Annotated in this window: 55 protein-coding genes (2 of these 55 cut by a window edge); 14 read left to right on the forward strand and 41 right to left on the reverse strand. The window is 52.0% G+C overall.

The features are described 5' to 3' along the window. The 8 genes from AC0LWF_RS18525 to AC0LWF_RS18560 all read right to left on the reverse strand — a co-directional run. On the reverse strand, window positions 1–929 hold the 5' portion of the coding sequence (locus tag AC0LWF_RS18525) for an alpha-L-rhamnosidase-related protein (RefSeq protein WP_474653021.1). Its footprint begins 625 nt before the window's first position; only the first 929 of its 1554 coding nucleotides appear in the window; the start codon lies at window positions 927–929; its stop codon lies off the left edge, out of view. An 84-nt stretch (window positions 930–1013) separates the two neighbouring features. Then, window positions 1014–1850, reverse strand: coding sequence for a hypothetical protein (locus AC0LWF_RS18530; protein WP_474653022.1), 837 nt, complete (start codon window positions 1848–1850; stop codon window positions 1014–1016). After that, window positions 1733–2203, reverse strand: coding sequence for an alpha-L-rhamnosidase N-terminal domain-containing protein (locus tag AC0LWF_RS18535; protein WP_474653023.1), 471 nt, complete (start codon window positions 2201–2203; stop codon window positions 1733–1735). The genes AC0LWF_RS18530 and AC0LWF_RS18535 overlap by 118 nt, the downstream gene beginning before the upstream one ends. A gap of 56 nt (window positions 2204–2259) precedes the next feature. Next, window positions 2260–3099, reverse strand: coding sequence for a helix-turn-helix transcriptional regulator (locus tag AC0LWF_RS18540; RefSeq protein ID WP_474653024.1), 840 nt, complete (start codon window positions 3097–3099; stop codon window positions 2260–2262). 187 nt (window positions 3100–3286) lie between these two features. After that, window positions 3287–3748: a hypothetical protein gene (locus AC0LWF_RS18545; protein ID WP_474653025.1), complete on the reverse strand. Its 462-nt coding sequence runs from the start codon at window positions 3746–3748 to the stop codon at window positions 3287–3289. Continuing rightward, window positions 3745–5460, reverse strand: a complete 1716-nt coding sequence (locus tag AC0LWF_RS18550) for an outer membrane protein assembly factor BamB family protein (RefSeq protein WP_474653026.1) — start codon at window positions 5458–5460, stop codon at window positions 3745–3747. The genes AC0LWF_RS18545 and AC0LWF_RS18550 overlap by 4 nt, the downstream gene beginning before the upstream one ends. A gap of 177 nt (window positions 5461–5637) precedes the next feature. Continuing rightward, a complete protein-coding gene (locus tag AC0LWF_RS18555; protein ID WP_474653027.1) occupies window positions 5638–6393 on the reverse strand; it encodes a collagen-like protein in 756 nt (251 codons plus the stop codon). Between the two features lie 605 nt (window positions 6394–6998). Beyond that, entirely contained in the window at window positions 6999–7853 is an 855-nt protein-coding gene (locus AC0LWF_RS18560) for a helix-turn-helix transcriptional regulator (protein ID WP_474653028.1), read from the reverse strand. 130 nt (window positions 7854–7983) lie between these two features. On the opposite strand from AC0LWF_RS18560, the gene AC0LWF_RS18565 reads away from it, so the two are divergent. Beyond that, window positions 7984–8763: a phytanoyl-CoA dioxygenase family protein gene (locus tag AC0LWF_RS18565; protein WP_474653029.1), complete on the forward strand. Its 780-nt coding sequence runs from the start codon at window positions 7984–7986 to the stop codon at window positions 8761–8763. A gap of 572 nt (window positions 8764–9335) precedes the next feature. Here the strand turns inward: AC0LWF_RS18565 and AC0LWF_RS18570 are convergent. Beyond that, on the reverse strand, window positions 9336–10430 hold the full coding sequence (locus AC0LWF_RS18570; RefSeq protein ID WP_474653030.1) for a YheC/YheD family endospore coat-associated protein: 1095 nt from the start codon (window positions 10428–10430) through the stop codon (window positions 9336–9338). Window positions 10431–10616: 186 nt separating this feature from the next. Between AC0LWF_RS18570 and AC0LWF_RS18575 the strand changes: the two genes are divergently transcribed. Both AC0LWF_RS18575 and AC0LWF_RS18580 read left to right on the forward strand, forming a co-directional pair. After that, entirely contained in the window at window positions 10617–10787 is a 171-nt protein-coding gene (locus AC0LWF_RS18575) for a hypothetical protein (protein WP_474653031.1), read from the forward strand. 6 nt (window positions 10788–10793) lie between these two features. After that, on the forward strand, window positions 10794–11030 hold the full coding sequence (locus AC0LWF_RS18580) for a hypothetical protein (RefSeq protein ID WP_474653032.1): 237 nt from the start codon (window positions 10794–10796) through the stop codon (window positions 11028–11030). A 722-nt stretch (window positions 11031–11752) separates the two neighbouring features. Here the strand turns inward: AC0LWF_RS18580 and AC0LWF_RS18585 are convergent. From AC0LWF_RS18585 to AC0LWF_RS18615, 7 genes are all read right to left on the reverse strand, one after another. Next, window positions 11753–12730, reverse strand: a complete 978-nt coding sequence (locus tag AC0LWF_RS18585; RefSeq protein ID WP_474653033.1) for an aldo/keto reductase — start codon at window positions 12728–12730, stop codon at window positions 11753–11755. 92 nt (window positions 12731–12822) lie between these two features. Further along, window positions 12823–13701 carry a fumarylacetoacetate hydrolase family protein gene (locus tag AC0LWF_RS18590; RefSeq protein WP_474653034.1) on the reverse strand — a complete coding sequence of 293 codons (879 nt, stop codon included), beginning with the start codon at window positions 13699–13701 and terminating at the stop codon, window positions 12823–12825. Window positions 13702–13725: 24 nt separating this feature from the next. After that, complete coding sequence (locus AC0LWF_RS18595; RefSeq protein WP_474653035.1) at window positions 13726–14745, reverse strand: DUF4432 family protein; 1020 nt, start codon at window positions 14743–14745, stop codon at window positions 13726–13728. A 15-nt stretch (window positions 14746–14760) separates the two neighbouring features. Beyond that, complete coding sequence (locus AC0LWF_RS18600; protein ID WP_474653036.1) at window positions 14761–15087, reverse strand: cupin domain-containing protein; 327 nt, start codon at window positions 15085–15087, stop codon at window positions 14761–14763. A gap of 1 nt (window position 15088) precedes the next feature. Next, complete coding sequence (locus AC0LWF_RS18605; RefSeq protein WP_474653037.1) at window positions 15089–16138, reverse strand: zinc-dependent alcohol dehydrogenase; 1050 nt, start codon at window positions 16136–16138, stop codon at window positions 15089–15091. A gap of 66 nt (window positions 16139–16204) precedes the next feature. Further along, window positions 16205–16981, reverse strand: a complete 777-nt coding sequence (locus tag AC0LWF_RS18610) for an SDR family NAD(P)-dependent oxidoreductase (RefSeq protein ID WP_474653038.1) — start codon at window positions 16979–16981, stop codon at window positions 16205–16207. Between the two features lie 19 nt (window positions 16982–17000). Then, window positions 17001–18119 (reverse strand): mandelate racemase/muconate lactonizing enzyme family protein, encoded by a 1119-nt coding sequence (locus tag AC0LWF_RS18615; protein WP_474653039.1) that lies wholly within the window; start codon window positions 18117–18119, stop codon window positions 17001–17003. A 260-nt stretch (window positions 18120–18379) separates the two neighbouring features. Here AC0LWF_RS18615 and AC0LWF_RS18620 point away from each other — a divergent pair, with 260 nt between their 5' ends. Further along, the gene (locus AC0LWF_RS18620; RefSeq protein WP_474653040.1) at window positions 18380–19039 is read left to right on the forward strand and encodes a GntR family transcriptional regulator; all 660 of its coding nucleotides are present in this window, start codon (window positions 18380–18382) and stop codon (window positions 19037–19039) included. 570 nt (window positions 19040–19609) lie between these two features. Then, the gene (locus AC0LWF_RS18625; protein ID WP_488656657.1) at window positions 19610–21520 is read left to right on the forward strand and encodes a methyl-accepting chemotaxis protein; all 1911 of its coding nucleotides are present in this window, start codon (window positions 19610–19612) and stop codon (window positions 21518–21520) included. A gap of 469 nt (window positions 21521–21989) precedes the next feature. Here AC0LWF_RS18625 and AC0LWF_RS18630 read toward each other — a convergent pair whose 3' ends face one another. The 6 genes from AC0LWF_RS18630 to AC0LWF_RS18655 all read right to left on the reverse strand — a co-directional run bounded on the left by AC0LWF_RS18630 (window position 21990) and on the right by AC0LWF_RS18655 (window position 26941). Next, window positions 21990–22799, reverse strand: coding sequence for a phytanoyl-CoA dioxygenase family protein (locus tag AC0LWF_RS18630; RefSeq protein ID WP_474653042.1), 810 nt, complete (start codon window positions 22797–22799; stop codon window positions 21990–21992). A gap of 37 nt (window positions 22800–22836) precedes the next feature. Beyond that, a complete protein-coding gene (locus tag AC0LWF_RS18635; protein ID WP_474653043.1) occupies window positions 22837–23586 on the reverse strand; it encodes a hydroxypyruvate isomerase family protein in 750 nt (249 codons plus the stop codon). Window positions 23587–23640: 54 nt separating this feature from the next. Next, complete coding sequence (locus AC0LWF_RS18640; protein ID WP_474653044.1) at window positions 23641–23763, reverse strand: hypothetical protein; 123 nt, start codon at window positions 23761–23763, stop codon at window positions 23641–23643. An 11-nt stretch (window positions 23764–23774) separates the two neighbouring features. Next, window positions 23775–24608 (reverse strand): sugar phosphate isomerase/epimerase family protein, encoded by an 834-nt coding sequence (locus AC0LWF_RS18645; protein WP_474653045.1) that lies wholly within the window; start codon window positions 24606–24608, stop codon window positions 23775–23777. A 31-nt stretch (window positions 24609–24639) separates the two neighbouring features. Continuing rightward, a complete protein-coding gene (locus AC0LWF_RS18650; RefSeq protein WP_474653046.1) occupies window positions 24640–25695 on the reverse strand; it encodes an oxidoreductase in 1056 nt (351 codons plus the stop codon). A gap of 136 nt (window positions 25696–25831) precedes the next feature. Then, window positions 25832–26941 carry a Gfo/Idh/MocA family protein gene (locus AC0LWF_RS18655; protein ID WP_474653047.1) on the reverse strand — a complete coding sequence of 370 codons (1110 nt, stop codon included), beginning with the start codon at window positions 26939–26941 and terminating at the stop codon, window positions 25832–25834. Between the two features lie 182 nt (window positions 26942–27123). On the opposite strand from AC0LWF_RS18655, the gene AC0LWF_RS18660 reads away from it, so the two are divergent. The 3 genes from AC0LWF_RS18660 to AC0LWF_RS18670 all read left to right on the forward strand — a co-directional run bounded on the left by AC0LWF_RS18660 (window position 27124) and on the right by AC0LWF_RS18670 (window position 29341). Beyond that, the gene (locus AC0LWF_RS18660) at window positions 27124–27957 is read left to right on the forward strand and encodes an alpha/beta hydrolase (protein ID WP_474653048.1); all 834 of its coding nucleotides are present in this window, start codon (window positions 27124–27126) and stop codon (window positions 27955–27957) included. A 215-nt stretch (window positions 27958–28172) separates the two neighbouring features. Continuing rightward, window positions 28173–28439 carry a CD3324 family protein gene (locus AC0LWF_RS18665; RefSeq protein WP_474653049.1) on the forward strand — a complete coding sequence of 89 codons (267 nt, stop codon included), beginning with the start codon at window positions 28173–28175 and terminating at the stop codon, window positions 28437–28439. Between the two features lie 170 nt (window positions 28440–28609). Next, on the forward strand, window positions 28610–29341 hold the full coding sequence (locus AC0LWF_RS18670; protein WP_474653050.1) for a Stf0 family sulfotransferase: 732 nt from the start codon (window positions 28610–28612) through the stop codon (window positions 29339–29341). 426 nt (window positions 29342–29767) lie between these two features. Here the strand turns inward: AC0LWF_RS18670 and AC0LWF_RS18675 are convergent, their stop codons facing one another. Then, window positions 29768–32236: a hypothetical protein gene (locus AC0LWF_RS18675; protein WP_474653051.1), complete on the reverse strand. Its 2469-nt coding sequence runs from the start codon at window positions 32234–32236 to the stop codon at window positions 29768–29770. Window positions 32237–32580: 344 nt separating this feature from the next. After that, a complete protein-coding gene (locus AC0LWF_RS18680) occupies window positions 32581–32874 on the reverse strand; it encodes a MazG nucleotide pyrophosphohydrolase domain-containing protein (protein WP_474653052.1) in 294 nt (97 codons plus the stop codon). Between the two features lie 167 nt (window positions 32875–33041). Between AC0LWF_RS18680 and AC0LWF_RS18685 the strand changes: the two genes are divergently transcribed. After that, window positions 33042–33419, forward strand: a complete 378-nt coding sequence (locus AC0LWF_RS18685) for a hypothetical protein (RefSeq protein WP_474653053.1) — start codon at window positions 33042–33044, stop codon at window positions 33417–33419. Window positions 33420–33481: 62 nt separating this feature from the next. Here the strand turns inward: AC0LWF_RS18685 and AC0LWF_RS18690 are convergent, their stop codons facing one another. The 6 genes from AC0LWF_RS18690 to AC0LWF_RS18715 all read right to left on the reverse strand — a co-directional run bounded on the left by AC0LWF_RS18690 (window position 33482) and on the right by AC0LWF_RS18715 (window position 40825). Next, a complete protein-coding gene (locus AC0LWF_RS18690; protein ID WP_474653054.1) occupies window positions 33482–34252 on the reverse strand; it encodes a class I SAM-dependent methyltransferase in 771 nt (256 codons plus the stop codon). Window positions 34253–34530: 278 nt separating this feature from the next. After that, complete coding sequence (locus AC0LWF_RS18695) at window positions 34531–35202, reverse strand: TerC family protein (RefSeq protein ID WP_474653055.1); 672 nt, start codon at window positions 35200–35202, stop codon at window positions 34531–34533. A gap of 177 nt (window positions 35203–35379) precedes the next feature. Beyond that, window positions 35380–37170, reverse strand: coding sequence for an ABC transporter ATP-binding protein (locus tag AC0LWF_RS18700; protein ID WP_474653180.1), 1791 nt, complete (start codon window positions 37168–37170; stop codon window positions 35380–35382). A 46-nt stretch (window positions 37171–37216) separates the two neighbouring features. Then, entirely contained in the window at window positions 37217–38965 is a 1749-nt protein-coding gene (locus AC0LWF_RS18705) for an ABC transporter ATP-binding protein (protein ID WP_474653056.1), read from the reverse strand. A 138-nt stretch (window positions 38966–39103) separates the two neighbouring features. Beyond that, window positions 39104–39970, reverse strand: a complete 867-nt coding sequence (locus AC0LWF_RS18710; protein ID WP_474653057.1) for a VOC family protein — start codon at window positions 39968–39970, stop codon at window positions 39104–39106. Window positions 39971–39991: 21 nt separating this feature from the next. Continuing rightward, window positions 39992–40825 (reverse strand): sugar phosphate isomerase/epimerase family protein, encoded by an 834-nt coding sequence (locus AC0LWF_RS18715; RefSeq protein WP_474653058.1) that lies wholly within the window; start codon window positions 40823–40825, stop codon window positions 39992–39994. A gap of 225 nt (window positions 40826–41050) precedes the next feature. Here AC0LWF_RS18715 and AC0LWF_RS18720 point away from each other — a divergent pair, with 225 nt between their 5' ends. Together AC0LWF_RS18720 and AC0LWF_RS18725 are read left to right on the forward strand one after the other, a co-directional pair. Continuing rightward, window positions 41051–42247 (forward strand): ParB/RepB/Spo0J family partition protein, encoded by a 1197-nt coding sequence (locus AC0LWF_RS18720; protein WP_474653059.1) that lies wholly within the window; start codon window positions 41051–41053, stop codon window positions 42245–42247. A gap of 130 nt (window positions 42248–42377) precedes the next feature. Next, on the forward strand, window positions 42378–43385 hold the full coding sequence (locus tag AC0LWF_RS18725; protein WP_474653060.1) for an NAD-dependent epimerase/dehydratase family protein: 1008 nt from the start codon (window positions 42378–42380) through the stop codon (window positions 43383–43385). 289 nt (window positions 43386–43674) lie between these two features. Here AC0LWF_RS18725 and AC0LWF_RS18730 read toward each other — a convergent pair whose 3' ends face one another. The 9 genes from AC0LWF_RS18730 to AC0LWF_RS18770 all read right to left on the reverse strand — a co-directional run bounded on the left by AC0LWF_RS18730 (window position 43675) and on the right by AC0LWF_RS18770 (window position 53227). Beyond that, window positions 43675–44421: a glycosyltransferase family 2 protein gene (locus AC0LWF_RS18730; RefSeq protein ID WP_474653061.1), complete on the reverse strand. Its 747-nt coding sequence runs from the start codon at window positions 44419–44421 to the stop codon at window positions 43675–43677. A 142-nt stretch (window positions 44422–44563) separates the two neighbouring features. Continuing rightward, window positions 44564–45529, reverse strand: a complete 966-nt coding sequence (locus AC0LWF_RS18735) for a hypothetical protein (RefSeq protein ID WP_474653062.1) — start codon at window positions 45527–45529, stop codon at window positions 44564–44566. Between the two features lie 192 nt (window positions 45530–45721). Further along, window positions 45722–46819, reverse strand: a complete 1098-nt coding sequence (locus AC0LWF_RS18740; RefSeq protein WP_474653063.1) for a Ger(x)C family spore germination protein — start codon at window positions 46817–46819, stop codon at window positions 45722–45724. Further along, complete coding sequence (locus AC0LWF_RS18745; protein ID WP_474653064.1) at window positions 46816–47913, reverse strand: GerAB/ArcD/ProY family transporter; 1098 nt, start codon at window positions 47911–47913, stop codon at window positions 46816–46818. Before AC0LWF_RS18745 ends, AC0LWF_RS18740 begins: the two co-directional genes overlap by 4 nt. Beyond that, window positions 47910–49355 (reverse strand): spore germination protein, encoded by a 1446-nt coding sequence (locus AC0LWF_RS18750; RefSeq protein WP_474653065.1) that lies wholly within the window; start codon window positions 49353–49355, stop codon window positions 47910–47912. Before AC0LWF_RS18750 ends, AC0LWF_RS18745 begins: the two co-directional genes overlap by 4 nt. 586 nt (window positions 49356–49941) lie before the next feature. Beyond that, the gene (locus AC0LWF_RS18755; RefSeq protein ID WP_474653066.1) at window positions 49942–50517 is read right to left on the reverse strand and encodes an HAD family hydrolase; all 576 of its coding nucleotides are present in this window, start codon (window positions 50515–50517) and stop codon (window positions 49942–49944) included. Continuing rightward, the gene (locus AC0LWF_RS18760; protein WP_474653067.1) at window positions 50510–51460 is read right to left on the reverse strand and encodes a copper amine oxidase N-terminal domain-containing protein; all 951 of its coding nucleotides are present in this window, start codon (window positions 51458–51460) and stop codon (window positions 50510–50512) included. Before AC0LWF_RS18760 ends, AC0LWF_RS18755 begins: the two co-directional genes overlap by 8 nt. 25 nt (window positions 51461–51485) lie before the next feature. Beyond that, entirely contained in the window at window positions 51486–52694 is a 1209-nt protein-coding gene (locus tag AC0LWF_RS18765; RefSeq protein WP_474653068.1) for a hypothetical protein, read from the reverse strand. Beyond that, window positions 52691–53227, reverse strand: coding sequence for an RNA polymerase sigma factor (locus AC0LWF_RS18770; protein WP_474653069.1), 537 nt, complete (start codon window positions 53225–53227; stop codon window positions 52691–52693). Before AC0LWF_RS18770 ends, AC0LWF_RS18765 begins: the two co-directional genes overlap by 4 nt. A 259-nt stretch (window positions 53228–53486) precedes the next feature. On the opposite strand from AC0LWF_RS18770, the gene ahpC reads away from it, so the two are divergent. Next, window positions 53487–54050 (forward strand): alkyl hydroperoxide reductase subunit C, encoded by a 564-nt coding sequence (ahpC, locus tag AC0LWF_RS18775; RefSeq protein ID WP_474653070.1) that lies wholly within the window; start codon window positions 53487–53489, stop codon window positions 54048–54050. Between the two features lie 13 nt (window positions 54051–54063). Further along, window positions 54064–55596: an alkyl hydroperoxide reductase subunit F gene (gene ahpF, locus AC0LWF_RS18780; protein WP_474653071.1), complete on the forward strand. Its 1533-nt coding sequence runs from the start codon at window positions 54064–54066 to the stop codon at window positions 55594–55596. Window positions 55597–55844: 248 nt separating this feature from the next. On the opposite strand, the gene AC0LWF_RS18785 is transcribed toward ahpF, so the two are convergent. After that, window positions 55845–56429, reverse strand: a complete 585-nt coding sequence (locus AC0LWF_RS18785; protein ID WP_474653072.1) for a hypothetical protein — start codon at window positions 56427–56429, stop codon at window positions 55845–55847. Between the two features lie 69 nt (window positions 56430–56498). Then, window positions 56499–57326 (reverse strand): helix-turn-helix transcriptional regulator, encoded by an 828-nt coding sequence (locus AC0LWF_RS18790; RefSeq protein WP_474653073.1) that lies wholly within the window; start codon window positions 57324–57326, stop codon window positions 56499–56501. Window positions 57327–57509: 183 nt separating this feature from the next. Here AC0LWF_RS18790 and AC0LWF_RS18795 point away from each other — a divergent pair, with 183 nt between their 5' ends. Next, a protein-coding gene (locus AC0LWF_RS18795; protein ID WP_474653074.1) for an FG-GAP repeat domain-containing protein crosses the window boundary here: on the forward strand, window positions 57510–57671 show its start. The gene runs 930 nt beyond the window's last position; 162 of the gene's 1092 nt are visible here — the first part of the coding sequence; it begins with the start codon at window positions 57510–57512; the stop codon falls past the right edge of the window.

A 57671-nucleotide genomic window follows, 5' to 3' on the forward strand; every position in this document is an offset into this window, starting at 1 on the left:
AGGCGGCGGTTCAGCTCGTTAAGGTCAGCCTCGCGTCCGATAGCGCCTGCCAGCTTCGCCGCGCTGCGTAGCGCAATCAGATACGTGCAGCTGAATACGCAGTGAATGCCCGTAATGTCCATGTAGCCTTTCACAATGGCAAGGTCGCCGTGGAAGCCGCCGTAATGAGCCTCTATGCCGCGCTTCACGTCGCATTCCGCGTCAAGCAGCATGTCGTCGCGCTCGTCGGCCAGCTCATGGAACCATGCGAGATTATGCTGCATCGCATCCCAATACGTCTCAATTAGCGAGGCATCTCCGGTCTGCGCGTAGTAAGCCCAGAATCCTTCAAGCGCATTAAGCGCAAAGTCCGAAATCGTATAGTCGCCCGTATTCGGATAAACCGCTCTGAACTTGCCGGTCGCATCCGGCGACTGCCCCATCAGCTGCAAGCTGCGGCGCATAAGCGCATGATCGCCGAAGACGGCAAGGTTGTTGTGATATTGAATGATCGTATCGCGGATGTATTGTCCGCGTTCGCGCGTCACGCAATCGGTGTACGCATCCTCCATGTTGACCGCTTCGGTGCGGACGCCCATCTCCCATATTTGCTCAAGCAAAGGATCGGAGCAGCGGAACGCGCCTTTCGTCTCCACGGGATAGCTTGCCGAGCGAAGCTCAATCGCCTTCAGCTTCACGTCCCGCTTCGGTCCGCGCACCGTAAGCTGCACATAGCGGAAGCCTCTTGGCTGCGTCAGCCGCCAATCGAGCACCGACTGCCGCTCATCCGCATACGCGCGGTCGCCGAGGCCGTACCAATGATAGTGGCGCAGATGCTTGCCGTCGGCATTGAGATGCTCGCCATAGGTGAGATCCACCGTAGCTCCGCCTGCGCCTTCGAGCACAATGCGCGGCTGAACGAGCCTTGTTAATCCAAGATCGAGCAGCAATGAGAAGCCTTGCGGATAGTCCGCCAGCTTGAATTCGCGGTCGCCAAGCTCCTCGACTGCAACCGATTCAAACGGATAACCATACTATTCCCAGCCGGTCGACATCGTCGGGCTTTCGCCTTGCTCGTCTGCTGTGACGTCAATCCAGCCGCCAGCAGCGTCAAGCTGATCGTCAGCCGCATAAGGCAGCCCCTTGCTGCTTAGCGCGGATTGGAACAGCTCTTCGGAGACGACAGGGGAGCGGCGGAACCTCACATTCGAATCCGGATTCCGGTCCGCCGAGACGACTAGTCCGCGGTCGTTAGGCAATGCTAAATAGTGGTGGAACATATCTTGAAGCGAATCATTTTTGACAAAATATTCGTTCCAGCCTTCACGCAAGCTGACGCGGTGGTTCAGACGCATGCTCATGTCATCCGCATACAGCCCTTTTGCAATCGTCTCGCCATTGATCCACGTATTCTGATAGAACAGTCCGATCGTAATATCCATCGCAGCTGGCGCGTAGATCCACGTCTTCACCGCCATGAACCGGCTTGTCTGATCCGGCATATGAATCTCGTTCACATGCGGCATCGGCATGCTGAATGCATGAATCTGCTCGCGCTGCTCCATTGGCAGCAGATGCAGAACCTTCTCGATCTGCACCGGTTCGCCTGACATGAACGGGATATAGCGCGGCTCCGGCTCGCCCCATGCCGCTTGATTCGCAAGCGCCACGCCGCGCTGCCAGCCGCTGTCATCGAACTCGCTCCCGCTCCAGCCGATCTCGTCAAGACGCTGATCGTAGTGATCCGCCGCCTTCAGGAACAGCTCCATTTGGCCGCATACCGATAAGCCGGAACAGCTTCCGCTTGCCAGTCCGCGACGCCTGTTGTCAGCTCCAGCCGCTCCCCGCTCGCAAGTGTTACTTCTCCCCAAGCGGCGAAGCCTGCTTGCGATAGCATCGTAATAAAGGTTTTGTGCCCGACATAATTGACCTGAACGCCAATCACGTTGCGACCTTCTGTTAGCAGCTCACTGAGATCATGCGTATCATAAACCGGATGGCGCGGGTCGAAACGAACCGCGCCTGTCTGTACATATTCCCCGTTCACATATAGCTGATAAGTCGTATCTGCGAACAGATGCAGCAGCGCTTGCGAGGGCTTCGCGGACAGGTCGAGCGTTAGCCGGAACCGTGCATACAAGTTGCGCCCCTGCCCGCTCTCGTCATACCAAATGGCCTGTGCAGCGGCTGGTTTGGCTGTATTTAGCGTTGTATTCTCATTCACAATTGTGCACGCACCTTTAACGATTAATGGTAGTGTTTTTGCTGCGCCCGATAGGGTTAGCCCTTTGTCGCTCCAAGCAGGGAGCTGCGGTATTTTAACGGAGACAGTCCGGTCTTGCTCTTGAAGAAACGGGAGAAATCGTCGATATCCTCATAGCCCGTCATCCGGGCAATCTCTGCAATTGGCTTGCTCTCCGTTTCGAGCAGCTGCTTCGCCTTGCGCAGGCGCAGCGACAACTGCAGCTTGGTTGGCGTAATGCCGAACAGCTTCTTGAACCGCTCCGCAATATACGTCGGGTGCATGTAATAGCGCTTGCCGAGGTCGGCGAGGTCAATCCGGCGGTCCGGGTTATCGAGCAGCTCGGACAGCATCACCATGAAAGGCTCCGAATGATCCGACTTCAGCTGCATCTCCGGGTGATGAATCACCGCAGCGACGAGAATGGCAACGAGCTCCAGCGCCTTTGCCTTCTTCATAAGGCTGTCCGAGATGGACAATGGGCCCTCGGCGAAGCGCCGATATTCATGGAATACCGCCTCAAACGCCTCTGGGTTATGCAACTGGAAGCAGACCGGGAATCGAAATGCTTGCAGCGCATCCATACATTCAGCAATCTCCAGCGTAAAATGCCACCACAAAAACTCCGTCAGCTCACTCGAATCTTTTACATGGTCATGCACTTCATGCGGCGGAATGAACACGACATCGCCTTGGCGCGCGTTATAGTCTTTGCCTCCGATACGGAGCCTGCAGGAGCCTGTCTTGATATATGACACCATATAATGGGGAAGCTTACGATTGACATGCCGCAGCTCTGTACGCCTATGGAGATCATGCGCCAGCATATGAAGCGACGCCTTCTCAATCATCGGCAGCGAGGGATGACTGGGGTTCATCTCAATTTCACTCCTTGGACAAAAATACATGGTTATGGCTATAGGTTGCTCACTCTATTATACAAGCGGTATTTTTACATTCGTGAGGGAAAACGGTTTGATGGAGGTGGATTCCCGTCCACAAAAAAAACTCCGGCTTGTTGCTCGCCGGAGCCTCTTCGCTTTTAAAATTTCCATACCTTCCGCATTACTCGGGTCGCTTCACTCTTGGTGCACGGAGCCTGGACACGATCTGGTCAATATCTTGCTCATAAGACGGATCACCCTTTATGTAGTACAGAACGACATTGGCAAAATGGTACCGCTTATTCGCGATCAAATCCGCAGCAGCAGTCTTGTCATTAAACTCATTTACTCCGTCCGAAGCAGCGGCCATCGATGGATAGATGTAAATAAAAACGGACGGGTCTTGCTGCTCGTTGCCAATTGTATAGATGCTCGGCGTTACTCCGTTATAGGCTTGCGCGAATACGGAGCTCGGCGCGGCATCGTCACTCTTTTGCACCAATTGGACGCCTTGCTGATTGAATATGTCCTTAATTTCCGCTAGAGTGAAGTGCCTCTCGTTGTCTTTGCTGCATCCTGGCAGTATCACGCTTAATGTCAACACGATCAGGATGAGACCGACAAACAGTCTGATTCTGCTCATCCTGTTGTCACTTCCACGGTTCGTGGCCCGCCGTTCCATACGACTTTAACGCCTAGCAGGCTGCCTGCGTCGCTGATCGGAAGATATAAGCTATTGTTCAGCACGACCGGCGGGGAAACGAGCTCGACTTGCTCTTTGCCTATGGCCGTTTCCGCGTATGGAACACCCGCTTTGATGGTGAAGGTACGGTCGCCTAGTGCAATTACGGCTTGTTTCATTACAGCGCTATAGGCGACTTTTGCCCCGAGCTCCTCAGATAGAAAACGAAGCGGCACAAGCATTCGATTATTGATCGTCATCATACTCGGATTGATCGGCTTGTTCTTCCCATTGAGACTGAGCGTAGCTTCCGCTTTCTTGTACGCGCTCTCCGGGGTGCTCACACTCAGCGGCTTTGTCAGTTCCGCAGGCAGCGCGAACGCATATAGCTTGCCTTCCGCTTGCACGAGCAGCTGGCTGCCCGATACTTGGAACTTCCCGAAGCTGCGTGCTGCGGTCTGGTAACGGAACAGTGCCTTGCCTGTGGTGACGTTCAGCGCATAGATCTCGCCGTCCGTCTGACCGACGAACATACCGGAGTTGATAAAATCGACTTGGCTCGCCGGATTGTCCAGCCCCTGATAATAAACAGCTGTCTGATCAGCAAGCTTGCGCGCATGAATACCGATGTTATCGCTGTTAAGATAGAACAGCTTGCCGTCATACGGGCCGGAAATCCACTTCCCGTTGTCATTCAACACAGACGGCTGGACAACCGCTTGATCCGCGTTGAAGTTATATTTGTAGAGCTCGTTGTCCCTCGTGGTGATGTAGATATCGTCGCCGACCATCGTTACATTATTCGGGTATTGGCCCAGCGGGTCGGTGCCTTCTCTGATCGGGACGAACGACTTGCTGCTTATAACGCTGCCTGTATTGGCGTCGATGACGTCGATGTCAGCTACATATTTGCTGCTATCGGTCTTTGGCCAATCATCCACCATATACAGCTTCGTCCCTTCAACCTTCAGCAGCTGCGAATGGCTGCCGCTTAGACGCCAGAGCTTCTTGCCAGTTTGCGCTTCAACAGCATAGAGCGTGCCTACCGTAATCGCACCTGATTCCACTGCAGGCAGGAGCAGTTTGTTGCCGATCTTCAGCTCAACTCTCGGCGAATTCACTTGCGTGCTGTGCCAGTTTTCTTTGCCAGTTGTAAGATTCACGGAGATGAGCCCCGTCCAAGTCGAGAGGTACAGTGTCGTGCCATCGATAGAGAATGAGGATAAAATATCGGTCTTGGCCAGCTGATAGACACGTTTGCCCTTGCCTGCTGCGTCGACGCGGTAGATGCTGTTGTCGGACTGTCCGCTAACATAGATGGAGCCGTTTACTGCGACTGCGGAGCCTGACTTCAGCTTGGAGCCGTAGGTCCATAGCTGCTTCCCGGTCTTCGCGTTTCGCGCATGCAGCACGCCGCCTGCGACGTAATAGAGATTGCCGTTTGCAATCGAAAGCGCCGGCTGCTCGTGGTTCTCCGCAGTGGGCTTATCCAGCTCCGCCGTCCAAAGCGGCTTCGACCCAGGCACTTTATTCTCCGAGCTCAGCATCGTATCGATGCTATAGCTCGTATTGCTCACCGTCTGAGCCTCCGCCCCCTGCGCCGCGCAAGTTATAAGCACAGCCGCCGCCAGCAGGGCGAGCAGCTTATGTCTCAATTTAAGTTTATTGTTCATTCGTAAGAGAACCCCCTCTAAGAGTGGCTGGGAATAGTATTTCACCCAGAATCACCCTCTAGACGGGGGCCATGAGAAAAAGGTTACAGGGGGAGGGCGATTGCGTCACAGTCCGTCTAACCAGTTACATCCATGCAACATCGCAGATGCTGTGACAACAATATAGTTTTCCCCCTATTAAGCAAGTCGCGCTATAACAAAATGCGCGGAGACAGGCCTTGTTCCTCCTGCAACAGGAGTAATCGTCAATGCAGCAGCATTGCCGGCTGGATTTCGCAATGTGAGAATTGAATTGGGGATTGTCGTTTGTACAAGAGCCATTCCTACAATTTGTGTAGTACCCGTTGCACGGCCTACCACTGTATAAGCTAAATCCACACCATTTAGCGTCAAAATCAGTTGACCCGCTTCGTCAATACTCACCTGAAACAAGACACTATACGTCCCGATCGCAGTCAGGTTAAATGTACTGGGACCAGTGCGGACGATACCCCCTCCGCTAGAAGGTCCATCTTGCGGAAAACTGACGTCAGTACCCGGAGCTATCGTTGCCGCATTATCTGGAGGCATCAATGCAAAAAAATCCGCAAAGTCTAGTACACTTCCGGTTACACCTGTTGCTCCTGTTGCTCCCGTTGCTCCCGTTGCTCCTGTTGCTCCTGTTGCACCTGTTGCTCCGGTTACACCTGTGACTCCCGTTTCACTAGTTGCTCCCGTTGCTCCTGTTGCTCCGGTTGCCCCTGTTGCTCCTGTTGCTCCCGTTTCACCTGTGGCTCCCGTTTCACCAGTGGCTCCCGTTGCACCCGTTGCTCCCGTTTCACCTGTGGCTCCTGTGACTCCGGTTACACCTGTGACTCCCGTTACGCCTGTAGCTCCCGTTGCTCCCGTTACGCCCGTTGCTCCCGTTACGCCTGTTGCTCCCGTCCGTTGCACTCGTTACGCCTGTTGCTCCCGTCGCTCCCGTTACGCCTATTGCACCCGTGACTCCTGTGACTCCCGTTGCCCCTGTGATTCCCGTTCCGCCTGTTGCTCCGGTTGCGCCAGCTAGACCAGTTACGCCTTGAGGGCCTTGAGCACCCGTAGGACACGGGGAACAAATGCCTTCCGGACCCTCCGGGCCTTGCGGACCTTTCGGACCTCTCGGACCTTGCAAGCCAGGTGGCCCCGGGGGCCCTGGGGGACCTCGAAATCTTCCCATAGGTGTATGCTCTCCTTTATTTTGGCTGAACACCTTATGACCAATTGATTAATAGATTCAATTGGTTTTACCGGTAGAGACATTTCTCATCTTTTTGAAGTTTATTCCTCATGGCGATACTTGATGCAACTCGATGACATATTGCATTAACCTGCCCGTCACTTCATCAAATGAATGAATAATTCACTAACTTCATGCTCGCAAAGAAAAACCGCAACTAAATAAAAATCCGCGGAAACCACGGATCTTCATGTGTCTATGTACGTTTGTTAGCTGGCTCGTGACGTATCGTCGGCTTCCAGACGGATGAACGATCCTTTCCTACTACCATGGGCATCAGTCACTCGCTAACGCGTTCATTGCGTTTCGCGCGAAACCGGCCAGGTGACGTTCCCGTGCATCTTTTAAACAGACTTTGAAAGTAAGTCTCGCTTTGGTAACCGACCAACCCCGCTACAGCAGCAATGGTTTCATCGGTCGTCGTTAGGTAGCGTTTAGCAACCTCCATTCGGTAATGAGTAATATATTGAAAAAGAGTATGGCCTGTTTCCCTCTTGAATAGGCGACATAAATGAAATGGACTTACATGTGCATGCCTCGCTAGATCATGCAAAGTAATGTCGTGAATGTAGCGCTCATGAATGAGTCGCTTTGCGAGATGCACCGTTTGTGAGGCAGCAATAGCGCCAGGGCGAAAGCCGGGAGACTTTGGTTGATGAATAATGCGAACCAATTCGATCAGAAAAACCATCAACAGATGATCAGCCAGAAGATCGGAGTCAGCTTCGCGCGAATGCTTGGCCTCGACCAACTCTCGCAAACGTTGCGCCAAGGAGAAATAATGTTCGCCAAGTGAAATCACCGGAGATTCATTGCGAGCAATAAAATAACCCTGGGGCAGACCGGATAGCCTGAGATCGGCTATGCCCAAATACAGCGTTCGAAAAGGAAGATGGGAATGAGAACGCTCGTCGTGCCAGAGTCCTTGATTGTAAAGCATGATGGTACCGGGTCCGGCGAAGTAATGCTGTCCGTCAAAAATAAACGTACCTTCGCCTTCAGTAATCAGCATCAATTCTGCTTCCTCCGGATTGTGATGTAGCGGATTAATGAATGGCTCCCCTACGGCCTTCTCCAAGGCTCCGGCATACCGCAAGCTTGGACGGTCACCGCCCGCAAACATTGAATCGAACATTTCCCACACTCCCCGATTGAGCAATATACAATAGTTCAAAATCAATATACTACATTATCCAACTTTTCGTCATGGGGTACAATTTAAGCAAACCAAATGTTTGAGAATGAAAGAAGCGGAGGCGCAAGAATTGAAAAACGCGACTGTAAGCAATATCCAAGATGTTCTTCATTATTATGACGTTAACGGATCGACGTTGACGGACGAAGAGAAGCGCTCGCTCGACGAGAAAGGGTATGTTTTGTTCGAACGGTTGATCGATGCGGAATGGTTGGGCAAGCTGCAGCAACAGTATGAGTACTTAATGGATCAGGAAGGGGCAAAAGCCGGCACGGAAGTTCACCAGGAGGAGGGTACCCGTAGGCTGTCGGATTTAGCGAATAAAGGGGAGGTATTTGACGGCACCTATACACATCCCAAGATACTGGCTGCTGTACACCACGTGATTGGTCGCGAATTCAAAGTCTCTGCCATGAACGGCCGCGATGCCGTTCCGAGATACGGGCATCAGGATTTGCATGCGGATTGGGGCAGCCGGATGGAAGATGAACCCTATCATGTAGCTATATCAATCTGGATGCTGGACGATTTCACGGCAGAGAACGGCGCTACCCGTGTCGTGCCGGGCACACATAAACGGGCTGGGAAACCTGCCGATTATATGATGAACTTGAAAGATCCCCACTCTGACGAAATTGTGGTCACGGCTCCGGCTGGCTCGGTAATCGTGTTGAACTCGCATACGTGGCATGGAGGAACCGTCAACCATACCGATCGGACGAGACGTGCGATCCATCCCTATTATGTAGCGCGAGAATTCGAACAGCAGCAAAATATGCGAGAATACATCCGAAAATCCACGTATGACCGAATTTCTCCGGCAGCCCGCTACTTATTGGACGTCGATTAGCCGATGCATTGTCAAAGATGATTTAAGACCTCCATTAACATATTTGCGTTTACTAATTTGTATATAATATTATGCTTCACTAATATATGTATTAATTGTCACTCCATATAAAAAGGCAACCTCTATACAGGCTGCCTCTTTGTATTCTTATCTGAAAGCTTGCCCTATGCAGATTAACTAAACATATCTTGATCACGATCAAAGTACTCTTGCAATTTCCTTTCGATGTCTTCTTTACAATCCAAACAAACGGATACTGGAAATTTGTTTGAAGCCTGAAAGTCTGCTTGAACGGATTCATTTCATTAAAGTCGCGCAACATACCGGATTTGACATGCAGGAATTTGCTGTTTTATTAACCGGATTTGAACAGGCGATCCCCCAACCGAACAGTGGGAACAGTTGGTAAAGCAGAAACGCTGTTAGCTAGCGAACAAAACCAAACAAATCACGTTGATGATTGAGGTATTAGACAATTGTCTAGGTTGTAATTAATATAAGCTTGCATGTCCAACTTCACTTACTTCAACAAAACAAAAAGGAGCTGCCATGTAGCAGGCTCCTCAGCTAGATTAGCGTATATGAATAGATGCATCACTCGTAGGTTGTGCGGAATCGTGTGTGAATCCTGAAGAATGCGAGAGATAATAAGCATATTCCAATGGTCTACTATAAACTAGATTTTTATTTTTTAAAGACTTTATGTCTTTGTATATACTTTTCTGAGGTTTTCCATTCAGTTCAATTATCCATAGCTTGCCTTGTTCGTCTATTGCGAAATCCACGCTCAATTCTCCCAATGAACCTATATGATCTTCTGCTACTTGCGCAGCCGCAATGCTTACCTCATGAAGAGATTGGAAGATCTCGTTGTTTTTAGCCTGACTAAATATTAAGGGAATAACTTCTGCAGCATCATAGATGAATTCACACATGCTCGTGTTGAAATAATGTTCATGAGCCACTCTGCATGCGAGTGTGGAAACCGTCCACTCTCCCGAAATATCTTTTTGAACAAGGACACGAATATCAAAATATCGGCGATTAAGCTGTTGAATAAATATTCCTTGCTGAACCATGTAGTTCTCTGAACCGAGAAGTTCTTTTAATTTCTTCTGATAGCTTTCATTTTGTCTGCAAATATACCTCGGAGCCAAAGAGTGCAAAGATATCTTGACATCCCCATGACTCGTTTGTTCAACCCGATATACAGACTTCCCCTTGAATCCATAAGCAGGCTTAATATATACGACATTATATTTCTCTAATAGCTCTGATACATTTGCTTGATTGTATAATATTGTTTCTGGAATATACGGGTTAAGCTCTGACTGTTTTAATAGGTTGTAGAGATCCCATTTATTAAAAAAGTTAATCTTGTTAAAGCACTTGTTTGGGCCAATCACGTTCTCAAGACGTTGAATCGTGATTGTTTTTTTGTTATATGACCGATTATAAACGACGTGAGGAAAAGGGAAGGAGCTTTGTTTCCATATGCCCTTATTCAAGCTGAGTCCGTTAATACGCTGATTCTCCCAATTAATATCTGCTGGAGTAAAGGCAAAGAGATGAAGGTTCAAACGGTCATAACGCTGATAAAGCTCCAAAACACTCTTTCTATTACTCTTATTGGCTACTAAAATCCCTATTAATGGCCGATTCTCCACTCTCTCCACTCCTAGTCTTCAAACCTATAACAATATAATGCGAGAGTAGATATTTTGATAGGGACAATCACATAATAGGAAGGAAATTTAGGCGAAAATCATCACCCATTTTTCGATGTTTTAGGCATTTATTGCCAGTTGACTTCGTGTATTTGAATATGATGAATCACCTTAAAGAATAAGGAGATGAATCTATGGGTAGATGTAAGTGTCCTCCAGGACCTCCGGGACCAGAAGGACCACGAGGGCCCCGAGGACCAGCAGCAGAAGGAGCCCAATTACTTCAAGGGCTTGCTGGAGCAATCGGAGAAGCTGGACCTGCTGGGCTTGCTGGAGCGCTTGGACCTGCTGGATTAGCAGGACTTGCCGGAGCAATTGGCGAGGCTGGACCCGCAGGACTTGCAGGACTTGCAGGCGCACTTGGAGCAGCTGGTTTGGCAGGAGCAACAGGTCCGGCGGGGCCGGCGGGGCCAGCAGGACCAGCAGGACCAGCAGGACCAGCAGGAGCTGCGGGACCAGCGGGAGCTGCAGGACCAGCAGGAGCTGCAGGACCAGCAGGACCAGCGGGACCAACAGGACCAGCAGGTACTGGGGGATTAATTCCATTTTCAACTGGGATTATTATTAGCGGTGCTACAGTCGTATCAGCTGCTCCAATTTTAATGGGTTTTGGCAATCACACGGTTGAAGTTATTGACGGTTCTGGAGAATCGACTATGCCTCCCGAAGCAGGTGGGTTTGCTTTCCCAATTCCCTTTGCAGGCACGATTCAAAATTTACAAATAAGTGCTGATCTACTGGTTGCTTCCGTAGTTTCTATAAATACGCTCGGTCTTCAATATGACTTTACAGTGTTCCTCGCACCGTCAGTTCCTAATAACGGGATTGATCACAGCTCTTCACCTTACGTGACCACTCCGCTAACTAGCTCGCTAAGATTCGGATTTCCGAATAATATCATTACAGCGGGCACTTTCCGAACCGCAACGAATATAAATGTGGGATCCTTAGTAGTTGCTGCGGGTGATCGTATAGGGATTCGTATAAGGACGCTCCAGTCGACGGATCCCTCTGCAGCTGATATCACCCAACTTTCATTTAGCGCCAGCCTATCTTATACTCCTTCTTAATAGTCGCATTGCTGAATTAATCATAAACAATACCATTGAACTTCCGTTCATTGAAGAAACGGCAGCCATTGCTGGCTGCCGTTTCTTCAATCGACATTACCCTATCGAACCAACAGCCCTCTATCCTGATCCCAGCGCCATGTTATCTCACCATGAAGCTGCAAGCCTCCAGGCAGTTTCTATCCCAATAATCTATTCTCCTGTTTCAAGGTAGCGAAGCTGCTCCGGCGACAGCACCAAGTCGCCTGCCTGACAGCTATCTTCCAAATAAGCCAGCTTGTTCGCGCCGATCAATGCGACGACTGGGAAAGGCTGCGAGGTCAGAAACGCCAGCGCAATCTGCGAGCCTGTCACGCCAAGCTGAGCCGCAAGCGACTGCGCCCGGTCAAGCCTCCTGTAGCTCTCTTCATTCGCGTAATTTCTGCTCACCAAATCCGCTCGTCCGCCTTCCGGCTTCTGCGCTCTGCTATAGCGGCCGCTGAAGAAGCCCGACGCCTGCGAGGAATACGCAAATACAGCGACGTCTGAAGAGTCTATGTACCGCTGACGCTGCCGCTCATCGAGATCAACAAGATCTCCCGGAAGCACCGACGGATTAAGTAGCGCCAAATTCCAGTGAGGCTGGCTGCCGATGAACGAAGTGAGGCCGTTCTCCCTCGCATAGCGGTTCGCAGCGTCGATCCGTTCGCTCGTCCAGTTGGAAGCGCCGATATACCGCACACGCCCCGAAGACACCTGCTCGTGCAGCGCATCCATAATCGATTCCACGGAACGAGCCGGGTCATCCCGGTGCACCCAGTAAATGTCGATTACATCCGTTTGCAGCCGCTCCAAGCTTTCAAACAAATCGCTGCGAATGGATTCGGAATCCAGCCGCTTCTGCGAGAAGTCCGACATCGGCGGATGCGCGCCTTTGGTAGACAGCAGCACGCGGTCACGTGCACCGCGCTCCTGCAGCCAATGACCGATCATCGTCTCGCTCGCTCCGTCGCCGCCTGGTACCCAAGCGCCATACACATGCGCCGTATCAATCAGATTGCCGCCAAGCTCTACATACCGATCAAGCAGCGCAAAAGAAGTTTCCTTATCCAGTGCCGTCCCGAAATCCGCCGTCCCGAGCCCGATTACCGATGGTGTCAAGGATGTGCCTGTGATTGTGCAATACCGCATGCCTCTCATCTCCTTATTTTAGCTAAATAATAAAAAGAGCCCGAGCAACAATCCTGTATGAACGAGGACGCTAATCGGGCCTTGCTGCACTGCTATTCCGCAACCATGCGATTTGTCAACTTGCCAAGCTTCTCAATCTCAATTGTAACAACATCGCCAGCCTTAAGATAGACTTGTTTCTCCGGCGGATATCCCATGACGACACCTTCAGGCGTGCCTGTAAGGATGACATCACCCGGCTCAAGCGTCATATGCTGCGAAATGTAGCTGACGATCTCGTCCACGCGGAAAATCATATCCGACGTGTTCGAGTCCTGACGTACTTCGCCGTTCACAATAGCGCGAATCGACAGGTCGTTCGGATTGCCGACTTCATCGGCGCTCACGAGGTAAGGGCCGAGCGGCGAGAACCCGTCGCAGCTCTTGCCGAGCAGCCACTGCTGCGTGCGCATTTGCAGATCGCGCGCGGACAAGTCGTTAACGTTGCAATAGCCGAACACGCAGTCCAGCGCATCTTCCTTGGACACATACTTCGCCCTCTTGCCGATGACAACAGCCAGTTCCGCCTCGTAGTCTACCTTCTCGCTAACCTTCGGCAGCGCTACGTCATCTCCATTACCGCACAGAGTATTGTTGAACTTGTTGAACAGAATCGGATAAGCCGGAATTGGCGAGCCTGTCTCTTCCGCATGCTTGCGGTAGTTGAGTCCGACGCAGATAATCTTATTCGGAGCAGGCACGCAGGCGCCAAGCTTCAGCTCCTCTTCCTTGCGCAGCGCTGCTGTTGGCGCGCTGGCTGCAAGTGTCTGGAGCGCGTCAAGCGCAGCCGCCCCGCCTTCGATCGCATCGTGAATCGAGAGCGGCGCTTGTACGCCCAAGTGTGCAGCCGCCGCTGCAACGTCAATGACTCCTGCGTCCGTCGCGACGCCAAGTTTGCTTGTTCCATTTTCAATAAAATTGATAAGCTTCATAATGGCTACTTAACCTCCATTTATCTACGGTACCGGTACAAATGCGGTTCCTGTCACTTTGCCGTCTGCATCAATGTTGTCTACAGAGGACAACCCTTCATATATGCTCGCGACAATACTGCAGGACACCGTTTCCCCTGGTTCTAAAATTTGATGTGTGCCTCGTTCGATGCCGTCCTGCAAACTAACTGGATAGCCGGTGCACGGCTCCAGTACGACAGTTTGCAGTTCCCGCCAGCCTCCGTAGGAAGCGAATAACCAGCAGCTTGGCAGCACTTCGTTATCATAGCTGAGTCCGAAGCCGATGCCTTCTCGCGTATGCGTAAGGGCGCACCAGCCTGCTTTCATATCTGTCGCATACTGAAACTCGCTAACGCCGGACTCGGACGATAATGCTTTGCGCATATCATGCTTTCCGCCGTCTGCATCCTCTGCATAGGGCCATTCGTACGTGTACGAAGTCTTGCCTGTGCGAGGGGACCCGAAGCCTTCCATCATTATATTGCGTGCCGGCAGGTCAATGCGAGAATGCTCATCCGCAGCCATTGCAGCATGGAGCTTCCACAAGTAAGGCTGCGGTTTTCGGCCCAGATTCGTAATCGTATGCTGGAAACGCAGCTTCGCTTCTCCTGCCCGCAGCGTAATGCGCTTGCTTAGGCGGCTCGCCGTTATCGGCGTGTCCACCCACATGTGCAAGGTCACCGCTTCCGCATCAGCATGCTCAATTGCATACTGCCATTGCAGTGTCCAGATCTCTCCGTGATCGGGCAGCATCTCATCATTGATCGACTCTGCAATATCGTTCGGATACAGCTCGTCCCAGCCGCCGAAGAAATGATCGTCGTAATTCGTATGCAGCCCCACCTTGCGAGGCTTGATGCGCGGATGCTGCCAGAGGAAATCCTTGCCTCTTGGCTTGAACGTGATCTGCCAAATCTTCGCGCCGAGATCCGGCATGACGACGACACGCAGCTTCTCATTCTCGAGCACGACGGTGCGAATATCGTTATACGTCCAATTGGTATCTACGGTAACTGGCGGCACTAAAGCAACAGCTCCTTATTCCGTTATCGTGGCAAGCAGGTCTGCACGAAGAGGTGTGAATGTTTCGATGACGACCGAGTCTTCGAGCGCCTTCACTTCATGCACCGCATCGCCCGGCACGACGATCTGTTCGCCTGCGCCTGCCACAATGATCTCGCCGTTCATCGTCATTTCGAGTTTACCGCTGATAACGAATGTCAGCTGCTCATGCGGATGCGAATGCGCGGGACCGATTGAGCCGGACTTGAACATTATCATCATGCTCATCATCTCTTTGCCTGGCGGGAAAATTTTGCGAGTGATCCCTTCAATTGGCGAGTGCCATTCTTTGTAACGCGGCATGTTAGGCTGCACCTCCCGGGATTAGCAGTACTTTGGATACGTTGCCCGGCGAGCCAAGCAGCGTCTCGAACCACTTCGCTCCATCGCTAAGCGGCGCTTCAATGACACCTTCCGAGAGCCCGATACGGCCCTCCTCCAGCCACTGCAGAGCCGTGCGGAAGTTCATCGCGGAGTAGGCAAAAGAGCCCGTCATCGTAATTTCGCTCCGAATGGCCAAGTTGATCGGCAGCGCCGATTCTTCCTCGTGCAGACCAGTGAAGATGGTACGTCCGCCTGTCGTACAAGCCATAACGGCTTGTTTGCGAGTAAGCCCCGCGCCAACAGCATCAATGGCGACGTTCACGCCTGCGCCGCCGGTCAGCCGTTTCACTTCCTCCAGCGTATCAACGCCCGCTGGGCAGACCGTATGCTTCGCGCCAAGTCTGCGTGCGATTGCTAAGCGGTCCTCGTTCATGTCGACCGCGATGATTTCTTTCACGCCATATTGCAGAACGGCTTGCAGCGTGAGCAGCCCAATCGGCCCCATGCCGAGGATAAGCACTTTATCCGTCGGCTTTGCAGCTGCCAGCTCCGCCACGCGCACCGCGCATGCAGTCGGCTCCGCCATTGCCGCGGTTTGCAGCGTCATGCTATCTGGCACCGCGTATACGAATGCAGCCGGGATTTTCACATATTCCGCGTTGCTTCCCGGCAATGCCGCCGAAAGCAGCTTGCGGGAGCCGCACAGCTGCTGCTTGCCCGTGAGGCACTTCTCGCATTGTCCGCAGGTGACGAGCGGATTAGCGGTCACGCGCTGGCCGAGCTGCCATGCGCCGGACGCTTCCGCGCGGCTGCCCATCGCGGCAATCGTGCCCGAGAACTCGTGACCGAATATCATCGGCGGCTTGCGCAGCGAGTTTTTGCCGAGATAGCCGCTCAGCTCAGAGCCGCAAATACCGGTAAAAGCAACGCGAATAACGACTTCGTCTTCGCCCGCTACCGGCGCGTCGACCTCTCTTACATTCATCTCTTTAGGACCTTCATAGATAAGCGCCTGCATCTGCAACTGCATGGAATGCTGCTCCTCTCTGGATTAAAGAGGCGCTAGGCTTAATAAGCCCGCACCTCTCTCTTGGAATTAGAATGTGATCGACAATCCGCCGTCGACCGGAATAACTGCACCGCACATATAGGACGCATCCTCCGATGCCAGGAAAGCGATAACGCCGGCCACTTCCTCCGGCTGCCCCTGACGTCTTTGGGCGATTTTGCCGCGGGCTACATAAATATCTTGGAACCAATCCGTCTCATGCTCTTTCACGCCGTCAACGACCGACATCGGCGTCTCGATAAAACCGAGCGCAACCGAGTTGACGCGAATGCCAACGTTGATCAGCTCCAGCGCAGTGTTACGCGTCAGCTGGTCCATGGCTCCTTTGGCCGCGTTATAGCTCGAGGACTCTTCCAGCGCACGGCTGCTGTTGATGGAGGAGACGTTGATGATGGCACCTTGCGTGCCAGTGGAAGTCATGAGCCTGGCAGCCGCTTGCGTGCAGAGAAACGTGCCGTTCACGATAATGTCGAACACCTTTCGCCAATCCTTCATATCCGCACCGAGGAAACGCATCGGCTCGAACGTTGCCGCATTGTTCACAAGAATATCGAGCTTGCCGTAGGTTTCCTCGATCTGCGCGAACATCGCTGCCACGGATTGCTCGTCCGAAACATCGCCAGTAATGAACTGCGCCTTGAAGCCTTGCGCTTGCAGCGCGGCTTCCGCCTGCCCGCCAACATCGGCGCGGCGTCCAGTGATAATAACCGTGGCTCCTTCGGAAGCGAGCCTTGCTGCCGCAGCGTAGCCGACTCCAGTCGCGCCGCCTGTAATGAAGGCGACTTTTCCTTCAAATCGTTTCATATGTGCTGCGCCTCCTTAGCTAGTTGACGCGATATTTTTCCACAACCGCTTCGTCGACGGTGATGCCAAGACCTGGACGGTCCGGTACGTGCACGTATCCGTCTTTGAACGTGATTTTCTCAGATACAAGCTCACGCGCGAGCGGCGAAGTCGAAGCCGTATGCTCGATCATGAAGCCATTCGGAATCGAAGCTGCAAAATGCGTGCTTGCCGCAACGAGGATGCCTGTCTTAAACGCATGCGGCACCACCAGCTTATGACGCTCATGCGCCATATATGCGATCCGTTTGCCTTCGGTCAGACCGCCGCAGCGACCAAGATCCGGCTGCACGATGTCGTGTCCGCCCTCTTCAATGAGACGGCGGAACGCGGTCACGCCACTCTCCTGCTCGCCGCCTGCAACGCGAAGCGTCGTTCGTCTCGACAGCTCTTTGTAGTCAGCCAAGTTCTCCGGATGAAGCGGCTCTTCCAGCCAAAATACCCCGTACTTCTCGTACACCTCTGCCATACGGAGAGCACCTTTCAAATCCCATACGAGACCGCCATCGATCATAATGTCGATGTCCGCGCCAACCGTTTCGCGAATCGCGCGAACCTGCTGCTCGTCGAATTTCTCATCGCGGCCGATTGGGCCCCAGCCGAACTTCATCGCTTTGTAGCCTTCTGAAGCGAACTGGCCTGCAAGGCGGACCGCTTCTTCAATCGTGTCCGGCATGAGCGAGCTGGCGTAAGCCTTCAGCTTGGAACGGTAAGTGCCACCGAGCATCTCGGATACGGGACGGCCTGCTTTCTTGCCGGCAATATCCCACAGCGCCATGTCGATGCCGCTCATCGCGTGCATAGCAGGGCCTCCGCGACCGAAATAGATGGTGCCACGGTACATTTTGTCCCAGAGACGGTCGATCTCGAGCGGGTTCTCGCCGATCAGCAGCGAACGAAGTCCAGTCGCAATGGAATGGGAGGGAGGAGCGTCGATGCATGCTTTTGCCACGAGAGGGACGGAGTCGACCTCGCCGTAGCCGATAATGCCCTCATCGGTATGAATGCGAATCATAAGCGTGTCTTGAGTGCCGTCGCAGCGCTCAGCATCAAGGTCGGGAATACGTAGGTAAATGGATTCAACTTCGGTAATCTTCATTAAAATCCTCCATTCGAAGATAGATGTAGCTGGTATATGGATATATGAATGCAGTAAAACGCTTTCACTAGTTGGGTTTATTGTAAATCCGATTTTCGCATATTGTCAACAATATTTATCCTTGTTGTCAGTTGCTGATTGTTGACAAAGTACAATGTGGTGCATTTTGCAGCGATTCGGGGTATACTGGTTTTATAATAGGAAAGCGTTTACTGTTCATGTAACGCTACCTCTCTCAGTTGCCGAAGGAGCTACTATTCATGTCCGAATTTACATTTAAGCAGCAAGCCAACACGTCCCTTCGCGAAAAAGTGACGAATGATCTGCGAGAAGCCATCTTGAACGGTCATCTTCTCCCTGGCGCACGCATTAAAGAGATGGACATCGCCGAGCAAATGGGCGTCAGCCGCGGTCCGATTCGCGAAGCGATCCGCCAGCTGGAGCGTGAAGGGCTGCTGCTGTCGTATCCTTATAAGGAAACGGTCGTGGCTGATCTGGATGCCGATGAAGTGCAGAACATCCTCATGCCGATCCGCTTCCACATTGAGTGGTTTGTTGTGAAGCGGTATCTGGACAAGCTGGATGACAGCTTCTTCGCGAAGCAGCAAGTCATTATCAACGAGATGCGCGCAGCCGTCGAGAACGGCGAGAAGAGCCGGCTAGTCGACCTCGACATCCTGTTCCACCAGTCGATTCTGGAGCTGGCGACCGAGCGGACCGTCATGCTGACCTGGCAAAGCATCGTCAACCAAATCCGCCTCCACTTCACGAAAAACATCTCGTTCTACAACCTCGACCATATGGAGCGCGATCACCAAGAGCTGATGGATGCGTTCCGCACCAAAGATCTGGATCTGATCCAGAAAGAGATTCTTAAACATCTGGACAGCGATGATAATTTGCTGTGCTTTACGAAGTAGAGCTTGAGTTGGCGCACGCCGCTGCTGAGAGTTCTTGTGTGTGAGAGAGCGTATTTGCTCTCTCGGATGCATTCCGGCGGGATTTTCCGCCGGTTTCACTGCTGAGAGAGCGTATTTGCTCTCTCAGCTCTTTTTTTGCCCGTTCTTGTGCGTGAGAGAGCGTATTTGTTCTCTCAGCTTCTTTCAGCTTTCTTTTCTGCCCATTTCGGCGTGTGCGATAGTTTACATACTCTCTTGGACGCACTTTCGTAGATGTAGTCCAGCAAACCAGCTTCTTTCGCTCGTTTGAGCGGAATTCCGCCGATGTAGTCCAGCAATCCAGCCTCTTTCGCTCGTTTGAGCAGAATTCCGCCGATGTAGTCCAGCAATCCAGCCAGGTCGGAATATCATCGTCACCGTGGACGCAGGCAGGAGACATTACCAATTCGCTTTTACAAAAATCCGAAAACCTTGACTAAGGGGCTAGCTGGACATCCAGCCGGCTCTTTCCTTTTTTTCCTCGGATTTATAATAGATTTCGCACTTACTCTGCGGAATAAGCTCATTATTGCTTTTACAGTTATTTTGCTCGTGCCGAGCCTTACGATCGGTTGGTTCTCTTATCAGACTGCAAAGTCTCAAATCGAGGATCGGATGAACATGACTGTCACAGAAAATGTGCGTGTCCTCGACGAAATGCTTTCTGGCTATATCCAGCCTATCAGTACTGATATTGACTATTTATCCCAGACTTTCAAACTGGACGCCGGCCAGCCGACAGCAGTATCTGATCTGCAGAAGCTGATCGCCGCGTTCCAGAAAGTACACACTCAAGTCGATAACGTCTACCTTGGCACGAGCAAGGGCGAAATGCTCCTCAGCCCGCAACAGGAGCTCCCGCCGGATTTTGACCCGCGTACTCGTCCTTGGTATGAAAGTGCAATGAAGGCAGCTGGCAAAATCATCATTACTGAGCCTTACATCAACGCTACAGATGGAAAAGTCGTCGTCACGATCGCCAAAGCAACTCCGAATGGAGCAGGCGTGGTCGGCGTGGACTTGAACCTCACGTCGCTGAACGGACAGATTGGAAGCGTCAAAATCGGCAAAGAAGGCTACGTCTCCATCGCGGATAACACCAAGACGTACCTTATCCATCCTCTTCTCAAGGCTGGGGCAAAGGTTCCTGATGAAATTGCCAAGCCAATGTATGAAGACAATAGCGCTTTTTTCACTTATGAAACGAAACGCGGCACGATGCGTCAAGCCGTACTGACGAATAAGCTGACAGGCTGGAAGCTTGCCGGCACGTTCAGTGTGAATGAGATCGACAAGGATGCCGCGAAGATTTTGAATCAAACGCTGCTTGTTGTTGTAATCTGCCTCGTTGCAGGCGCAGCGCTGATCTATATCATTATTCGTGCGATTGTGCGTCCGATTCGCGCACTCATTCATGTGTCGGAGCAAGTCAGCCAAGGCGATCTGACCGTATCGCTGAATGTATCTGGCGCCAAGAAGGACGAGATTACGAAGCTTAGCACAAGCTTCAATGCTATGATTGTATCGCTGAAGACGCTGCTGACCGAAGTGAATGAAACGTCCCATCAGCTCGCTGCCTCATCAGAGCAGCTCTCCGCCAGCTCGGACCAAACTTCAATGGCTACACAATTTATCGCTGAAAATATCCAACAAATGGCGAGCGGCTCCGAGAAACAAGTGGAAAGTGTAAAAATCGGCTCTACTTCTGTTGGCGAGATGTCCAGAGGCGTTGAAGAAATCGCCGCTAACGCGCAATCGGTCACCGAGGTTGCGGTGCAAACCTCCCATATTTCCGCGGAAGGCAATGCTGCAATTGAGACGGCGATTACGCAGATGCAGTCGATTGAGCGGACGTTTGAACAATTGTCGCATGTCATCACGGGACTAACGCAGCAATCGGCTGAGATCGGCCAAATGGTGAACATGATTCAAGATATTTCGACTCAGACGAACCTGCTGTCCTTGAATGCATCCATCGAAGCGGCAAGAGCAGGCGAGCACGGGCGAGGCTTTGCAGTTGTTGCGCAAGAGGTGAAGAAGCTGGCGGAACAGACCGCTGCGTCATCGAAGAGCGTCATTGAGCTTGTCGAATCCATGCAGAGCGGAACCGAGCGCGCAGTTGATTCGATGAATGCAACGAGCGTCGAGGTCACCGCCGGTATCGCAGTTATTAGCCGCGCAGGTGCGCTGTTCAAGCAAATCCAAGGCTCCGTCCTTGAAGTTGAAGCGCAAATCAAGGAAGTATCGCAAGTGTCGCAGCGTATTTCGAGCGATGGCCACGAGACCGTTACCGCGATCAATACGATTTCCGGTGTCACCCAAGAATCTGCTCTCGCTACGCAAAATGTATCCGCCGCCGCGCAGCAGCAGCTCGCATCCATGGAGGAAATCGCGGCATCAGCAGCCTTCCTCACGAAGATGGCAGAGGATCTGCAGCTGCGGGTGGAACGGTTTAAGCTATAGGTTAGTTGGTTTGAATAGCAGGCTTCGCACCTTTGGGTGCGGGGCCTGTTTTTTTGTTTGGCAGGCTGGGAAGCCGCGCCGCGTGAAGGCTAAGAGGTGCTAAAGCCAGAGGTGAACATTGCGAATGTAGTTGGGCTACTGGACCTCTTCAGCTCGTATAGTCCAATCCTCCGAGTCTGAGAGAACATATACGTTCTCTCAAATTCAAACTTAGGCGGGTTTGGCACCGAGAGATCACATACGTTCTCTCGGAAGCCAATAGATAGCGAATAACGCCTTGTTCTCCTCTGAGAGAACACATACGTTCTCTCAGAAGCAAGTAGACAGCGAATGCAGCTGGGCTACTGGACCTCTTGCTCCCTTCTCAGCCAACTTCGGAGAATTCGGCTGAGCCCACCTACATGAAGCCTCCCACACCCAACACCCGCCAACATAAAAAGGCGCTCCCACCAAGAGAGCACCTTCATCACTAAATCAGCGCCTTCAGCGGAAGCTGCGGCAGGTCCTTCGTGCGCTCGGCGTAGTCGCCGCAGAGGGCGTCGACTTGCTCGAGATGGACCCTCCGCGCAGGTCCAGCGCTGCGCAACATGGCGGGGCCATAATAGTGCTCGCGCCGATAGTGCGCATGCAGCAAAATATACGCGCGCAAATCATCCAGCGCATCTTCACCAAATCGCTCGCACAGGTTCAAAGTGAACATGCGCCGATGCGTGCTGCCTCCGAACGAGGCGTGGAACAAATTATGGTCGAACACGAGCACGTCGCCCGGAACGACATCCAGCGCCACAGCAGGCACATCCGGCCCCGCAACATCAAGCGCCGCCTGCGACCCGATTACCCGTTTCACATCGACGCCGAACTGGTCGTCTAGCCGATGGCTTCCCGGAATAACACGAAGCGCGCCGCTCGAGCCGTCGAGCGTGTCGAGATAGAGCGCGATCTTCACATGTCTTCGCGCACGGTTCTCGCCGTCACGATGCCAGCCCGTGTCGCCTGTGTAATAGTTGCCGTCGCTGCCCATGTAGTTGAAGTCGTCGCCGAGCAGCGACTTCGCAATGCCCGCAATACGAGCGTCATCGATGAGGCTGCACAGCTTCTCGCGCTGATCGGCGAACGGAACAATCATCGTTCTTTTCGACCCATCATGCTTCTCTTCAAGCATCGGGAATACCGCTTCGAACTCTTCTGTAATCCACGTGATGTCCGCCTTCAGCAGGCCAGATAGTTTAATAAACCCAAAGGTGTCAAAGAACGCTAGCTGCTCTTTCGTAAGCTCCATTCATCCCACTCCTTCTCATCACATAACTACAATCAAGCTATGAACCAAGCAGTGCTTTTAAGCCGTCAGCAGGAGCCGCCACCGGAAAATATTCCAGTCCCATATAGCCCTCATACCCCGCCGCATCAATCGCCTCGAAGATTCGGCCGTAGTGCAGCTCGCCCGAGCTAAGCTCATGCCGCCCCGGATTGCCGGCCGCATGAAAATGTCCGATCAGCTCGAGGTTCGGGATAATATTAGCCAGCACGTTGCCCTCCATAATTTGCTGGTGATAAATATCGAACACCAGCTTCACATTCGGACTGTCGACCTCGCGGATAATATGGAATGCTTCTTCCGAGGAATATAAATAATAGCCTTTATGATCAACTAGCGTATTCAGCGGTTCAAGCACAAGCGTAACCCCTGCTTCCTCAAGGAGCGGCGCAGCAACCTTAAGCCCTTCAATAATCGATCGCCGCTGCTCCTCGCGCGGCACTCCAATCAGCTCCGCTCCCGCTTGAGCAATCAGCAATTTGCAGCCAAGCTGCCCCGCAACCGCAATGGATTCACGAAGCCCCGCCACAAAAGCATCCCGCTTCGACGCATCCACCAAGCTCTCCATCTTCGTGCATACCGATGCGATGCGAAGACCTAGCTCGCGAGTGGCATGAGCGACCTTCTCCACATCTTTGTCCCACCAGCTCCAGAACTCAATCGTGTCATAGCCGATCTCGCGAATTTCCCGGATGCTCGCATAAAAGTCCTTGCCGCTGTAGACGGCGTCAATGCATACCGATAATTTCATTATGAAAACTCCCTACTCTTCATATGGGATTGCAACTTGCCAGATCTCTAACTCCTAGCCCCATGACAGCGCTGCCATTTTGTGCGTCGTCGTTGCCACTCGCTGCCTGGCTGATAATCGCATATACAAAAACTGAGCGCCGGCAAGCCTGCCGCGAACGCCCAGTTTCTTATCCATCTTTATCGCAATTACTCGGCTGCAACCTGATACGTTTCCTTCAGCGTTTGCAGTCCTTTCACCGCTGTTTCCAGCGCCGTCTGCGAGCCGAAGTCCGCAATGAACAGCTCCACAGAGAGATAGCCACGGTAGCCTGCCGCGTAAAGCGTCTGGGCAATTTCCTTCGAAGGCGCGATCCCTTCGCCAGGGAATACCCGCTCCGCATCCGTAATGGTCTCGCGGCTAGGCGAAGTCGGGTAGTCATTGGCATGCATAATGCCAATCTGACTTCCCTGCAATCCTTTCAGATCGTCAACCGTGCTGCCGCCCGTGTACATGTGGAACGGATCGAGCAGCATCTGTGCATCCGAGAGGCCTGACGCACGCATTACTTCGAGTGCCTGATCAACACGCGACAGGTTGCTCGCGCGGCCCCAGAACTCGACATATACATCGATGCCGATCTCGCGGCCAAGCGCCGACAGCCTTGCGAAGTGAGCGCCCATATCGGTCAAGCTGACGTTCGCCACATCGCCGAATGGCGGCGCAGCAGCAGCGCGGCATCCAAGATCAGCGAGCATGCGAAGCTCGCGCTCCGCTTGTACGAAAGCTTCCTCTCGAACTGCTTCGTCCTGATCCGCCCATTTAAAGAAGGCGATTGCGTTCACGAACGCTACGTTGTGACTAGCTAGCGCTTCGCGAATTTCAGCAGCAGTGCCGCCGCCAGCGAGATAGCTCTCGATACCGGAAACCCACAGCTCGATCCCTTCATAGCCCGCTTCCCCAGCGATTGCGATTTGCTCCACTACATTCAGTTGATAAGGAAATAAGGTTGATGCGTTTAATGACGTTTTGAATGGAAACATCTTTGCGCTCTCTCCTCTTTACCGCATAATTTTATAGCTTAATCGGCAGCTTCCTGCCTTCTTCACTGCTCTGCAGCGCCAATTCAATAATTCGAATGGCGTTTCTTGCTTGCTCTGGCTTCACATTCAGCTCAGCTTGTCCAATGATGGCCTCATACACATTTCTATAATAATCCGCATAAGATCCGGCAATCGTCTCGACAACGCCTTCTACATGAAGACCGCCGATGGACGTGTTCAGCTTGCCCCACAGCTCGCGAGGCTCTTCGCCCCAGTGCGGCGTATTCGGCTGACCGCCTCTAATAAGCGCCGGCTCTTGCGGATCGACGCCATACTTGGTGAACGTTCCTTTCGAACCGTGAAGCACGTAACGCGGAGTCGCCTCGCGCACGAAACGGGAGGAACGCAGATTAATCTTCAGACGTTCGCCGTAGAACAGCGTTACATCGAAGTAATCATGCGCTTCAGCGCCTTCGCGCTGCTTGCGAACGTCGCCGCTCACAGCATCCGGAACGCCGAATAGCGTAAGCGCCTGGTCGAGCAAATGAACGCCAAGATCATAGAATACGCCGTTGCCAAGCTCTGCGCCTTCACGCCAGTTGGTGGAGTTCAGTACTGGACTGAAGCCGTCCCAACGGAAGGTAGCTTCTCTAATATCGCCGAGCACGCCTTGGCTCAGCAGCTCTTTCAATGTCAGATAGTCGCCGTCGTAGCGGCGGTTATGGAAGACGCTAACGACTTTGCCCTGCTGCTTCGCAAGCGCAATAAGCTCGTCCGCTTCGGCAACGGTCGGCGTGAACGGCTTCTCCACGACAACATGCTTGCCTGCAAGCAGCGCATCTCGCACGAATGTGAAATGACCCGGGCTTGGCGTCGTCACAATAATCAAGTCAATCGAAGGATCTTCATACAGATCGCGAACATCTTTGACGACATTAACCCATGGATAACGCGCTTTGGATTTCTCGCCTTTACGTTCAACAACTGCGGCTAACTCGAGGCCGGGAACTGCTGTTACAACTGGTGCATGAAATACGCTTCCGGCAAAGCCGTAACCAATTAGGCCAACACGGAGTACTTGACTCATTGTAAAATAACCCCCATATTTTGTAACTTTCTGGTGCGAAGTCTCTCAGATGCTTCTATCTCCAGTATACAACAAGTTCACGCGGTTTGACGTTAGAATATGTTTCTTTATGTTAGAGTTTGTTCTGGTTCGTTCCTCACTGGTCAAGCTGGTTATAAATAAGTCCTAATGGCAGCGGAGCAGGCCGCTCGCAGCGCGTCGTAATGGCAATATGTCTGTCCGTCTTCGACGATTCCAGAATGCCAATTGTCACATCGAGCACATGGCGCGACAGCTCTCCGCTTGCTCGGTGAGCTCTGCCGGAGCGAATTGCATAGGCCATATCCGCAACGCCGATGCCTCGGGAGTTCTTATCGAAGCCGTGCGAGTATGGGAAATCCTTGACCGTGCCGTTACGTTGCTGCAATGTAATTGCGCCGTCGAAGCTATTCGGATCGTTCACTTGCAGGATGCCCTCAGTACCGTAGATTTCCAGCCGCGGCGTGTAGCCGAAGCTTTCTTTTGCCACTTGCAGGCTTGCCGTCGCTCCGTTCTCAAAATCAAGCGTAGCCGTCACATGCATAGGCGCGCCCACCGGCACTGTCTCGCCGTAACTCGGCGACTGCGGGTTGCTCACTGTGAACTCGCTGTGAACCGAGCCTGCCGAACCGCTGACGCGGCGAACCGGGCCGAGCAAATGAACGAATGCCGTTAAATAATAAGGGGACATATCAAACAGCGGGTCCCAGCCCGTCTGCAAATATTGGCGGAAATTCGGATGCATACCATCCCATACGTTGCCCATCAGAATAAGACCGTTTGCCATGTAAGGCTTGCCGATCCAACCGTCATCGATTATTTTGCGCGCCGTCTGCAGCCCGCCACCGAGGAAGGTATCGGGCGCGATGCCGACGCGAAGACCTTTTTCCCGTGCTAGGTCAAGAACCCGGTCTGCATCCTCTCTTGTGAAGGCAAAAGGTTTCTCCGCATACACATGCTTGCCGGCATGAAGAATCTGCAGGTTTACTTCCGTATGAACCTGCGGGGATGTTAAGTTAATGACGATTTCGATCTCCGGGTCAGCGAGCAGCTCTTCGACGGAGCATGCTTTTGGAATTCCATACTGCTCCGCGCGTTTGCGCGCCATCTCGACGTTCAGGTCGGCAACAGCCGCCACCTCCAGAATTTCGAACGTCTTCGTACAATTCTCCAAGTATATGTCGCTGATCATTCCGCAACCGATGATGCCGATCTTCGTTTTTTGCATAACACTCACCTTTCCGAGCATGCTTGCTGCATAATTTGAAACGCTTCCATTAATCATTTCATCCCTTAGGGCTGAATCTCCTTCTTTTTGGAGAAGCTGGTTCGGTTGTCAATTTCAAATCGCGCTCCAGTATGGTAAAGTTTGCTTGTAAGAGTAGCTATAAGCTTAGGAGGTGCACCGAGATGAATGAGCGCAGCTTTGAGCTCGTATGCGAGGATGGTTCGCGGCGGTTTGCAGCCGAATGGCGGGAGTCCAGCGATGTGCCGGCAAAAGGTGTCATTGCCATCGTGCACGGCATGGGGGAGCATCTTGGAAGATATACGCATGTTGCGAAAATGTTTACGGAGGACGGCTATGCCTCCTTTGGCTTCGACCAATGCGGTCACGGCCGAACGGAAGGCAAGCGCGGGCATACGACTTCATATGATGCACTGCTGGACGGCGTCGACGCTATGCTCGCCGAAGCGCGGCGGCGGTATCCCGACCTGCCGATTTATATATACGCACACAGTATGGGTGGCAATGTGGCGATCAATTATGTTTTGCGGCGGAAGCCAGCTATTGCAGGGGCAATCGTTACCGGACCGTGGCTGAGGCTCGCCTTCAATCCGCCGCCGCTGCAGGTGATCGCTGCGCGGATTGTCCAACGGCTCTTCCCCTCGTATACGACGGACCGCCCGATGAAAGGCGATCACCTGACAAGTGATCCGGTCATGATCAAGCGGTACCAGGAAGATCCGCTCGGTCACGGTTCGATTACCGCGAGATTCTTCTTCAGTGTGCAGACCGCCGGTTTGTGGGCGCTGAAGCACGCGTCCGAATGGAAGGTGCCGCTCCTGCTCATGCACGGCGGCAACGATAAAGTTACCTCCATCCTTGCCAGCAGGCAGTTCGCCGAATCAGTCGGGCCGCTCTGCACGTTCAAGGAATGGCCGGGTTACAAGCACGAGCTGCACAACGAATTAAATCGCGAGGACGTCTTTCGCGTGATGCTGGAGTGGCTCGCGAAACATTAGAGATGAGATGGGCAGTCTGGATGACGCTGTGAAGGAGGTCCAATTATGCTGGATGACAAAGAGAAGAAGCTCTATGCAAAGTCTACATTATAAACAACGGCGGTTGTTTGTATAGAGCTATAGCTTTAAGACCGTCTCATTCCTATATTGGTGAATCCGTTTATGATGAGACTTTGCTTCCTTAAAATGACTAAACTTTAAGGGGTAGAGTGATCATGAAATACGTTAACGCTGATATTTTACCGGATGAATTACTGAGGGAAGTTCAGAAATATATGAATGGCGTCATGGTTTATATCCCTAAATCTGAAGGGTTGCGCAAAGGTTGGGGAGCGAACTCTGGCAGCCGAGCCTATATCCAGCAAAGAAATATGGAGATTCGTCAAAAGTTTGCTGGGGGCGCTACTGTTGATCAGCTCACTGAACAGTTCTTCCTTTCCTGCGATAGCATTAAGAAAATCGTTTATGCGAAGGTAAAATAGAATACTTCGTTATGCGAACCACATCGAACCACATTGGATTCACTTCTAATGTGGTTTTTTTGTGCAGAAAACAGTCCTAAACCGTTTCTTACATACAATCGAGCCTTTCAACTCGTTATCATAAACCACATCAACAATTAACAAAGCAAGAGAATAAGGAGAGCTCCCCTATGACACAGCCTAAATTAAGCTATACCATTTGGTTTTCGCAACGGACCGGAAGCACATTGCTGAGTGAAGCGCTCGCCTCGACCGGGGTGGCCGGCAATCCAGCCGAATGGCTTCATTTTGAGCACAATGACCCTTTAACCGTGACGCGCGAGGATATGGAACAGAAGTGGCAGCACGGCACGACTCCGAACGGAGTCTTCGGGATTAAAGTTGGCTTTGAACAGCAATGGATTGACGCGTTCCGCAGCTTGTTCGAGCTCCCTGGGGATGCATCTCGCGCTGAAGTGTGGAGTGCCGCCTTCCCGAACTGCTCCAAGCATATTTATATGACGCGCCGCAACAAAGTCAGACTGGCCGTCTCTTGGTGGCGTGCGATTGTATCAGGTGAATGGCATCGCAACTTCGGCGAGAAGCCGCGGGAGCATGATATCGCGGACCAGTATAACTTTGATGCGATTAACAATTTAACCTTGCAAAGCGTGATGCTCGAAGCGGCGATTGAGGACTTTCTCACAGAATCAAAGATTATGCCGCTGACGATCGTATACGAGGACTTTATTCAGGACTATGAGGGAACGGTCAAGCGAGTGTTGGAGTTTCTGGACATTCCGGCGGAACATGTGCAGATCGCACCGCCAGCATTCGATAAGCTGGCTGATGATGTCGCCGAGCAATGGGTGCAGCGGTTCCGTGAAGAGTGTGGGCGGGAGTGGGAGAATAAACGCTGGTAGCTGGCTGGTATCGTTCATTCCTCCGAGTTTGAGAGAACGTATGCGTTCTCTCAACACGAAAATCGGTGGATGGAAGCTCTGAGAGTACAAATTCAGCACTCTCAGATGAGGAAATAGCCGAATTCGGCAGCTTGGTGAAGCTGAGAGAGCATATACGTTCTCTCAGCATGAAAATCGGTGGAGTGAAGCTCTGAGAGTACAGATTCAGCACTCTCAGATAAGGTAACAGCCGAAATCAGCGGTTGGCGAAGCTGAGAGTGCATAGGTGTTCTCTCAGAAGCATTGTCAGCGAAAACAGGCATTTTCCCCTCAGGGAGAGGAGATTACACTCTAGAGTTCAACGAACGTAACTGGTTTGCTGGACTTCTTTGGCTATTTTGGTTAATTTCAAGCTAATGATAAAGAACCAACTTAACGCTTTTGTGATCAATTTGACGCTACATATTGAATCAAATCCAGATGAATCTCGGACTCCGCGCCGCTGCCGACTCGGACTGCATCGTAGTATCCCTCCACGGTATATCGCTTTACGTCATGCTTCGCCGGATCAATCGCGACGATTTCTGTATTCATATTCGTCGTAGCGGCATCCCCCTCTTGCAGATGGCTGTGGAAGTCATCTTGATTGCTGTGCAGAACCAGATACAGCACTCCATTGTATAGCGTAAGCTTGCCGATATCCGAATAATTCTGCCCGAACATCATTTCCACCTCATGCTCGTTCAGATCAATCCGCAGAATTCGATAGCCTTGCACCAGGTACAGGCTGCCAGAAGCTTCATCCATAACGAGCGAGTTCTCGCCCTGCGGCGTCCGATCATAAATGCCGTCTGGGTTGCCACGCGGGAATGGCAATGTGCCGAGCCATTTGCCATGCCGGTCAAACCGCTCCAACCGATGGTCAAGGAGCACATTCACCTCTCCTTGATAAGGAATAATGTGGACATGCGCTCTCGCATTTTCATTAACACCTAGGTAGAAGCTGCGATATCGATGCTGCCGCTCCTCATACTGATACAGAAATCCGTTCATGTAGTACCACGTCAGCCCGCTCTTCGTGTCCCGGTACCATTCCTCCGGCCAAAATTCCCGCTCCTCCTGCTCTTTCTTAGGTGCGGCTTGGAAGGATTGCGAAATGGCGCGGCCTTGCTTCAACGTCGTATCCGTCACGATCGTTTGCGCATAGGAAGTCACTTGCAGCTTACTCCCCCGCAGCGTTAACGCATTAGGGTGCGGAACTTCGAGCTCCGCTGCCACCTGAAGCTGATCGTTCAGCTTCACCACCCGAGACGCTTCCGTATCTGCAACGATCCAGCCGTCCTCCAGACGAATGTAATCTCTGACACCAACCGCGCCTGCAGCTTCTCCAATTTCAACCGTAAGTGTAATCGGCATCTCACCGAGCAGATTCATTTGCCCATCTTGATAGGCGTAGAACTTGCGATCGATGAGCACATACCAGTCCGAGCCAAACTTGCGAAACGTTTTGGCGGCGCCGTAGTCCCCGTCACGGTTCACTTGATCAAGAGCTTCGAGTAGATCATCCGGAACCGGAGCATTCGTATTCCACTCCTCCAGCTTCCTCGCAACAATCTTATGGCTCGCAAGCTCCGCATCCCATGGCGATCGTGTCTCCTGCTTCACTGCAAAATCAACACTGTCCTGCAAAGGCGAAGCCCATACTCGCTCCTGTGGCGCCCCCGTTGTATGGATCAAATCACGCCAGTCTATTAATCGCTTCTTTCCAGCTGCTTCATACGTTAGCAACGAGCCCTGCGCGGACACGAGCTTGGCCCCAGCGGTTGTGAATTGCCGATAACTCGGTGGATGCGCAGATATTCCGCTTCCTTCCTCATATTGAAGCAGTTCCAGCCGATCGGCTGACGCGCGCGTGAACGTCCATTCGTTCAACGCTTGCCACTCGCCATTCCATACCCGCCCGTCCGGCTGCATGAGCCGCGGATCATTACTAAGGAAAGACATCCACTCTTTGCCGGATTGATCTTGCAGGAGTCCAATAACTTGCGACGTTCTACCATCCAGAAAAGGCATAAGCTTCGCGTCCAGCAGACGATAGCCATCATAGCGTCTTACCATGGAATAAGGCTTGGTGTAATAGACAAGGATGCCCGATGCTTCGGTATATACATAGACCGTCGATTCGTCGGCAAGCGGAATGACTTTCGGTTCCGCCAGCTGATAAGGGACGGCGGCGGTGCGCGACATCGCTCCTGACGAAAGGTCTATCCCCCCGCCTTCTACCTTCTTCCACTGCTTCTGAGAAGGGTCAAGCACGAACTCTTCAACCGTCTCTGCATTGCGCCATTGCACGAAGAAGAGACTTGGCTCCTTCGCGAGTCCCGTGGACAAGAGGTCGTCCGGCCCGAAGAACATCTTCTGCTCACCGAGCAAAGCTGGGTTATCTGAAATACGAATAATGAGCCACGAGCCACGATACCCGTCACCCTCGCCATTTTCACTAATGAGCTGCGTGCCAATAAGCAAATACTCTCCATTCAGCCATGCTTGCGAGGAGAGAGGAGCCTTCCACGTGTAGAGAGATTGTTCAGCCGCTGCCTCCGTGCCCGAACCATAGATGAGCTGCCCATTTTGCACGAAAAGAGCCCGTTTTCCGTCCTGCCATAGCACCTGCTTCTCCACTGAATCGGTGTGAAAGGCTTGAATCACGGCAGCCGTCTCCGAAACAGCAGGAGGATCTGATGTATCTGTTTCAATTGGGGTTGTGGTGACCGGCGCTATCTCATGGGATGTCTGCTTCGCTGGCGCATATGCGGTGAATCGTTCACCAGTAGTGAGTAGTATTCCAGCAATCAACAATACTGCGAATAAGCCGACACCTAGCAGAAACGCCCATTTACGCGACTTCATCCACATTGCCGCCACCCCTTCAAACGATCTCTTTTCCTGTATCCATTGGACGCTTTATTTGGGAAAATGTTTCAACATTTCTCCGCCTTCCCGCAATAAAAAAACAGCCAATGTCGCGAACGGCAAAGGCTGTTCTTATCATGCTTAAAGCTTTAATAATGGTAATCTCCTCCATTATGCTCACTTCGAAAAATAGTAACAATTTACTATTTTCAGAACATCAGAGGTTTGTTAATAATTCGTAATGAACATTGAAAAAGGGAACTCCTCAGCCATCATTTACGATGACCTTGGAATTCCCTTATCGCTATTATTGAAGTTAGGCCGGATTAGGGTACATTTTCTGAACTTCATTTCCCCCAGCTACGCTTATCATTAATCGCCATCTTCGCTTCGAACGCTTGATTCAAATCGATGCCGAGCTTATTCGCCAGATCCATCAGGTTCCAGACGATGTCGAACATCTCGTGGCCGAGGTTCTCGCTCTGTTCCCGTTCAGGATGGTAGGAAACCGAGAGCACTTCCTTGGATAGCTCACCGACCTCGGTCATCAGAAACAGCATCCGCTGCTCGATTGTACTCTTGTCAAAGCCCTTCGCCTCACTGAAACTTTGCACATATTGCTGCAATTCGGAAATATTCACTGCGCTGCCCTCTTCTCCATTTGCTTTCCTTTAGTTAACTAGCATAACATTTTAGCAGCTCAAATGATGGTTCTCGCAAAATTTAATAGATTAAAGTTGCATCTGCACAGGACAACCATATCCCTCCTCATATACTGGTAATTAAAGGAAGGAGGTGCCCGCGAAAAATGCCATTTACTACTGGAATTGTGACCAACACTAGAGATTTCGGCACAGCATCGTCTAACATCGTCGTCAGCATGAAGAATGAAAGCTTGGAAGACACCGCGACAGTCGTCATCCTCGTCTTCGCCTCTGTTGACTCATCAAGCTTCGTTCCTGCTTACGCTGAGTCTTTCACGCTCGCGCCTAATGAAACTGAAATTACGACTTACTTCATTAGCGGCAATGTCGCTTATGAAGTTCAATACAACGTTCTTATGCCTGCAACGGACAATGTCATGATATCGGTCTTCGGAATCGATGAGTTCGGCAACCTTGTGCAAGACCAGCGTTATTCGCCGCCGGAGTTTACGCTTATTCCGGATCTTAGCCCAATGTTTTAATAAAAAAAGGGGCATCCCCACAAGCATCGTCTACGATACTTGTGGCGGAATACCCCTATTCTTTATGAACGTACTGCCTCAAATGTGATCGGTTGCTTGTCGTTTGTCAGCGCCTTGCCGTACTCGAAGTCTGCGGAAACCACGATATCCGTAAAGCCGCAGCTCTCCAGCACATGCTTGAATTCATGCACCCCGTACCACCGCAGAGCGAAACGCTGAAGCTCTGTCTGGATCAACATGCCATTTCGCCACTTCTCATACTTAAGCAGCGACACTTTGTATTGGTGGAGGAAGCTCGTCTCAACCAGCTTGCCTTCAAGGGTAATAAGATCGCCATTCGGCATATGGAACACCGCGGTCCCTGCAAAATGGCTCTGCTCAAAGTTAGCGTCAGGCAATTCCAAATCCAGCAGCAATCGGCCGCCTGGCTTCAAATGGTTATAGAACCGCTTCAGCGCCTCAATCGACTGCTCCCGATCTTCAATGAGCAGGAACGAGCCAGCTGGTACGATTATCGCATCATAGAGATGAGGCAGCTCGAGCTCCTGCAATTCCGCCTGAAACAACTCGGGGGTGAGCCCTCGCTCATCGCAGCGCTGCCGACAGGAGGCCAGCATATCCGATGAAGCATCTACTCCGTCTACTTGGAATCCCGCTTCCAACAGCGGAATGATAACACGCCCCGACCCGACCATCGCTTCCAGTATGCGCCCGCCTTCGATGTCACGCAGCCTTTCACGATAGTACTCGATATCTCCGTCGATCGATTGACCGACTTTCTTCGTATGATCATAAACCTCTGTACATAATGCACCATAGTAGCTAAAAGACATTCGGTTTCCCTCCATTCGTGGTTTGCGACCATCCATGAAAGGGACTCTGCCCTCGCCTAGCTCCGCTCATGCTAGCTCAGAAGCGATTATCCCTTCCGTACCTTCTTGCTCTCGGATCTAGCAATTTGACGAATTTGCATGCGAATCACTCGCTCCCATGTAAAATTAAACCAAGTATACAATTCGGCGCGTCTCAGCGTCTACTTCATTGTTCCGCTAGCTTGCGGCTCCTCCAAATAGCAAAAAAGGGTCCCCTCGCAAGAACCCTTTCCTCTTCTTTAAGCCTCCTGCACGCGCGAACGTTCGCGGCGCTGCAGCAGGTAGCCGATGCCCATAACGAGCAGGCCGCAGATGAATGGGAATAGTGTGTCTACCCATTCACCGGCGTTATGCAGAACCTTCTTGAGCGTATCATTATCCTCGAGCATCTCTCCAGCGGTGTAGCCGAGAATGCCGGCGCCGATGAAGACGACAATCGGGAACTTGTGCAGCAGCGCCATAATGAGCTGACTGCCCCAGACGATAATGGGAATGCTGAGCGCAACGCCGAGTGCCATCAGCCAAATGTTGTTGTTCGCAATGGATGCGATCGCAAGCACATTGTCGAGGCTCATGACGAAGTCAGCCATGACGATAATGCGAATCGCCTTCCAGATGGACTGCGCGCCTGCAATATTTTTGCTGTCGCCGTCATCCTTCAGCAGTTGAATCGCAACCCAGAACAGGAGCAGTGCGCCCGCAACCTGAATGAACGGCAATTTAAGCAAATAAACGGCAACCACCGTCAAAATAATTCGGAGAACGACAGCCGCCATCGCTCCCCACCATACAGCCTTCTTGCGATGTGACTCTGGCAAATTTCGGCTTGCCAATGCGATGACGACAGCATTATCACCGCTAAGCACAATATTGACCAGCATGATCTCTGCCAGCAATAGGAATAGTTCCATTATCTGCACCTCAAACAGTCAGTCTTAGTAATAGCCCATTATCGCATAGTTCAAATGGGGTTGTCTATGTGTACGGGACTGCTGCTTAAAGGGAATGATTTCGGCCTTATCCACAACTTTGTACACAATCCATCCACAGTACGTGCATAACCTGTGGATAATCCTCTCGCAATTCGTTTATCGCCGTGAGCTGCAGCCTGAGGAAGTTGTCGCCATATCCACAGCAGGCAATGCCTCCGAAGCAGGCACCTCTTCATGCTCGCCTTGCGAATGCCGGTATAGCTCCTCGTAATACCCGCCAAGCGCAAGCAGCTCACGGTGAGTACCTTCTTCAACAATTTCGCCCTGCCGCATCACAATAATACGGTCGGCTCCCATTATTGTGGACAACCTGTGCGCGATGACGAGCGTCGTCCGCCCTTCGGAGACGACCGCAAGCGCCCGCTGAATGAGCTGCTCCGAGTGGGAATCGAGATTCGCCGTCGCTTCGTCCAAAATGAGAATTTTCGGCTGGAATACAATGATTCGGGCAAACGAGATAAGCTGCCGCTCGCCCGCAGACAAGCCGCTCCCCCGCTCCGATAACACCGTATCATACCCGTCCTTCATCCGCATAACGAGTGTATCGGCCCCTACCATCTTGCACGCCTCTATAACACGCTCACCGGATATGGTCTCATCGAACATGCGGACGTTGTCGATAATGCTGCCCGAGTACAGATAAGGCTCCTGCTGCACAAGACCGATCAGCCGGTGGAGCGTATGCTGCGGAATGTCTCGAACGTTCGTCCCGTCGATTGAGACGCTTCCTTGCTTCACATCGTAGAAGCGGCAAAGCAGGCTGATCAGCGAGCTTTTGCCCGCGCCTGTCGTACCGACTATTCCAATCATCTCACCAGGCTGCACGTGGAGATCAAGGTGGTGTATGACCGGAGCCCCGTCACCGTAAGCGAACTTCACACCGTCAAAATCAATCTTCCCTTTCACACTCGTTGCTTCGACCTCGCGCGCTTTATCGGCATCCTGCACCTCTGGGACCGTCTCGAAAATAGACCAGATCCGGTTCATCGATACCTGTGCGGATTGGAGCGTATTCCATTGCTGCGTAATGTTATTGATCGGCTGGAAGAACTGGCGGATATACGTAATGAACGCGAACAGGACGCCGAATGGAATCGAGTGACCGAGCACCGCATTACCGCCGAGCCACGTGACGAAGGCGACCGACAAATTGCCGAGCATATCGAAGGAACGGTTGAACAGCACGTTCGTGCGAATCTCGCGCATATTCGATTTAAAGTACCGCTGATTACCTTCATCGAACTGCCGTTGCTGTTCCTTCTCCTGATGGAACACTTGGATGATACGCATCCCAGACAAGTTCTCAGCTACGAACGCGACGAGCCGCGATAGATTCGTCCTGGTGATCTGATAGGTCGTGCGCATGTAGGAGCGGAATGAAATGGCATTAAGTGCGATGATCGGAATCAAAATCAGGCAGTACAACGTTAGCCGAACATCGAGCTGAAACATCAGCACGATAATGAACACAAGCGTCAGCCCGTCGCGCAGCACGCTCAGGAGCACTTGGCTGAAGAACTGGTTCAGCGACTCCGTATCGCTTGACACATGCGTAATCAAGCTGCCGCTTGGCACGCGGTCAAAGTACGACATCGATTGCTTCGAAATATGGCGGAAGAGCTGTTTGCGAATCGCTGCAACGATGCTTTGGCCCGCTTCTTGAAGAAAATTATTTTGCAAATAGGTAAAGACAAATCCGCACACCGACAAGAGCAAATAGATGCCGGCAATGAGAAGCAGCGTGCTCGCGCTCTTATCGCCCCTCATCAAATGATCATCGATGGCCACCTTCACTAAGTAAGGCTGCAGCAGATCTGCCGCAATTGCGACCACGATACAGCCGAACACCGCGAGGAACGTCTTCGTGTGCGGCTTGGCGTAGGACATGAGCCCTTTGTAAGCGATTTTGTTGCTCGCATTGAAGTCCGCTGTTTTAGCCAACGCTGCTTCCCTCCTCCTGAATGGCATGAAGCATCGCGTAGATGCCCTCATGCGCAAGCAGTGTCTCGTGCGTGCCGCGCTGCACAATTCGCCCTTCATCGAGCACAATGATCTCGTCTGCATGCTTCAATGCACTGATCCGGTGCGCAATAATAATGGTCGTCTTGCCCTCGCGCTGCCGACGGATCGTATCAATGATGACCGTTTCCGTGACAGCGTCTACCGCGCTTACGCTATCGTCGAGAATAAGAATCGGCGCTTCCATCATCATCCCTCTCGCTAACGCCGTTCGCTGCCGCTGACCACCGGATAGCGTTACGCCGCGCTCGCCAAGCTTCGTCTCGAAGCCATCGGGGAAGCCTATGATGCTGTCGTGAATTTGCGCCTCGCGTGCTGCCTTCTCCACGAGTGACAGGTCTGCGCTGCGACGATAGAATGCAATGTTGTCTCGGATCGTCGTGCTGAACAGGAAGCCGTCCTGCGGCACGTAAGCGATGCCGGCGCGCAAGCTTTCGAGCGAAATATCTTGCAAATCGCTGCCGCCGATTTCGACTGCTCCAGCAGGAGGATCATAGACGCGCAGCAGCAGCTTCACGAGCGTTGTTTTGCCAGAGCCCGTTCTTCCTACGATTCCAAGCGTCTTGCCCGGTTCGAGGCGAAGCGAAATGTGCCGCAGAGCTTCCTCTGGTGATTCTGGATATGTGAAGGATAGGTCATTCACAGTAAGTACGGCTTTGTTCCAATCGATGTCCGCCGCAAGTTCTTTCTCGATAATTTCCGGTTGCTTTGCCAGCAAGTCATTCAGCCGCTCAAGCGACGCCCGGGAGCGCTGTATCGTATTGATGACGTTGCCGATCTGCTGCAAAGGGTTAACCATCATCCGAACATAAAGCGTCAGCGCAACGAAGTTACCGAGTGAGAGACGCCCTGACAGTGCCAGATAACCGCCGAAGGCAAGCGTCACAACTAACGATAATGCGCCAAGAAACGGAATAAGAGCTTGAAAGAAGGAGGAGACGCGCACAAGCTTCAGCTGATTGTCTTTGATCCGGTCAACGGTGCGGCCGAATCTGCCATTCATAATATCTTCGACGGCAAACTTCTTCGTGACACGAATACCGCCGAATTGCTCCTCCGCCGATTCGGTCATGGCGCCAAGCGACTCCTGCACATCGAGCGAACGCTTGCGAATCGTTGGCCCAAAGCGAACGACAATCCATGGAATGAAAAGCAGCGGCGATATACAGATCAGAATCAGGTACCAAGGAATGTCGCTGATCAGCATCATCGCAATAACCGAGACGATCAGCATCACAGCGTTCGCAGTCTGGTTAACACCCATGGAGATGGATTCGCGAACGGTCGTGACATCGTTCATCACATAGCTCAGCAGCTTGCCGACCCCATTCTTGGAATAGAACTGCTCGCCAAGCCTTGTGAAATGTCTGAACAGCCTTTGCCGTGTAAACTTCTCAAACACCCTACCGACGTACATAATGTGGAACTGCCCGATGCCGCCAAGAATGCCGTAAGCGACGCCGATCAAGAGCAGCACGAGACTCGAATGCAGGACCGTATCTTTCGTCAGTCCACCCTTCTGCAGCTCATCTGTGAAGTTCCCCAGCACCTTCGGATAATACGATTGAAATAAGTTCGCTGCGATAGTAAACGTAATACCCGATGCATAAATGTACCATTTTGCCCGGATATACGTCGTTAACAGGCCCCGACCACTGCCCAACTAAATCGCCCCTCTCAATTATCCAGCATTTGCATATTTTCACACAACGGTCTGCAAGCCAATTCCCTAAGAAACTAGCCTGCATCACGTTATTTAAGAAAAAATATCTAATGGAGAGTGATCAATTACACACAACTGCTATATGCCAATATGAACCTCGATGCCTGATGGATCATGCGTAATAATCGTGCCGCCCTCGGTGCGGAGCGGAACGCTTGCAGCCTGTAAACGTGCAAAAACGGCCATTTGAGCCGCTTCGGAGGGCAGAACGATTTGGTAATAATCAAGGCCCGGCGCATTCGCCGGTGTCAGCGGTGCGCCAACGCCAGCCCATACGTTAAGGCCGATGTGATGATGGTAGCCCCCTGCCGAGATGAAGAGCGCTGAATCACTCATGGATGCGACGATATCGAAGCCGAGCACGTCGACGTAGAAATGCTCTGTCGTCGGCAGCTCCGTCACATGCAGATGAATATGCCCAACAGTCGTGACCGCAGGCAGTCCGTTCCAAGAAGCGTCGCCGGCTTCAGCTAGCAAGCCATCTTGGTCGATCGGATCGAGTCCCATCTGCACGCGGCCCTGCTGATCCCACTGCCACGTATCGCGCGGACGGTCGCAGTAGATTTCGATGCCGTTATTATCTGGATCGGTGATGTAGAGCGCCTCGCTGACGAGATGATCTGAATGCCCGATGTGAATGCCGGTGCTCCTCAGATGGCGAAGCGACAGGCCGAGCGTCTTCCGATCCGGCACGAGCAGCGCAAAATGATACAAGCCCGCGCCAGAGCGGCGTGGACGCGGCACCGCATCAGCAATTTCGCGCAGCTGAAGAAGCGGCTTAGCCGCACCGGGGACTCCCAGCGCGGCCACTCCTTCCTGCTGCACTTCAATGAGCTGAAGACCGACGATCTCGCTATAGAAGCGGATCGACTCTTTTAAGTTACTTACCCGCAATTGCACGAGTCCAATCCGCGTCTCTGCGGCAATAGCTGATGATGATGACATTCTCTGCCACCTCCTACTATGTTATAGATAGTCGGCAACGATGGCTTTAATGCGATCGAGTCCGGCCCACATATCGCCAGGTCCGTCATAGATGAGTACGATAGCGCCGTTAAACTCGGCGGCACGGACGGTGTTCAAGCATTTAATAAATTCCTCTTGATCCGGATAGCCCTGGTCGTCGTATTGCGCTTTGGCATGTACGGACACGCTGCTCGGCAGCGTAAGCGGAAACTCATCGTATTTGTTCGGGAGCTTGAAGTTGCCGAAGTCGGTGATGAAGTCTGCATTGTCGCCCACGAGTTCAAGCAGCTTCACGCTGGATGAACCAGTCGACGTGAGCGCCTTGAAGTTCTCTGAGATGATGCGAACGTTCTTGCCATGCTCCTGCGAGTATTGGCTGAGTCGGTTGAGGCACTCTGCCGATAGACGAAGCGCTTCGATGTTATCCGGCGCAGCTTCGCCCGCAACGATGCGGATTTGCTTCGCGCCTGCAAGCGACGCGATATCGATCCACTGCTGCATGTAGCGAATGTCCGCTTCGCGGCGCTCTTCGTCCGCTGTCGTCAGATCGCCGTAATCGAGCAGGAGCGTATCGAACTTAATGCCTGCCGACTGGAATGATTCCTTCAACTGCTGCAAGTACGCCGGCTCTACCGATGGAAAATGAAAATGGCATACTTCAGCAGCCTGGTACCCTCTACGTGCCAGCTCAGCCGGCAGCTCGAGCAGTGTCAGCACCTGCGGCTGTTCTGTGACTTGCGGCTCATGCTGCTTCGTCTCCGCGTTCCAAGCTGTAAAGCGCAACGGGCCGAGCAGGCGATGCAAACTCCACGTACTAATGGACAAATAAGACATTGATAAGTCCCTCCTCTGATCGATGAAAGCGTTATAATCGAAGTAAATGTCCTTATGGTATCACATTCCAGTTGATTTACCAATTTCAAGAAAGCGACATCATCGGTATTATTTCCACAAAAAGCATCCTGGTATATAATACGGTTGACTAGCACAGATAAAGCGAAAAACCATAAAAACTAAGAGATTGCGACTCTTAAAGATGTGCAATGATAGGAGAATGATATGGATATTATTCAAATCCCAATCCATTTAATTGATGAGGACGAGGACCAGCCGCGTTACCAGTTCGATGAGGAAGCGCTGCAGGAGCTCGCGAAGAGCATCGAAGAGATTGGCTTGCTCTCGCCCATTAAAGTACGGACGACAGCTGGCGGACGCTATAAAATCATCTACGGCAACCGACGCTACAAAGCGAGCCAGATGCTCGGCAAGCCGTCAATGCCATGCATCGTGTCGAGTGCGACCGATGAGATGGAAATTTATTTGGAGCAAATCGCGGAGAACTTGACGCGAGAAGGCTTCTCGCCGATTGAGGAAGCGGAAGCGTTCCATAAGCTGATGCATGAATCGAAGTTCAACAGCTCGATCAAGTATCTCGCGAATAAGCTCGGCAAGCCGGAGAGCTATATTAAGAACAAGTGCGAGCTGCTGAAGTTCGGGAACGGCGTGCGGAAGCTGATCGTCAGCGGCACGGAAATCCGCGAGGGCAAGCTGACCGAGGATCAGCTGCTGCCCATTAAAGATTTGCCGTTCGAGCATCGCGACCCGCTCGCGCTCATCATTGCGCGCGACGCGCTGCCTGTCAGTGATGTGAAGAAGATCGCGAAGCTGTTCAAGGACAAGGAGATTTCCTCGGGCACGAAGGACAAGCTGCTGTACAAGAGCGGGTACGAGCTGCTGCAAACGTGGTCAACCGTGCAGCAAAATAAAGCGGAACGCGAGCGGGCCGCGGAGCTGAAAGCGGAGCAGGCAGAGCGCGCCGCCGCGGCGAAGGCCGAGAAAGCGCGGCTCGCGGCGGAGGCCGCGGAGCGCGAAGCGGCGGCAGGCGCGGCGGCGGAGCGTGAAGCGGTTGCTGGCGCGGCAGGCGTTGTAGGAGGCGGCACGGCGAGCGGTGCTGGTGTGAGCGGTGTAGCGCTGAGCGGCATGAGTGTGGGCAGTTTGAGTGCGGGCAGTGCGAGTGCAGACGCTGCCGGTGGCGTGAGTGCGAGCGGTGCGAGTTTGCTCGGCGAGCTGCAGCAGCTGCTTGGCACGTTGCCAGCTCTGTCGGCAGCGCCTGCCGAGCTGCTGGCTGGTGTCACGAAAGCAGAGGAACTGCAGGCAGTGATCACGAACGTCGACCTGCTGCTGAGCACACTCGAGCAGCGGTCTGCTGAGCTTCGGACTATCAGAGACCTTGCTGCGACACGCGTAAACGAATAATTTTTAGTGAAATATGGTGAACTTCTCTCGGGTTAACAAACGCGAGGCCTCCTGTGTTACTATAGGCAGGAGGTTTTTCTATTTGCCTGTAAGTTATAGACTTTGCGCGAGAGAGTGAGGATGTTAACGCATGAGAGTTGTTATTCTTGGCGGTACCGGCAACATTAGTACTAGCATTGTTCGTCTTCTGGTGGCTCAGGGCCATGAAGTCACTTGTTATAACCGCGGTCAAAGCACCAGCGACCTGCCTGCGGGTGTTCGCGTTATCAATGGAGATCGCAAGGATCGCGATACATTTGAACAAACGATGCAGCAAGAGCAGTTCGATGCAGCGATAGATATGATCAGCTTCGACAAGGAAGATGCTGCGAGCAGCTTGCGCGCGTTCCGTGGAGTGAAGCATTTTGTTCAATGCTCCACCGTGTGTACGTATGGCGTCGATTACGACTGGATGCCCGTGACGGAGGATCACCCGCTTCGTCCGATCAGCGGTTACGGCCGCGGCAAAGCGCAAGCGGATCAGCTATTGCTCGAAGCGCACTACCGCGAAGGCTTCCCTGTGACGATTCTGAAGCCATCGACTACATATGGTCCGCAAAGCGGCATCCTGCGCCAAGTGGCTTGGGATTTCACTTGGATCGACCGTATTCTGAAGGGCAAGCCGCTGCTCATCTGCGGCGATGGCAAAGCGCTCCACTCGTTCATGCATGTAGACGATGCGGCAAAAGCGTTCGCTGGCGTTCTTGGCAAAGCACACTGCATCGGCCAAACATACAACGTCGTTCCGCGTGGCTTCACGACATGGGAACAGCAGCATAAGCTGGCGATGAAGCTGCTGGGCAGAGAAGTCGAGCTTGTTGGTGTATCGCTAGATACGCTGAACTCGATCGATGCCGGACGTTTCGGCATTTGCAGCGAGATTTTTGCGCATAACGTGTATTACAGCTCGGAGCGCTTGATGCGCGATGTTCCTGAATTCGTGCCGACGATCTCGCTTGAAGAAGGCATGCGCGAAGTATTCGAAGTGATGAAGCAAAGCGGCCGCATCCCGAACTCCGACAACGAGACTTGGGAAGACGAAATCATCGAAGCCCACCGCAGTGCGTTCGGTCCACTCGCTTCCGCTGCAAAAGCATAAATCGAAAGGGACGAAGCCGCCGCGGCTTCGTCCCTTTTTTGATATACTGGCTTCTCAGTCCAGTAACTTTTGCTCTGATCGCCCACTCCGCCTGCTGAGAGAGGCTTTTTCCTCGCTCAGCTCCCACTACAAGCCGGTTACTCGAGGCCGCGACGCCGAGAGATCATATGTGTTCTCTCAGCCAACATTTTGCGCGTTTCGGATGCTGAGAGCACGTATTTGTTCTCTCAGCTTCTGCCAACGTGCTGAGTGACCCATTGTGCTCTCTCAACTCCAGCAACTCTGCCCTCTACAGACCTTGACGAGACTCATTGATCCACTTCATCAACCGTGGATCATTCGTCTTCGACTCGGCAATTTCCAGATACCTCTTAGCCTTCACAGGATCGAGCTCTTTCATCTCTCGACCGAGCTGCATCCATAGACGAGCGTTGTCTTGGTCCTTCTTCAAATTTTGCTGCAGCAGGTGCAAATTTCTTCTGCGCTTCTCCCACGTATCCACAACATTATGATCGTACCCGTCATGGAGAAGATGGATGTCCGACTTCCGGACAGCAATCGAATGGCTGTCGAGGTCCAATACCTCGTGAATCATATCTTTATACCTTAACCGCGAGGGAAAAATACGAATATAGGCATTATCATAAGAAGAAGTGATCTTGCCGCCAACCGTGTTATCGTAGATGATATACAGTGCTGCCTGCTGACCATCAAGGTCCATCTGTTCCGTGTACTCGCGAATTCGAGGCTGATACTGTGCCGGCAATTCATCATCCGCATCGACAACAAACACCCAATCATACGAAACCTTAGAAAGCGATTCGTTCCGGGCCGCGGAGAAATCATTGCTCCATACATAATGAGAAAGCTTAATTTTCTCATCTTCACTAGCTAGCTTCTCGATAATCTCTATAGTGCGGTCCGTGGAGCCCGTATCGAGAATAACAAATTCGTCCACAGCCGGAAGTACGGATCTAATCGCTCGCTCAATGCACCTCTCCCCATCCTTCACAATCATCGCTGCCGAAACGCCCATAAGTTAGCCTCCCTGAAGTCGTTGGTCATTTTCGCCAAAAATGATATGCCTATTTTACCATGGCCCCAGAACTATAAGCTTGTTTTTCTACAACAACGGACAGCGATGCGGATAGCAGCTCGTTCTCCTCTTCCAGCCCTTCCTACATCAACAGCCGATCCAATCCGATTGCGCTGATGAGCATGCGCTCTTTCTTGCTGCCAAGCAACTGCTGAGTCCAGTCGACGAAGCCGCCGTCGCCAATGAAGTGCTCGCGTCCGTCGATTGAAGTCTTGATAGTGAACTGCAGGCCGAGGTAATACGCGTTGTCCTTCGGCGGGACTACCGTCACGACTAGCTCCGGCGCATGTTCGTGAAGGTGCTGGACGGTCCGCGCGATCAAGCCCTCGCCGTCGGTGTAGCCGCCGCGTCCGCTAATGAGCACCTCAATGCCAGTCCCTCTGAACTGCCTGCTGAACATGTCCCGGTACATCGCAATGTGCTCACGCACCGCCTCTTTCTCAAACGTATACGAGCCGCGGTCCCTGCCCGCCGTCACCATTGCGTACGCAGAGAAATGCGATAAATATCCCGGTAAATCCGGGAATTTCTGTGCCCGCACAAGGCGATGGGTCGTGCACAACCTGACCGGATCAGGATGATTGCTGAGCGCGCCAGACTGCACACCGTCGGCAATATGCAGAGCGAGCAGGTTGGTCATATCGCCGACGACTTCGGTGCCGCGTAGAGCGGAGATGATTTTGTTCTGGTCCGCAGGTGCCACGACTGAACAGGAACCAATCGGCGCAACCGGCGACAGCTGCACCGGCGCATACCCCCGCTCCCGCGCAATTAGGAGCAAATCCAGCTCCAGCTGCTTGAGCGCAAGCGGATCTACCGCCGCCGGCTTCACGAAACGGTTCTCCCGATAGCTGCGCAGCAGCCCGCTTGGCTGTTTATCTACCGCACGCCGGCGGAACACCTCAAGCATCAGCGTATTGAAATCCGCACCGGACAGCCCCTCCGCCAGCTGCGTCACCAGCTCCTCATGGCCAAGCTCCCGCAAGATACGGTTCAACTCATGCCGCTCCCGATTTCCATCCTGCGTGCCACCTTGCTCTCTCTCCATACACGCTCATCCCCTTTTCATAAATATTTCTATTAATTTAGCACATCTCTCTGGCAAGTGGCTCTTCGTAAAGAAAAAAATCCCCGCCGCTCACATGAGCAGGCAAAGGAATCGCGCAGCCATAAGATATTCAGCAGTCCATCAAACAAAAAAGAAGCCCGCAGCATGAATCAGCCGCAGACTTCAGTTATGTCAGTCCAGAACGCCCGTATTCAATATCGTAACCTTGATCTTCGGTTTAATCTTCAGCTTCGGATACTCCTCGCGCCAATTCATCCCTTTATACAGCTTTGGATGATAGGCCGCAAGCACATGTGCCAGCTGAAAATAATCGCAGTTCGCCTTCTGCAGCGTTGCGATAACGTTCTCTGCTTCCTTCGTTAGATCTGCTGTGATTGCCTTCTCCCTCTCCTTCAGCAATTGATTCGAGTGACTCTTCATCGAAGGTCCGTCCTCAATTAGCTTAACAACCAGCTTGAGGGAAATATCCATTTCTTGAATTCCTTTATCGTTATAGATGGTATGGATACCGCTCTTGGCAGTCCTTATCCGAATGGTGTATATTCCGCTGTCGATTTTACTATGGATAGCCTGAGTCTTGCCAGGGGTTCCAGCCATCAAGCAGGCTATTTGGGTCTCATCATTATCCAGGTTGATACCGGTGTACTTCCCGTCTCGAAACAAGGCGGTACCTGCAAGACGAGCCCCATCCTTATCCGGCACAAACCGATTGAGGCCGAAATCGCTAATAAAATCCGTGCCCCCAAGTATATACCGTAGCAGCTTGTTAGAAGGAATATTCCCCCGCGTGATCTCGTCTGCCAATAAGCCATTTATAAATTCCGAAACAGTGTGTTCCTCTACTTTCTTCTTGGACAGCAGCAGGGTGAGATCGCCATCATACAACGCAAGATTGGCATACAGCGGATTGGATATGAATTGTCCGGCGGAATTCAAGTAAGTAAGCGGCTTATCTTTGGCAAAGCGGGGAGTGATGAGATAAAGCCTGGTTTCCTGAACCGTTAAAATGCCAGGTGTGTGCTTATTTGTTTTAAGTACAGAATCATATAAACTATCTCCCTGCTCTTCAATATATAAACTGGACGGCTTGCCGCCACCTTGACTGGCTTCCCTAAGCGCTGAGATGACATAGCCAACCTTCAGTTTCTTGCTGTCCCCCTCGTAGTCAATACCGACAATGTCGACAAACAGCTGTTCTTTAAGCCTTAACTGATCCCAGCACCCGGTGAGCAGCAGACACATCAGCAGCACTGCAATTCCTCTCTTCATGCTCTGCTCCTCCCCGCGCCGCGGAGTCCGGAAATGATAAGAAGGACGGCAGGCACAGCCACAATCATAATCACGGAGCCTATATCCTGCATATCAGAGAATGTCATAATTGAACCTCGTTTCTTGAAGAAGAGGCTGCCGATAAAGGCTAACCCAACCATAATCCAGACCCATATCCGATGTTTGCCCAATCCTTGACTGCGAAGATGAACGAAGGCTTTGGCCGACAGGAAGAAATAGATATATGCGGTGTCCGAGACGACAAACACATAGAATATCAGAAACAAGATATCCAAGCTTTGCAGCACCTCAAGGTGGTAATACTTCAGTATGAAAACAATAGGTTCAGGAATAACCTTCAGCTGCTGCAAACTAAACATCGTCGAGCTAATCAGACAGCTCATGACATAATAAAGGATCGTAGTGGCATTAGCGAGAGTCGTTATAAGAAGCAGCCTCTTCTTACTCTTCGTCTTCACATAAGGGAAGGCGTACAGCAGCAAATCATAGCCAACATATCCACTGAATGCGTAATAAATGCCCTTCACGACCGGATTCCAACCGCCTGACAGAACGGGAAGTAAATTCTTTACATCAAGCCCATACATACCGCTAAACACAATCAGAAGAAAACCGATAACGGCAAATATCAAGTAGGATTGCGCGATATAAGAAATCCTCTTCAGCGATAGTGACGCCGCATACCCGCATGCGATCAATAACATCAGAACAAGAACCCACCGCGGTGTAAAAACGAATAACCATCGATTCAACACATCGGCGTAATTCACAATCAGCAGACATCCCGAAATCGCGTAATAGCAGCCATAAATGAGATTGACGAACGCTCCTATCGGTCTGCCGACGATTTGGGGGATATAAGCAAAGTAATTACGTGCTGGATATCGGCTGCCAAGCCACCAAATGAGCATAATTCCGGCTTGTGCGCACAGCCCGCTTAATAATACGGCCAGCCATGTATCATGTCCGGCAACATCAGCTTCAGCGTGCGGTAATGACATGACCTCGACGCCAAGCTGCGTCATAAAGATGAGTATGAGCAGCTGTCTGCCTGTTATTACGTCTTCCCTCATCGTTTCCAACCCCTTGGATTCCGCATCCTCGTTCTATTGTTTGGCGCCGTTGCTTTCGGTCGTTTAAGCAACGCCCACGTCGGAGCGCGAAACAGCGTATCCTTGGTGTCGCTTAAGGAGAAAGGCGGCTTATAATAGGAGAGCCCCATTGTGTTGATCTGGCATAGATGGGTGCAAACCATCATGAAGAAGAAGGCTATGCCGAACAAGCCAAACACAGAGGAGAGCAGAAGCGCAGGATAACTTAACAATCGTGTGGCGCTGCTCATCTCGTATGACGGCATAACAAACGAGGCTAAGCCTGTTAATGCGGCTGTAATGACCATCGTATTGGATACCAAGTTGGATTGAACAACGACAGTACCAACGACGATACCGCCAACGACGCCAATGGTTTGGCCAACAGGACTTGCCAGCCGAATCGTCGCTTCTCTTAATATTTCGAGCAAGAGCATCATCGAGAGTGCCTCGACTAGCGGCGGGAATGTCACATATTTAAGTGAGCTTTGGAGCGTATTGACAAAATTTATCGGCAGCAGCTGCGGATTAAACCCTGCAACGGCGACATATAGAGCCGGCAGGCCAATGGCAATAAAGAAGCAGCAGAGGCGCAATACCCGAAAGACGGAACTTAGCAGCCAGCCGATTTGATAGTCGTCCTCGCTTTGAAAGAACGACCAGAATGAGACGGGTAAGATGAGTACATCAGGAGACCCGGCAGCTGAAATGACCGCTTTGCCTTCCATTAGATTGGCGCGTGCACGATCGGGCCGTTCTGTAATAAGGAGCTGCGGGAACAAGGTAAACCTGTGCTCCTGAATAAGCTCATCAATTTCGCCAGGAGCATCGAGGTAGTCGATGTCGATGCTCCGTAAGCGTCGGTCTACTTCTTCAATGAGTTTCATATCCGCTACCGTCTTAATGTACATCAGGGCGACCTTGGTCTGCGAAAGCCGACCAATCGTGTATGTTTTGACGATGAAGTCCGTTGAATTGATCAGCTTGCGCATCAAATTGAGATTGGTATCTAAATTTTCAATGAACGCCTCATTCGCGCCGCGCAGCACCCGTTCGTTGGTCGGGATGTTAATGGAACGCTCCTTCTTGAGATCCGTCCCCAGCAAGTGCAGCTTCGCCTCTCCGCTGCGCTGCAGCACGGTCTTGCCATACATGATGGCATGAACCGCTTCTTGCAAGCTCTCGCTTTCCGTGTAATCGAGAATGGACACGACATCATGGATGGGAGCTCGCGGCTGGGACATCAGCGGCTTCAGGACATAATTCTGAACGAGTTCGGGATCAATTAACGTGTTGAAATAATATAACCGGAACTCCGTTCCATCGAGATTCAGCTGCCTCGACTGGAAATCACTCTGATCCGAGAACAGCTCCTTAAAGTACTGATCCGTCTCTTTCACCGATGCGCTTAATTTCACACGCATTCCCTCCTTCGTTAGAGATGTCCTTACTTTAACCACTGTTTGGTAAAAGTATGTAAAATAGACAGCGACCAACGGACACTGCCTGCATTGTAGCTCGCAACAAAAAGGCTGTGACCAGTGGTCATTGCCTGCATTGTAGCTCATGACAAAAAGGCTGTGACCAGCGGTCACTGCCTGCATTGTAGCTCATGACAAAAAGGCTGTGACCAACGGTCACTGCCTTTGATATTACATCTGGAGTTGGTAACGCTGGCGGTCAATGCTATTCATGCAACATCATCGACGCCGTAACTCAACCTCTCCCCCGCGCGCTAACGAGCTCAGGAATCGTTATTCCTCCGAAAACGCGGGTTTCTGAATTCTAACGAACCTCTGCAACGCTATTCCGAGCAAACTCGCTTCATTCTACCTGAAAAGCAGCCAACAGCGTCGCTGGAGTTCGTTACATTTTTTCGCGGACGCTTTTCGTCGCAATAAGGTTATGTGGGTTCGTTAGCGCGATACTCAAGCTGCAGCACACAAGTATTGCCATACAACTAGCTCCACTCCAGCCGTTTGGTGGTATAAGTTTCTTGTCCAATGCTGGTTACAACCTCTCATCTATCGCTTCCATCCACTCCCCGTCCTCATCCGCCAGCAATGTTTCCCAGCACAGCTCGCGCGCGGGAACTAAGTTCCGCTCTGAATCGTCCACGAATACGACGGGCTTCTCCGCCCGCAGCCTCGATTGAACAAGCTTATAAATCGGCATCAAAGGCTTGCAGCTCCCAGCCTGACTCGATATGGTGACGCTTGTCAGGTAAGGCTGAATCGGCTCAAGCAATGGCATTAACCATTCATGCCGATGATTGCTAAGCACATGAATGTCTGCAAATTCGCTCCATGCCTGGATGCGATGATAAGCCGGCAACGTTCGGAGATGCCGAGCCATTATAGCCCGACCATCCGCAGTCGTTATACCCGGACAATAGGAAGTCATCCATTGCCAGAAAGCCTCTTCATCAGACTCGCCGGTCCATAGCGTGCTTCGCAGCTGCACGTTAAAGCTCTCCTTCAGCTCATGGATGGGAAGATCCGCATGTTCCGCAATCTCCTTCCAAAGCTCAGGCAGATTCGTAACAATGACGCCGCCTGCATCCAGCACTACTTGCAGCTTACTCATTCCGCAGCTCCTGCGGCAGGGTGAGCGATACCGTCCCGCTCGCGTTCGTCACTTCTCCGCCTACTTTATGGATATACCCGAGCGTCGTGATTTTGCCGTCTGCATCGATGCTTCCACTTCTCGCATCACTGCTATCGCCTGAATACCCATGCGTGTAGAAAGCAAAGCTTGTGCCGATTGACGGTTTTGGCCCCGTCTGATCCAACAGCTCATTCGCGACAAGCTTCGTGAGCCCTTCTCCACCGGATTTGATATCAACGTGAGCCTGCCAAGTAACCACTGGAAAATCATCTTTCACTTCAACCAATGATACGGTCTCATTGCCATCGATCATAATAAACTTCAATGCCTTTCCTTCCGGAAAAATAAATGTACTGCTGTAATCTTCATAAGCATGTGTCGTCACTAACGGCTTGTGAGTATAGTACACCTGACTCCACATCATACTCATCGCCAGCTTGCGTGCATGCAGCAAGTCTCCATGATACAGCGTGCTGCGCTGCGCCTCGTCAAGCGGCGAGGAAATCGAGACTGCTCCGTCCTTCCAGGCCACTTTGTACCCGAATATCTGCGAAAGCACGCGCAGCGGGATGTATACCCGACCTTCCTTCAGCTTCACAGATGCGTCCAGTTGAACCTCGTTATCGTAAGAAATGCCGGTAATCAATGCTTTCTTCTGTCCGAGTGTCAGCTTGACCGTCTCCGAATATTTACTGACCGATACGGTCTGCTGCTCGGCATCCCATACCACGCCAGCATCAAGCGCTTCCGTAACAACACGGACCGGAACGAGTACACGTCCATTCTCTACAATTGGCGCAGCTTCCGAATGGAGCACGTTGCCCTTCACGATAATGTCGATCGGCTTCGACGCGTATGCGTTTGTGCCAATTACAAGCAAGCTTGCCGCGCAAGCAAGCAGCATGAATCGTTTCCTGATCATTTCCCGGTCTCCTTTATCTCACAATCTAAAGCTCGTTCATCGCCACATCAATGACTTGCTTCATAAGCGGACTATCCTTCGACTTCGCCCAATAAATGAAGAACGCATTGCCCACCTCGTAAGTAAAGGGGTAAGTTGTCATGAATTGAGATACACTCGTCATCTCGTTGAACTGCCTCGCCCCTTTCGCCCGTGATTCCGTCGATGGGAACATATAGATATGAACAAACTCAGGATCGCTCTGATCCGTCTGATCCTTTGTTTCAATTGCATATACCTCAGGCGTAATGTGGTCTAGCTGCATCGGATGACCGGTAATTCCGTAAGGGACTAGCTTCACATGCTGATCCTGGACCGCTTTTACAATGTTCTCGAGCGAATATGGTTTCACCTGCTCACCCGTGCTCACAGCCATCGGAACACTATTGGAATCGCGTGGATCATCGAAAGTCTTGCTCGCGACAATGGCTCCATCGCTATTAAGCGCTTCAATTCCGTACGATGGTGCCGCAGTCGATGGAAGAGTAGCGAACCACAGTCTCTGCCCCTCCTCGAACTCTACGATTTTAGCAGGATAACTACCCGCATCTGGACCGCCAATCGTAACATGAATCCCCGTGATAGACGTGTTAGACAACTGTCCGAATACAATGGGAAAAGGACCATGAATGCCTTCAAACTTCGGCATACTCATATAATTAAATGCTTCTCTTGCGTTCATAGAATTCGATAACCCGTACCCGCCGCCCATGACCCATTTCCATCCTAGCCACGTCTTGCGGACAAATTCAATCGATAGATCGGTGCCGTCCTGCTGATAGAAACGCTTGATGAACAGCAGCATCCCGCCATCTATCGGCTCGCGGTGAACGACATTCATCGTGGTGTAATTCCTGAACTTCTGGACCGCTTCTTCGGGCGTCTTGCCAATCGGGATGCTCACCGTGCCCGTGTACCCCGCAGCGCGGGAATAGCGCCAGTCCGCGATACCACCTGGGATTTCATACACGTAGGCAAAAGCAATCAGCAGCGCAAGGCAAACCGCTACTGCCGCTGACCAACCCAGCCACAGACGCTTTCTGCGTCTTCCTGGCTTGTGTTTGGTCGCTGCAAGCCGGTGAATGTTCGCAATGCGCTGCTCCGAAGGGGCTCGACTCTCTTGAAAAGGACGCTGCTTCAGCCGATCGAACAACGGGTCCGCTTGCCGAGGCTCATCTGAATGCCATTTCGTCATTGCAATCGCTCCTCCTTCATTCGCTTTGCAAGCTTTGCTCTAGCGCGTGCCAGCCGGGATTTCACGGTACCCTCGGCAATCCCCAGCAGCTCGGCGAGCTCCTTATATGACAGCTCATAATGCGCATACAGAATAATGACTTCCCGATCGCTCCGGGGGAGCTCAAGTACGAACGACCAGATCTCATCCGTGAAGCTAGCGGACATATAGTCTACTTCCGCAGATGCGGAGCGCCTTGTATCTTGAAATAACCCGATGAGCGTCACTTTGCGAAGAAAGGCGGATTTGCTGTAATTGAATGCGGTATTGCGGGCGATCTTGAACAGCCAGCTCTTCACCGAGCATTGTCCTCGGAAGGCGTCTATCGCGCGGAAGGCCCGAATGAACGTCTCCTGCGCAATGTCTTCAGCTACATGCTCACGGCGGGTCAAAAAGTAAGCGTACTGCCACACATCATGCCAATAGCGGCGGACAAGCCCATCCATCTCCGGCTCACCCAGCCTCGTTATATGTTTGAGATAGTCATCTTCCACGAAAGCCGCTCACTCCTCTCCACTAGTTAGACAACTGATGGTGGATGAAAGTTCCATTTTTCGAGAAGAAAAATAAATGGCTTATCGCACTTAGTTGAAAGTAAAGCATTCGTTCAATCGAATGACATATTAACATCCCTAACTGAAAATAATTATCAACTGGAAGCGAAAGTGGGTTGACAAAATCATGAATGAGAACTATTATCAGTTTATAATAATTATAAATTAATATTCATTCTACAGGAGGAACACGCACATCATGTCACTAATCGGTAAAGAAGTACTCCCCTTTCAATCGCAAGCTTTCCAAAACGGCAATTTCATCGAAGTAACGGAAGCGAATTTCAAAGGACAATGGAGCGTTGTATGCTTCTACCCCGCTGACTTCACATTCGTCTGCCCAACGGAGCTTGGCGATTTGCAAGATCAATACGCAGCATTGAAATCGCTTGGGGTAGAAGTTTATTCCGTATCGACGGATACCCACTTCACGCACAAAGCATGGCACGACCATTCGGATACGATCGGGAAAATCGAATACATTATGATCGGTGACCCAACACATACCATTTCTCGCAATTTCGACGTGCTCATTGAAGAAGAAGGTTTAGCTGACCGCGGTACCTTCATCATCGATCCAGACGGCGTCATTCAAACGGTTGAAATTACGGCGGGCGGCATCGGCCGCGATGCTAGCACGCTCGTGAACAAAATTAAAGCTGCTCAATATGTACGCAACAATCCAGGCGAGGTTTGCCCTGCTAAATGGCAGGAAGGCGCTTCTACGCTTAAACCGGGTCTCGATCTCGTCGGGAAGATATAAGGGGTGAATGGACATGGTATTAGATCAGGAAATTAAGGCACAATTAAACCAATACCTCGGCTTGATGGAAGGCGACGTGCTGATCAAAGTTAGCGCAGGCGACGATCAAGCGTCGAGAGAGATGCTCGAGCTGACGGACACTTTTGCCAGCATGACTTCCCGGATTAAGGTCGAGAAAGCGGAATTGCCAAGAACGCCAAGCTTTAGCGTGAACCGTCCAGGCGAGGACACAGGGATCGTGTTCGCTGGCGTACCGCTCGGCCACGAATTCACGTCCTTGGTGCTCGCCCTGCTGCAAGTCAGCGGCAGAGCCCCTAAAGTCGAGCAGGACGTGATCGAACGGATCAAGAACGTCCAAGGCGAATACCGTTTCGAGACGTACATTAGTTTAAGCTGCCATAACTGCCCGGACGTCGTGCAGGCGCTGAACCTGATGAGCGTCCTTAATCCCGGCATTTCGCATACGATGATCGACGGCGCGGTATACAAAGCGGAAGTCGAGCGCAACAACATCATGGCGGTTCCGTCCTTGTTCCTGAATGGTGAATTTTTCGGCGGCGGCCGCATGACGATTGACGAGATTTTGGACAAAATGGGCATGAAGCGTGACGACTCGGCGTTGTTCAACAAAGAGCCTTACGACGTGCTCGTTGTAGGAGGCGGACCAGCAGGCGCAAGTGCAGCTATCTACTCCGCGCGTAAAGGAATTCGCACCGGTATCGTAGCGGATCGTTTCGGCGGGCAAGTGGTCGAAACGGTTGGCATCGAGAACTTCATCGGCGTGAAATATACCGAAGGACCCAAGCTTGCGGCAAGTCTTGAGGAGCATGTGAAGGAGTATAACGTCGATGTGATGAAGCTGCAGCGCGCGACACGCCTTGAGAAGAATGGGGAATTCGTCGAGGTTGAGCTCGAGAATGGCGCCTTGCTCAAGAGCAAGACTGTTATTCTATCTACAGGCGCTCGCTGGCGCAATATCGGCGTTCCGGGCGAAGAAGAGTTCAAGAATAAAGGCGTCGCTTATTGCCCGCATTGCGACGGACCGTTATACGCTGGCAAGCGCGTAGCCGTTGTCGGCGGAGGCAATTCCGGCGTAGAGGCCGCTATCGATCTCGCAGGCATCTGCAGCCATGTTACCGTCCTGGCATCCTCTCCCGAGTTGAAGGCAGATGCGGTACTGCAGGATCGCTTATACAGTCTCCCGAACGTCACGGTGCTTAAGAACGTGCGATCGAAAGAAATTACAGGAACGGACAAAGTAAACGGCATTACCTATACGGAACGCGGAACAGATGCCGAGAAGCATGTCGAGCTGGAAGGCGTATTCGTCCAAATCGGACTTGTCCCGAACACCGAATGGCTTGGCGATGACATCGCGCGATTGAGCTCCGGCGAAATTATCGTGGATAAGCGCGGGGCAACGAGCATGCCAGCCGTATTTGCCGGCGGCGATTGCACGGACAGCGCGTACAATCAAATCATTATCTCGATGGGCTCGGGCGCAACCGCTGCGCTAAGCGCCTTCGATTATCTCATTCGCCATTAATAGCCGCGACAACCGTTATCACTTCGGGTCTCTCTGCAATTTTGCCGCCTGCATTTATGCAGGCGGTTTTTTTGTTTTGTTCCGACACGAAGCGCTCACCGTGCGCCTTTTACATAAAAGGAATTAACAAACGCCGCGTCGAAATTCTGCTCAAGTCCACATCCATCTGATGGACAATTCAAAAAAAAGAGCACCGATCACCCTCACTGCACTGGGCAATCTACGCTCCTGCAAACCTTCCTGCCAGCCTACTCCACCGTTATCGTCGCATGCACTTCTCCTTTATAGTGGCTGTGCACGACTTCCTTATCCAGCGAGAAATCACAAACCGCCGTAATGAGATACTTGCCGGCAGGAAGCCGCAGCTCCTTCTCCGCGTAAAACTTTTGCCAGAAAGCTGCATCCGGATCATCCGCGCCATATCCGCCGCTTTTGAAGAAAGGAAACACCGATGTCTTACCCCGCTCCAGCTTCGTCGACGTCAGTTCCGAAGTATTCGCTCCCTCCATGTTAAACGTCATCCCATCCGAAATCGTAAAGCCGATAAACGTATGCCCGCCCCAAATCGTAACCGTGTCCTTGTCCCCAATATAAGTTAGGCTAGCCGAGTAGACGATCGGTTCATCCTTCCCGAACGTTGTCTTCGCAAGATTGAGCTTCATCTCGAACATGTCGTCCTTGTATACGAGCCGTGGTTCAGCCATTAACTTCGCTACCTCAGGGTTCATGGCGGCTGCTTGATCTTCCTTGCCCTCGGAACGTCCGCAGGACGTAAGCAGAACCATCAGCATGAGCAGCCCCAGCAATTGCAGCAGCAAATTTCTCTTTCTCATAACGTCCCCTCCCACACCCTCCTGACGATCCCGAAGATCGAAAGGTTACGCTCTGACCCTTCTCTTCCTTTACAACCCCTCCCGATATTTCCTCGGCGTCACTCCGCTCACCTTCATAAACACATTATAGAACGACGGCTCGCTCTGATAGCCCACGATCTCCGCAATCTCCTTCACCTGGAGGCTCGTCGTGCGCAGGTAGCGCTTTGCCGCCTCGATGCGGCAATAAATGAGGAACTGAATCGGACTGACTCCGACCAATTCTTTGAATAGATGCGCCAGATGGTACTTGTTCAAGTACGTCTCCTCCGCAAGCGTGTCCAGCGTAATCGGCGCGCTATAGTTCTCCTCGATAATCCGCTTCGCCTTCCACACCGCCTCCTTCGCCGGGAAACGCGACCGCTGCGCCTCATCGCCATAGTGAGCAATACGAGCCAGCTTAGCAAAAATAATGCCGAGATAGTGACTCGCAATCATCTGCGATTCCGGCTCAAGCTTGTACGATTCCGCGATCGTGTCGCGCATCAGCTTGCGAATGGCAGGGAGCTGATCATGCAGCTGGATAATCGGCACGCGATCCCTGCCGAGGAAGAAATCCCGCTCCAGCTCCCCGATCTGCAGCCCCGTAAACCCGATATAGGTGCAGCGAAAAGGATGCTTCGTCGACTGCTCCCTATGCCATATGCCGCGATGGTAGAAAAGCATGGAGCCCGCCCCCGCGGTATAGCTTCGCCCGTCAATTTCAAATTCGCCTTCGCCTTCCTCAATCAGCAGTATTTCACTGTTGGCGTCATGCTTATGCAGCTCCAGGTTGAACCGGCTGTCGCCCCCTGCCATATCGAACGAGCTGCCTGCTATATAGATCGGCTGCCCACGAAATAATGTCGAATCCGCCAAAGCGTTGGCCTCCTCTCATCAACGCAAGAATGAATAGTTTTTCGCCCAAGTTCACTTATTGTCTCTTGCTTCTGCATGACATACGCTTTTTATAGAGAGCGCTCGCATCTTGTTATGCCTAGCATAAGTGAGCAAGGCTAGTAAGTACAACATTAAATAGTTTCGGATCGGAGCGTGCAATCATTGCTGCAATTTAAGAAAAGACAGCTGTCCGAGGAGAAATACGAGGCTTGCGCTGTGTTCGATGTCAACGGAGACGGCATTCCGGATATTGTGAGCGGCGCTTACTGGTATGAGGGACCTGACTACGCGAAGAAACATTTTATATGCGATGTAATGGAAATT

It is taken from the genome of Paenibacillus sp. sgz302114 (genome assembly GCF_056120345.1).

Bases quoted from the DNA above. Each gene is read 5' to 3' on its own strand.
- AC0LWF_RS18655 (WP_474653047.1), bottom strand. From the start codon at position 26,941: ATGCAAAAAACGAAGATCGGCATCATCGGTTGCGGAATGATCAGCGAC.
- AC0LWF_RS18600 (WP_474653036.1), bottom strand. From the start codon at position 15,087: ATGCCGCGTTACAAAGAATGGCACTCGCCAATTGAAGGGATCACTCGC.
- AC0LWF_RS18645 (WP_474653045.1), bottom strand. From the start codon at position 24,608: ATGTTTCCATTCAAAACGTCATTAAACGCATCAACCTTATTTCCTTAT.
- AC0LWF_RS18650 (WP_474653046.1), bottom strand. From the start codon at position 25,695: ATGAGTCAAGTACTCCGTGTTGGCCTAATTGGTTACGGCTTTGCCGGA.
- AC0LWF_RS18590 (WP_474653034.1), bottom strand. From the start codon at position 13,701: ATGAAGCTTATCAATTTTATTGAAAATGGAACAAGCAAACTTGGCGTC.
- AC0LWF_RS18660 (WP_474653048.1), top strand. From the start codon at position 27,124: ATGAATGAGCGCAGCTTTGAGCTCGTATGCGAGGATGGTTCGCGGCGG.
- AC0LWF_RS18750 (WP_474653065.1), bottom strand. From the start codon at position 49,355: ATGCGTGTGAAATTAAGCGCATCGGTGAAAGAGACGGATCAGTACTTT.
- AC0LWF_RS18615 (WP_474653039.1), bottom strand. From the start codon at position 18,119: ATGAAGATTACCGAAGTTGAATCCATTTACCTACGTATTCCCGACCTT.
- AC0LWF_RS18635 (WP_474653043.1), bottom strand. From the start codon at position 23,586: ATGAAATTATCGGTATGCATTGACGCCGTCTACAGCGGCAAGGACTTT.
- AC0LWF_RS18785 (WP_474653072.1), bottom strand. From the start codon at position 56,429: ATGAGAAAGAGAAATTTGCTGCTGCAATTGCTGGGGCTGCTCATGCTG.
- AC0LWF_RS18675 (WP_474653051.1), bottom strand. From the start codon at position 32,236: ATGTGGATGAAGTCGCGTAAATGGGCGTTTCTGCTAGGTGTCGGCTTA.
- AC0LWF_RS18755 (WP_474653066.1), bottom strand. From the start codon at position 50,517: ATGAGTAAGCTGCAAGTAGTGCTGGATGCAGGCGGCGTCATTGTTACG.
- AC0LWF_RS18665 (WP_474653049.1), top strand. From the start codon at position 28,173: ATGAAATACGTTAACGCTGATATTTTACCGGATGAATTACTGAGGGAA.
- AC0LWF_RS18575 (WP_474653031.1), top strand. From the start codon at position 10,617: ATGAATCTATGGGTAGATGTAAGTGTCCTCCAGGACCTCCGGGACCAG.
- AC0LWF_RS18695 (WP_474653055.1), bottom strand. From the start codon at position 35,202: ATGGAACTATTCCTATTGCTGGCAGAGATCATGCTGGTCAATATTGTG.
- AC0LWF_RS18740 (WP_474653063.1), bottom strand. From the start codon at position 46,819: ATGAAGAGAGGAATTGCAGTGCTGCTGATGTGTCTGCTGCTCACCGGG.
- AC0LWF_RS18630 (WP_474653042.1), bottom strand. From the start codon at position 22,799: ATGGAGCTTACGAAAGAGCAGCTAGCGTTCTTTGACACCTTTGGGTTT.
- AC0LWF_RS18585 (WP_474653033.1), bottom strand. From the start codon at position 12,730: ATGCGGTATTGCACAATCACAGGCACATCCTTGACACCATCGGTAATC.
- AC0LWF_RS18640 (WP_474653044.1), bottom strand. From the start codon at position 23,763: ATGGATAAGAAACTGGGCGTTCGCGGCAGGCTTGCCGGCGCTCAGTTT.
- AC0LWF_RS18620 (WP_474653040.1), top strand. From the start codon at position 18,380: ATGTCCGAATTTACATTTAAGCAGCAAGCCAACACGTCCCTTCGCGAA.
- AC0LWF_RS18715 (WP_474653058.1), bottom strand. From the start codon at position 40,825: ATGTCTTATTTGTCCATTAGTACGTGGAGTTTGCATCGCCTGCTCGGC.
- AC0LWF_RS18745 (WP_474653064.1), bottom strand. From the start codon at position 47,913: ATGAGGGAAGACGTAATAACAGGCAGACAGCTGCTCATACTCATCTTT.
- AC0LWF_RS18765 (WP_474653068.1), bottom strand. From the start codon at position 52,694: ATGACGAAATGGCATTCAGATGAGCCTCGGCAAGCGGACCCGTTGTTC.
- AC0LWF_RS18725 (WP_474653060.1), top strand. From the start codon at position 42,378: ATGAGAGTTGTTATTCTTGGCGGTACCGGCAACATTAGTACTAGCATT.
- AC0LWF_RS18560 (WP_474653028.1), bottom strand. From the start codon at position 7,853: ATGTTCGATTCAATGTTTGCGGGCGGTGACCGTCCAAGCTTGCGGTAT.
- AC0LWF_RS18690 (WP_474653054.1), bottom strand. From the start codon at position 34,252: ATGTCTTTTAGCTACTATGGTGCATTATGTACAGAGGTTTATGATCAT.
- AC0LWF_RS18720 (WP_474653059.1), top strand. From the start codon at position 41,051: ATGGATATTATTCAAATCCCAATCCATTTAATTGATGAGGACGAGGAC.
- AC0LWF_RS18610 (WP_474653038.1), bottom strand. From the start codon at position 16,981: ATGAAACGATTTGAAGGAAAAGTCGCCTTCATTACAGGCGGCGCGACT.
- AC0LWF_RS18605 (WP_474653037.1), bottom strand. From the start codon at position 16,138: ATGCAGTTGCAGATGCAGGCGCTTATCTATGAAGGTCCTAAAGAGATG.
- AC0LWF_RS18550 (WP_474653026.1), bottom strand. From the start codon at position 5,460: ATGAACAATAAACTTAAATTGAGACATAAGCTGCTCGCCCTGCTGGCG.
- AC0LWF_RS18540 (WP_474653024.1), bottom strand. From the start codon at position 3,099: ATGAACCCCAGTCATCCCTCGCTGCCGATGATTGAGAAGGCGTCGCTT.
- AC0LWF_RS18685 (WP_474653053.1), top strand. From the start codon at position 33,042: ATGCCATTTACTACTGGAATTGTGACCAACACTAGAGATTTCGGCACA.
- AC0LWF_RS18700 (WP_474653180.1), bottom strand. From the start codon at position 37,170: ATGTCCTACGCCAAGCCGCACACGAAGACGTTCCTCGCGGTGTTCGGC.
- AC0LWF_RS18730 (WP_474653061.1), bottom strand. From the start codon at position 44,421: ATGGGCGTTTCGGCAGCGATGATTGTGAAGGATGGGGAGAGGTGCATT.
- ahpF (WP_474653071.1), top strand. From the start codon at position 54,064: ATGGTATTAGATCAGGAAATTAAGGCACAATTAAACCAATACCTCGGC.
- AC0LWF_RS18735 (WP_474653062.1), bottom strand. From the start codon at position 45,529: ATGGAGAGAGAGCAAGGTGGCACGCAGGATGGAAATCGGGAGCGGCAT.
- AC0LWF_RS18545 (WP_474653025.1), bottom strand. From the start codon at position 3,748: ATGAGCAGAATCAGACTGTTTGTCGGTCTCATCCTGATCGTGTTGACA.
- AC0LWF_RS18670 (WP_474653050.1), top strand. From the start codon at position 28,610: ATGACACAGCCTAAATTAAGCTATACCATTTGGTTTTCGCAACGGACC.
- ahpC (WP_474653070.1), top strand. From the start codon at position 53,487: ATGTCACTAATCGGTAAAGAAGTACTCCCCTTTCAATCGCAAGCTTTC.
- AC0LWF_RS18760 (WP_474653067.1), bottom strand. From the start codon at position 51,460: ATGATCAGGAAACGATTCATGCTGCTTGCTTGCGCGGCAAGCTTGCTT.
- AC0LWF_RS18710 (WP_474653057.1), bottom strand. From the start codon at position 39,970: ATGTCATCATCATCAGCTATTGCCGCAGAGACGCGGATTGGACTCGTG.